Source organism: Methylobacterium sp. BTF04 (genome assembly GCF_010692745.1).
GTDB lineage: Bacteria > Pseudomonadota > Alphaproteobacteria > Rhizobiales > Beijerinckiaceae > Methylobacterium.
Map to the genome: position 1 here is coordinate 1 of NZ_JAAHTB010000010.1, position 56723 is coordinate 56723.

Genomic DNA, 56723 nt, shown 5'->3' on the forward strand with positions numbered 1-56723 from the left:
TTTACGCTACGCTCGCCACCCCAAATCCACCGCCCTCATGAATAAGACGGGCTAGGACATCACCGGGGTTGGAAGCGTGGACGAGGAGAGCCTTCGCTTGCTCCGACCAAACCTGGGGTCCGCTCTCTTCAGTGCGGTGTGCAAACGTGACGAAGGAAGCTGCGAGTAGATAACGCCTCTCGCGGTTCTGATTGCACCAGGCAATGAGCTTCTCGCACGAGATCACGTCCGCTGGGTTCGGCCGGTGATTATGCAGGTGATCGAACACATTGACACCCGCCTGGCACTCCCTTGCGTCTCCCTCGAAAAGGGCGTCTAAAACGGCCGTTGGCTGAACGGCTAACAGGGCTTTCAGCAGGTCGTCGTTGTCGAATGAGTGGGTCTCGTGGGCTGCGACCGCCCGCCTCAGCTGGCCCGTTATCTCCGTCGCGAGGGTCGCGGCTTCAGGCCCTGTTAGGCATGCTCGCACAACTCTTGCCAGATTGTGGTCGTCGCGCTGGTTACCCCTCCTAAACTGGAGGCGCTGCAACAGCTCTTGACCGGCCTCTAAGAGTTCGGTCTCATGCTGCCTCTGTTCCAAACGGTCCGAGTATACACGCATGCACAGGATCTCCAGCGCTACGTCGAACCCATCGGGCTGTTGGGAGATGAGTTGGAGCAGATCTCTCAGATCGCTGCCTGCCAGTTGATCCGTCGTTCGCCCAAGCGCCAGGTGTCGATACATCCCGACCGGCACCTGACCTGAGTTCAGAGCCCGCTTCAGTCGCTCGACGCTACGCGCATCAAGCTGCACCACCGAGTGCAGCACCGGAACGAACGCAATCAAGGTGGGCTGGTCCAGAGCAGCGTCGAGGAGATCTTGCGCGAGATTCCTGTCTTGCTCCCAGAGTTCGGCAAGGTAACCCCTAAGCACCTGAACGTTGCGCTGCTCCAGCGGGAGTTGCCCAAGGCTCTCCACGAGCCTTGACCAGGCGGCGCGCCTATCCTCAGACGCGCAGGCGAGCCCACGTCCGAATGCCCAGGCTCTATTCCCACCACGGAGAATGTCAGGCAGGAGATCTGCGAACACTGCTTCGTCGGCGGCGACAGCCACGCCAAGCTCGGTGGCGATCGCCTCAAGTCTCTCAAACTCGCTCGTGACGTCGTCTTCGAGTTCTATGTCCTCCAAGTCGATTCCGCCCGATGTACCGCCCAGGACCACCGCTCGCACCCGTTCCGATAGGTTGGACGGTCTAAGCTCGGCTTCTAAAGCGGAAAGGCGGAAAGAACTTTCTAGGCTCAGCTGGTCCCTGTCGAAACGCATGATCTGGCGGCACGCGACCCAACCCTCTCGCCAGAACCTGTCTGCCGCGAAGCAGCGAGACAGGCGCTCCAAGTTGTCGAGCATGTACGCCGAAGTCCACAGCCCGCGAAAGTTTCGCGCAAGCAGACTGCCCAACTCAGGCTTGAGTACATCCTCAATGAACGCAATACGTTCGATCAGCACCAGCGCGGCACTGTACCAACGACTTATGTCATCGTTGCTTCTGGGCTGGTAACCGTAGTCCCGCGACCGCCCCCCGAACTCGAAACGATGACCCGAGCTGAAATGCGTAGCCTCTAGAACCTCGTCGAGGGCCGCCAAGCCAAGCGAGCACTGCTTCGGCACGCCGGATATGAGCAGCCGTTCGATCACACCCAGCCGTTGTTCGATGGTAGCATGCGTCCCTGACAAATAGATTGTGAAGAGCGAAACGAACGCGTCTGAAGCGTCTTTGGCATCTTGCTCGTCCGAGCTCTGCGTAGCTGCCAGCGCCAGCAGGGAGGCGCTTCGTTCGAATAGGGACGGGTCATAGGCCAGGGAGCGCAGCAACGACCTATGCTGCCTAAAAACGATAGTGGCCACCTGGGCATCGCTGTCGCTAGCTCGTTCAAGAGCCGCGAGCGCGGCGGCGGGCAACACTGGCGCGACGTTCTCGAACATTGCTCGCCTAAGGTCATTGAGAGCCGTCGCGTCACCCAGCAAGCCACCAGGCGCAAGCCATCGGTCGACTATGGCGACGGCGCGGGGATGCTCGTGCAGGAACGCAAGCCGTCGTGAAAAGGACCGAGCAAGCCGGTCCGTTCCACCTGTCACGAGTTGCTGATTGATAAGGTCGTACGGCGTTTCCTCAAGGGCGCGGGCGGCAAGCCGGTTCGCGATGGCGTGCGGCAGCACTGCGCGCCACACACTGCGTTGCTGAACGAGGTCCCGCCGGAGCAGCTCACTAACGTGCCGGTAGAGTTCCCGAGGAGCTTGGTCTGCGAGTACGGCCAAGCGCGGCAGCTCTGCCTCATCGCCTGCCAGCGCCTCGCCTTGGAAGGAATAAACGAGCGAGAATGCTTGGGCCGCGAGGAGCAGAGCGTCGTTGGAATCGTGCCTCTGGCGGAATAGACGCTGGAAGAGCTCGTCGTCCGAAAGGCCGGCGATAGTCTCAGAGCGCTCGACCGTTCCGGCGAGGGCGATCGCGATCCGGGCGTTACCGCCAGACGCCTCGGCGATCGTGCGGGCATCGACCTCGGACATGTGCGAGAAGCGACGTCGGATCAGTTTTTCGATCAACTCGGGTGAAGACGTGTCGAGGCTGACGACCTTCGTCCCCTCCGGCTGGTCGTCGCGCACGTCATACTCGACCGTAAGAACGCTAACCGTGCTGATGGATGCTGCGCACAGGTCCGAGAGCCTGCGGTGGAGATCCGGTGGGCAGTTGTCGACTATTAAGATGGCGCGCGTGCGGTTAGCGATTAGGTCCGAGGCGAGGCCTGTCGGCTGTGGGTCGGGATCATCGGACAGATTTGTGTAGACGGCAAGCGACGGCGGCAATGGGCGCGAGGCGATGCGCGCGTCGAAGAGAGCCTGGACGAGACGAGTCTTGCCTACACCCGATAGTCCGACCAAGCGGGCTATCTTGCCAGGTTGGGCGAGCTCGTCGCGCAACTCGTCGATGGCGTCAGCGATGGGCTGTGCGGGCGCATCGTGCTGCCTACCAAGCTGGAGCCGCAGCTTATCGTCTAGCAGATACTCGGCCTCGACGCCCTCGGCCGCGCCGCCCCATGAACCGTATGGACGCCAGCCGACCAGCGCGCGACCCACCTTCTCCTTGACCCAGGTGATCAGACCTGGGTGCTGCCGCACCCATGTAGCTAGGCGCGTGCGGTCATAAAAGTCGATATGAAGCTGAGCGGCGGTAGCAACATCCGTCAGCGCTTCGTACAGCGCGTTCCGTCGGTTGCGCAGGGCAACGTCGGCCGTTGAGCCGTGTGAGCTAACGATGACGTAAGCGCCGGCCTCTTCAGCAAGCTCTTGGATGACGGGTCGGATCGCACCGTTCGGCCGCATCTCGCCCAGGATAGCCGCCCTCGCCATGTCTGGTGTCTTAATCTGGAACCCCGTCGAGAATCTTGGGATATAGCCATCTATGGGGGTACCTACTGGCAGCGCGACACGTACGTCGAGACCACCGTCTGCGGCGGTCTGATTGCCGCCCCATGTCACCGCGGCAGTCGATAGTCCCCGGCTTGCAAGCTCGGCCTCACATAGGCGGCCAACAAGCTCCCGCAGATCGACGTCGTTGAGCAATGCAATTTCGTCAGGGCTAACGTCGAACATTGCTCGTAGCGTACTCGTGTGGTGGTGGGCGCTCTGGTGATCTCATTGTACCAGATGCAATCTTTATTTTCGGCCTACAAGCGGAAGTTTTGAATTTCCGCTTTTGAGGGCTCAGCAGCGTAGGTCGAGCGAATATGGATTAGAGCGTGAGGTATCGTCCGAGCGCTGCAGACGCAGCGCCGAGACAATCAGCTTTGTGTGGCCCAACCGCTCAATTTTTCATCAGCTCATTCAACGATCGCAATTGGCGAAAATCAACTAGTCCGGAGGAGGGGTAAATACGCCCCCCCGACATGTGGGCTCTGCAACGCGCAGAAATCTCCACGGACGAAATATTCGAATAAAATTACTAAGATATTTTATTGGATTCAATTCTTTATAAACATCACTTCTGGAAAATTATTAATTTTAATTGCCGGGCTTGCGACCGTCTTATTCTATAACTGGAAATTAAAACAGCGGATGTTTAATTTTACCTCAAAGCGCGCAAATCTAGGCTAGAAGCTATAGTGTGTTAGGCGCCCGGAAGTGAATATGCTGATTTAAACCCGACTTGATCATACAGGTCTACAGACGCAATACCTGGAAGCGGGCGGTTTTTGGCATGAGATTTCCTGGGCGGATTCGGCGATCGGCCGGACGGCGATGGTCAGCCTTGACCCGACCTCGGCATTATCGACAACGAGTCCGCGCGGGTTGATGAAACCAATACATATGCGACGGAGCATGGCAGAATTTCCCACGGTTGAAGTGGCGATCGCTGCTTGACTGGGGACCGGAGTGCATACCGCGATGGAAGACCGCTTTGAAATTGCTGTCATTGGCCTTGGCGCCATGGGGAGTGCGGCCCTCTATCAACTGAGATTGCAGGGCGCGGGGGTGGTCGGCCTCGATCGCTTCTCTCCGCCGCATACCCTCGGGTCGAGCCACGGCGAAAGCCGCATTACCCGACAAGCTGTCGGCGAGGGTCGCGACTACGTTCCCTTCGTCCTGGCCTCGCACCGGATCTGGAGAACCCTGGAGGCGGAGACCGGGGAGACACTGCTGACCGCCTGCGGTGCCTTGGTGATGGGGCCGGGCAGCGGCGTCTCCTCCCATCACGGCAAGTCGGATTTCGTCGGGCGTTCAATCGACGCCGCGCAGGCCTTCTCAATCCCACACGAGGTCCTTGATGGGTGCGAGGTCGCACGCCGGTTCCCGCAATTCCTAAATCTCAGCGGCGACGAGAAGGCCTATTACGAGCCGGGTGGTGGCTACGTGCGCCCCGAGCGCTGCATCGCCGCCCAGCTGCATCGGGCCAGCGAACTCGGCGCCGTGATCCGCACCGGGACAACGGTGCTGTCGATCCTGCAGGAGCCGGGTGGAGTCTGCATCGAGACCGATCGCGGCGTCGTTCTGGCCGATAAGGTGGTGGTCTCGGCCGGGGCCTGGACCGCGCCCCTTCTCGGCGCGCCCTTCACGGACCTGCTCACAGTCAATCGACAGCTCCTGCACTGGTACGCCCTGGACGATGCCTCGGCTTACGGCCCCGACGCGCCAGTCTTCATCTGGATGCACGGTGCCGGTGACACGGACTACCTCTACGGCTTCCCGCCCCAGCCGGGCGAGGCCCAGGTCAAGGTCGCCACCGAGCAGTACGAGACCTCCACGCGGGCCGAGGCACTCGACCGCGACGTAAGCCCAAAGGAGTCCGCAGCGATGTACAGGCACCACGTAGCGGGCCGGCTCGCTGGCGCGACAACGCGGGTGACCCAGTCCGCCGCGTGCCTCTACACCATGACCCCTGACCGCGGCTTCATCATCGACCGCCACCCGCGAATGGACCGGGTCCTCGTCGTCTCGGCCTGCTCCGGACACGGCTTCAAGCACTCGGCCGGGATCGGCGAGGCTGTGGCAAACGAGATGGCGCAGGCCAGCGGACGCATCGATCTCGCTCCGTACTCAATCGAACGGTTCGGCTGATCCGCACAGCGATGGCCTGCCGATTGCTTGACCCATTTGGATTTTACAAGGCAATCTCTCAAAAGAGCGATCATCGGCCTCCCTGTTTCGCTTTTGGTCGATCCGGATTTGCCAAGCAAAGGTGTCGTTTTATGCGTAAGCCGACTATGACGTTTCTCGGCTCCGGCCTACTCGCGGCGGCCGCATTAATCACATCCTCCTTAGCGATAGCTGCGGACGGGATTGAAGGGATTAAGCAGCGCGGGACGCTCATCGTCGGCGTGAAGGCAGATTACCGCCCCTTCGGCTTCCGCGATCCGAGCGGAGCAATCATCGGGTTGGAGCCAGATCTCGCCGCCGACGTCGCTAAGCGCCTCGGGGTGAAGCTCGAGCTCGTACCGGTTGTCTCCTCCAACCGGATAGAGTTCTTGCAGCAAGGCAAAGTCGACCTCCTCATCGCAACGCTCTCGGACAAGCCGGAGCGCCGCCGCGTAGTGCAGGCGATCGACCCGCAATACTACTCCGACTTCGTCAACGTGATGCTCCCCAAGAAGGCGGGCATTACCGATTGGGCTCAGCTCAAGGGCAAGCCTCTCTGCGCTACCTCCGGCGCCTGGTACAATAAGGAAGTGGCACGCACTTACGGTGCCGAGATCGTTGCTTTCGACGGCTCCGAGAAGCCACTCTTCGCGCTTAAGCAGGGCAACTGCATCGGCTACGTCTACGACCAGAGTATGCTGCAAGGTAAGCTCCTCGACGCCGACTGGAAGGCGGACTACGCCCTGCCGCTGAAGGGTGTCCTCGATGCTCCCTGGATGATGGCGGTCGCGCTCGGTAACGGCTCGCTTCAGACGATGCTGGAAACCACGACTAAGGATTGGATGAAATCCGGCTTCATTGTCGAGGAGGAGAAAAAGTGGGGCATCGAGCCGACGGAGTACTCGAAGGCGATGCACGAAAAATACAAGAACGCGACCAACTGAGACGCGCCAGGTCAATCGACTGGCCGTCTTGAGGAACACGATGGACGCCGTACCGAACTGGTTCCGGACCCTCTACGAAACTACGGGTTTCAACTTCACGGTCTTCTACGACCCCTACGACTGGAACCGCTACGTCAACGGTCTGAAGATAACCCTGCTGCTCGCGGTGACGACGATCCTAGCTAGCCTCGTCATCGGCGCAGTGGGGGCACTCCTTCAGGGCGGCCAGTCGCGGCTCCTACGTAGCCTCGTCAACGGTTTTGTTGTCGTGTTCCGCAACACGCCGCCGCTGGTGCAGATCTTCTTTTTCTACTTTGGGCTCGGCACTCTACTGCCGGCCACCGAGACCGCCGACGGCTTGCGCGTGCCGATCCTCGATAATGTGCAGTGGGCCATCGTCTCGCTGTCGCTATTCGCCGGAGCTTTCAACGTCGAGATTTTTCGCTCTGGCATCGAGGCAGTGCCGCGGACCACCATCGAGGCGGCCGAGGCCCTCGGCTATACCCGTCTTAAGGCCTACGTCTACGTCGTGCTGCCGCTCGCGCTCCGCGTCTGTCTGCCGGCCCTCAACAACAATCTCATCAACCTTCTGAAGACCACCACCCTGGCTTATGCCATCGCGGTGCCCGAGACATTGTATGCGGTAAAACAGATATGGTCGGAATCGCAGAATGTGCTCGAGATGATGATCGTTCTGCTGGCGACCTATGCGGTTCTCGTCGGCGTCCTCGTCTGGATCATGCACCGCTGGGAGCGGGTCCTGCGGATCCCGGGCTACAGCCGATGAGGGAGCCACCGCCGACGTCGTGCGACCTGCCGGTCCTGCTGCCGTTCCGGGTCTCGCGCACACGGACCCGTTTCGCCCTTCACCCGGCGCAGGCTTGGCTACTTGGGGCATGGATCGCCGGCCTTATCCTTGTGGTGCCGGCCTTCGCGCAGGGCTCAGATGCCGTGCGGTCGCCGTTCCAAGTCGTCCTGCGCTGGGCGCCGCTTCTGCTGACGGGCTTTTCCTTTAACGTCGCAATCTCGCTCGTCGCGATGCTCCTCGGCACGGGGGCGGGCGTCGGGCTGGGTCTCGGTTTGCTCAGCGAAGTGCCAGTCCTGCGCCGCGTCGCCTGGGGCGTGACGCAGTTCTTTCGCAATGTCCCCTGGCTGGTGCTGCTGTTCTTCGTAATGTTCCTCGTGCCATTCCAGATCACGGTGTTTGGCCTGCGCGTGCCGCTACCTGACTGGGTCAAAGCGACGATTGGGTTCGCGCTGCCAGTGATGGCCAACGTTGCCGAGATCGTGCGCGGGGCCGTGAGCTCGGTGCCGGCCACCCAGTGGGAGGCGGCCGAATCCCTGGCCTTCACCCGGCGGCAGACGCTGTTCCGCATCATCCTGCCCCAGTGCCTCAAGCGAATGCTGCCGCCTTGGATGAATGTCTACGCCCTGATAGCCATGGCCACCGTGCAGGCCTCCATCGTCGGCGTCACAGAGATGCTGACGTTGACGGCGCAGGTCCATGCGGCGGAAGGAGGCCGACCGGAGCTGTTCGCCCCCCTCTACGGCTTCGCCCTGCTATGCTTCTTCCTCTACTGCTACCCGATCGACCGGCTGACTGCGCGCCTGGAGCGGCGCTTCGAGACGGCTTGAGGCTCGCGTTTCTGATGGTGTGTTTTTGATGGTGAGTTTCTCGTCCTCCGGCCCACCAATCGTGCAGCTCCTCGACGTGCGCAAGTCCTTCGGCGAGGCGGAGGTTCTCCAGGGGATCAGCTTCGATGTGCGCCGAGGCGAGGTCGTCTGCATCATTGGCCCGTCAGGCTCGGGCAAGTCTACGCTGATCCGCTGCATCAACGCTCTCGTTCCGGTCACTTCCGGTACTATCAGAGTCGACGGAATCGAGGTGGGCGACCCGAGGCTCGATAAGCTGGCCCTGCGGCGCAAGGTCGGCATGGTGTTCCAGCAGTACAATCTGTTCCCGCACAAGACAGCACTCCAGAACGTCATGATGGCGCCGATCCACGTGCTGGGTCAGGACAAACGCGAAGTCGAGGTCCGGGCGCGGGCGCTCCTTGCCAAGGTCCGGCTCGCCGGCAAGGAGGCGGCCTATCCCGGCGAAATGTCGGGCGGGCAGCAGCAGCGGGTCGCTATCGCCCGCTCGCTCGCGATGCGACCGGACGTGATGCTGTTCGACGAGGTCACGGCGGCCCTCGATCCAGAGACGGTCAAGGAAGTGCTCGTTACGATCCGGGAACTTGCCGAGGAGGGCATGACCTGCCTCCTCGTCACACACGAGATGAACTTCGCCCGCGAGGTCGCCGACCACGTCTACTTCACCGATCGCGGCGTTATCGTCGAGCACGGGCCGCCCAAGACCTTATTCTCGTCCGCCATCGATCCGCGCACACGGCAATTCCTATCTCAAGTTCTTTAGGAGCCCAGCAAAACGTCGTCAGACAGGCTGCGGGTATCGTCGCTTTGATCGTTGCGTAGCGCGAGAGGATTTTTCCCGCGGTTACAGTTGGGGTTACAGTCATGCGGCGGCATTCCGCTTCATGTAAGTTGACGCTTGATCGCGCAATTCCACATCGCGCACGTTCAACGCCTCAAGCTTGTGAGATTGCGATTTCATCGAATTGCGTAATGCGGTTTGCACTCGGATCGATTGCGGAGACACTCGGATTTGGCCTCTTCTAAGCGGCAGGTCGTTGGTTCGAGCCCAACCGGGGTCGCCAGCCTTTGTCAGCGCCTACGACTTTGGCCGCCGCCTCAAGACCCTGCATGGCCTCACGCCCTACGAGGCCATCTGCAAAGCATGGTTCGCAGAGCCAGGCCGCTTCACATCAAACCCGCTCCACCAAATACCGGGACCAAACATCTAATGCGGGATCTCGACGGGACTCGCGAAGAAGAACGCCAGGCCGAACAGGGCGTAGACCCCGAGCAGCAGAAGGCCCTCGAACCAGGTGGTCTCGCCGTCGCGGGCGATGGCGTTGACGATGAAGGCGGTACTGGCAATCGCGAACAGGTGTAGAGGGTTCGAGAACACCAGCGTCATCGGATGACCGAGCGCCCAGGAGATGATGACCAAAAGCGGCGCCAGCACCAACGCCACCTGGATGGCCGAGCCGATGCAGATGTTCAGCACGAGCCCCATGCGGTCCTCGTGCGCAAACCAGGCCGCCGCGAACAGGTCGCCGGCCGTGCCGACCAGGGCCAGCACGATGACGCCGAGGAACATCGGCGAGAGGTGGAGGGCGCCCGCGGCCTGGGTGATCGTCCCCGACAGCATCTCGGCCTCGAAGGCGATGGCGATTGTTGCGGCGACGAGAACCCCAATGGCGAAAGGAAAGCTCCAGTCGGCCTCGCCGCTACCCTTGTCGTTCGAGAATACGTCGCGGTGGGTGACGAGGGTGAAGACGAGGTTGGCGAGGTAGAGCAGCAGCAGCACGACGGAGACGCCAAGGCTGACCTCCTCGTCGGTGATGCCGAGCGACGCCGCCTGCCCGGACATCCGCCCGCTCAGGTCGAACACGGCCGGCAACAAGAGGGCGATGACGACGAGGATCAGCAGGGTCGACAGCAGGCCAGCGCGCTCGGCGCTGAACTTCTGACGCTCGCGCGTGATCCCACCCACGATGATGGCGAGGCCGAGCCCGAACAGGCTGGTCCCCATGATCGAACCGGCGATCTGTGCCTGCACAACGGCGGCCTCGCCCTGCATGAGCACGAACAGCGCCAGGACGAGCTCGGCGATGCTGCCGAAGCTGACGGTCAGAAGGCCGCCGATTGCCGGCCCAACCCGGTCCGCAAGCTGATCGGTCGCGCGCCGCACCCACTCCGCCAGAACGGCGATGGCGAGTGCGCTGGAGGCGAACACCAGGAGCGGCGAGGCGCCGACGAAATACTTCAGCGCAGCCGAGATCGGGATGAGGACGAGAAGGACGGTGAAGACCATATGAAAATCAGTCCCGATGGAGGGGGCCGCCCGAAGGTCGTGCCTTGTCCCAGCGACGGCAGGCGCTCACCGCTGTCGCGGGCTCTCAGCCTTCGCGCAATGTCCGACGCGCGACTATGCCAAGGGTCGAGCCCTGGACGATGATGGTGAAGAGCACCACCGCGTAAGTCGCCGCCAAGATCGCGGGCTTTGCGTCGCTCTCGGGAATGGAGAGGGCCAGCGCGACCGAGATACCGCCGCGCACGCCCGCCCAGGTCAGGAACGGCACGTTGCCGAGGCAGAGGTTGCCGCCCCAGCGGAACAGGAGGACCGGCGCCGAAACCGCGATGAGGCGAGCGACCAGCACGATGGGAACGGCGCAGGCAGCGAGCGTGAGGCCGGATACCGCGAATCGGAGGACGAGCACCTCCAGGCTGATGAGAAGGAACAAGACCGAGTTCAGCACCTCGTCGATCAGCGTCCACAGGGCCGAAACGTACTTCTGGGTGTTGTCGCTCATCGCGTAGCGCGGCGCCCGCTCGCCGACGAGCAAGCCGGCCGCGACCACGGCCAGCGGTCCGCTGGCCCCGAGCTTCTGGGCGAGTGCGTAGGTTCCGGCGACGAGCGCCAAGGTGATCAGCACCTCCACCGGAAAGTCGTCGATGGCCCGCATGGCGCGGTAGGCGACGTACCCGGTGACGATGCCGAGCACCAAGCCGCCGCCGGCCTCGTGGAGCAGGAGCGTCGTGATGCCGCCGACGCTCATCGCCTCACCACCCGATCCCGCCGCGAAGGCGACGAGAACGGTGAACAGCACGATGCCGATACCATCGTTGAACAAAGCCTCGCCCTGCATCTCGACTTCCAGGGCTTCGGGCACGTTTACGTTCTTCAGGGTCGCCAGGACCGCGACTGGGTCCGTCGGGCTGATGAGCGCGCCGAACACCAGCGCCCAGGAGAATGGCACCGGGCTGCCGAGGGCCTGCGCAGCGGCCCAGAAGGCACCGCCGACCAGCGCGGTCGAGATCAGAGTGCCGAGGAGCGCCAGGGTCGCCACTGATAAGGCTCGGTCGCGCAACAGCCGAAGGTCGAGGCTCATGGCGCCGGCGAACAACAGGAAAGCGAGCATGCCGTTCATCACCACGGCGGTGAAGTCGACTTGGTCGAGCACCCGGGTGAGGTCCTCGTAGAGATGCTGCTTCGGGAAGGCGAGGTCTACGAGGACCAGCGCGAACGACGCCAGCAGCCCCATCACCAGCAGGCCGATGGTATGCGGCATCCGTAGGAAGCGGCGGTTCAGCCAGCCGAACAGCGCAGATAACGTCAGCAGCAGAGCGGCGAGATCGAAGATCGAGATAACTTTAGCCTCTGGATTAAGCGAGGCTCGGCCTTGAGGGCTCGCGGAACGAACTAGCCCTGAACGCCGGACGGGACACCACCGACGGATCCCTCAGAGGCGACTGGGCCTCGACCGGGGAGCGATGAGCCAGTGATCGGCGCCATGCCGTCGGTACCCAGGACCGTCGCGGCGGTCAGCCCCATCGATCTCGCCTCGCTTGGCGGGGCATCGACCAAATGGGCGGCGCCGAACAGCAGGACTGTGCACACGGCGATCGCCGCCAGGAACGTCGTCAGAAGCCTCATGACCATCCCAATGAATGGTCAAGCTCGAAGGTTCCCGCTTGAAGGTTCCCGGCGCGGTGCGTTGCGGAGGGACGGGCACCCGGGATGGAGCGGGCCCCGTCCCGGCGCTGGGAGTTACTTCGGCATCAGGACGCTGTCGATGACGTGCACGACGCCATTCGACTGGAACACGTCGCGCTGCTCGACGACAGCGCCGCCGCCCTTCTGGTCGATGAGCGCGAGGCGATCGCCGTCCATCTTCACGGTGAGCACTTCACCCTCGACCGTCGTCAGGTTGGCGTCGGCTCCGCTCATCTTCGCCTTGGCCATCAGCGCCTTCGCATCGAGCTTGCCCGCGACGACGTGATAGGTGAGCACCGCCGTCAACGTCTTCTTCATGTCGGGCTTCAACAGCGTGTCCACCGTACCGGCAGGGAGCTTGGCGAAGGCGGCGTTGGTCGGCGCGAACACGGTGAACGGGCCGGGGCCGCTCAGGGCGTCGACGAGGCCGGCGGCCTTCACGGCGGCGACCAGGGTCGTGAGATTGCTCGCCTTGGACGCGTTCTCGCCGATGGTCTTGCTGGCCATCATCGGGGCGCCTCCGACCATGAGTGACGTCTCGGCGAAGGCCGGTACCGCGAAGGCCAAGCCGGAGGCGAAGAGGGCGGCGGTCAGCGTCGTACGCATCATCGAATTCATGTTGAGGCTATCAAGGCTCGATCATCGAGGCTCGTGGCCGACTTACGGGACGAGGTCGGAAGGGGTCTCAAATAACTAGTCACAACAAATTTATCGTAGCCCGATCAAAAACTCGGGATCGATTTTCGTTCATGTCAAATCGAGCAGTCGCCTGCTCCGGTTTTATCAGCTCACCCGAACGATATTGCCTGCCAATCAGCCGCCATTCTCAAAAACAACTTACCAAAAATTCATGTTAGGCCCACCGATTTATCTGAACGTTTCCTGAACGGGGACGTTGTGGCCTGGAACGGTGCAGCCATGGGATGGCATGAGCCTGGCCCCCTTAGAGGGGGAGCCCTCTCACCTTCGCAGCCTTAATCAGGAGACCGCCTTGTCCTATCGCACGATCACCGCCGCTCTCGCACTCGCCTGCCTCACGGTTCCGGCCTTGGCCGAGACGATGCCCGCATCCTCCGATATGGGGATGAAAATGGCGGAAACCGCTACGGTGAAGCTGAAGTACGTGACAGTAAAGCCGGCCGACGTGATGTCGTCCAAGCTCATCGGAACCACAGTCTACAACAACAAGAAGGAGACGGTCGGCGAGGTCGAGGATCTCGTGATCGAGAATGGCAAGACCCTTACCGGCGTCGTTGTTAGCGTCGGTGGTTTCCTCGGTATGGGTGAGAGCTACGTCGTGCTCGACCCGTCGACCCTTGCGATTCACGACACGAACGGCAAGTGGGCGGTCTATGCCGACACCGACAAGGACACCCTCAAGAACGCGCCGAAGTTCACCTATTCGAAGAAGAAGAACTGATCCCCATACCGGGAGGAGAGACCACCATGAGGCATACCATTCTCGCCTCCGCGCTCCTGGCCGGTCTCGGTCTCGGCGCCTCGACGTTACCGTCCGCAGCCTTTCCGGTGACTGCCTCCGGTGTCGTTCCGTCAGTGAACGCCGACCTCCTACAGGTGCGTATGCACCGCCGCCACCGGATGCGGCAGGGCTCGGCTAGCCGCGGCAATGCCAGCATGCCTTCGCGCGGTGCGCGCGGGCAGCAATATGGCGGGACGACCGGCGGTCCGCGCCGCTGACGTCACCAAACTCGATCCTCGTCCGATCGGCACCAATGAAAAAACGATGAAGCGCCGCCGGATGGCAAGCCTGCCTCCGGCGGCGCTTTCATGTGGCCCGTTCGGGCAGGAAGTGAACGAAGACGTAGCGCGCAGTCGAGGGCCGGACGCTTCGGGATGATCCGGCGGAGAGTGCAGAGGGAGTCGGTGGCGACGTTGACGACGGCGAGCATGAGCGCAGCCGAAGGCCCAACGAGCGGGACTGCCGCAGTCACTCCGTAGCCTTCGCCGCCGGACCGGCGTCGGGACGCTCATCGCGGCGCCGGCCGGCAAGTTGGATGCGAGGCAGGCCGACGATGTCGTTGGTCGCCGAGGCAATGCCAATGCCGGCCTCGTCGAACGCCGCGAGAATGTCCCGACTCATGGCGTCCTTGGCACCGCGGATTTGGTGCGTGCCGAGGATGAAGCGGACGCTCAACTCCAGCCAGTTGTCGGTGATGCGGTAGTACACCCGAGGCACGAGATCGATGGGCTCGACCCCGAAGCGCTCCTGCAGGCTCGTCTTGGCGACCGCCGGAATGGCGTCGGCGTCGATGGCATGTGCCTTGGCAGCTTGCAGCAGGATCGCCTCGGCCCGCACCCGGTCGTCGGTGTAGGTGATCGGGATGACCATCTCCTCCCAGATGAACGGGAAGTCGCGGGTGTAATTGTAGACGGGGTCCGAGAAGATCTTCGCATTGCTGACTGTCACGATGCGACCAGTGAACTGGCGGCTTTGTACCCACATCGCGGGGGATGCGCCCTGGACGGACGGCGGCTGGCCCATCTCCATGATCGTGGTCTGGATGAAGCCGAGGCGCATCACGTCGCCGCGTACGCCGCCCATGGAGATACGGTCGCCGACCGTGAAGGTCGCGCCCCTCAGGATGACGAAATAGCCGGCCAGCGAGGTGACGACCTGCTGCAGGGCGAAGGCGAGGCCGGCGGAGACGAGGCCGAAGGCGGTGGCGAGCCGGGTCGGATCGTTGAACCAGATCGAGAGCAGGCCGAGGACCAGCAACACTGCCGTGAGCAAGCTGATGCCCTGTCTCGTCCAGAACTTGGTCTGGACGCTGGATTGGTCGGTTCGGCTCAGGATCACGCCAGCCAACCCGCGCAGACCGATCCCACCGCCCACGACAACGGCGATGAACACCAGGGAGAGCAGGAGCTTCTGCCCGTTCTCGGCATTCACGCCGACCCAATCGATTCCAACCAGTTGCACGGTGTCGCCGGCCGTGTCTCATGCGGATTGTCGGCGATGCGCGAGCGGACTCGTCCCGGTCGCCCGACGGAAGGCCCGCGAAAAGTTGGATTGGGACGAAAAGCAACAAGCAAGGGCGATTTCTGCAACGCCGAGGTGCCTAAGTGCCAGGAGGGTCTTCGCCCGTTCAAGTCTCATGCCTGCGAGGTACCGATGCGGCGGCGCCCCCATGCGTCGTGCGAACATGCGGACGAAATGGAACGGACTCAGGCAAGCCACTGCGGCCAGGTCATCTAAGCTGATGTCGTCCTCGACATGCTGGGCCATGTATTCCAGCACGCGGCGCAACCGTCGTTCGTCGAGCTGGTGCTGCCGCCCCTGGCCCGAAGAGCCGGATCCCGCAGCATAGCGCTCGGCGATCCGTGCCGTCAGCCGAAGGGCCAGGCTTTGGACCAGAACCTGCGCGGTCGAGGTCGGCTCCCGCATCTCTGCCAGAAGTGCCCAGCCGACCTGCCGGATTTGATCGTCTCGGAGACCAGCGAGATAGCGCACGGAGCCCTGTGCGACCGGCGGTCCGCCATTCTCGATCCCATGGCGCGTGAAGCAGTCCGCTGGCAGATAGAGGTGGAGGATGTCGTGCCACTGAGAGATCCGGATATCCTCCTCCTGCACTCCGCTTGGGCAGAGCCAGGCGATCCCGGGCTCGACCCGGGTGCGCTGCCAGACGCCGTGGCCGCGCCGTGTCACGACGCAGTCGGCGTGGCACGCCACGGCGATGCAAATCTCAAGGGCTTTGGGTTCAAAGGGTGGTAACTCGGCCGCCTCGTGCCGGCGCAGGTCCGCCACCAGACCAGTCCAGGCCAGTCGCCGGGACGTGGTGATGACGTTCAGCCCACCGTATTTGCGGGGACCGTCAGCTTCCAGATCCATGGGGCGGCCTCCCGGGAGCGGCGCAGGGCGACCCTATCACGGGAACGGGATAGCTTCGCCGCGAAAACAGCAATCCGGGAACGGACGGCCAATGGCTTGCGTGAGATTCTAGGCTCGTCTTCATTTCCGGCGAGGAGCCTGCAATGCCCGCACCCCAGGGTTGGATGGCCGTGGCCATCCTGACGAGCATGCAGGCCGCCGGCACCCTCCTGGGAGGATCAGCCGTGGCCGAGACGGACGGACCGGATCTTCCAGCGCAACTGGTCCGGGATTTCCACGGTGCGTTCGGAGATCACCACGCACGCGCCGTCCACGCCAAAGGTGTTATTCTCGAAGGCTGGTTCGAGCCCAGCCACGAAGCCCAGACCGTGTCGAAGGCCGAGGTGTTCACCGGCAAACGGCACGTCACTGTCCGTTTTTCCGATTTCACCGGACTTCCCGATATTCCGGACACAAGCGGCGATGCCAATCCGCGCGGTCTGGCCATCAAGTTCGATCTGCCCGGCGAGGCGACCTACGATATTGTTGCCCACAGCTTCAACGGCTTCCCGGTGGCCACGGCCGCCGAGTTCAGCACGCTCTTGCAGGCGCTTCCGTTGAGTGGCCCTGATGCCGCCAAGCCGACAGCGCTGGAGAGGTTCTTCGCCGACCATCCGCGGGCGCAGGCCTTCTTCACCACCCAGAAGCCGCCGCCGGAGAGCTTCGCCACCACGGCCTATTTCGGCGTGAATGCCTTTACCTTCACAGACGCGGCCGGGCGGACCCTGACTGTCCGCTACCGCTTCGTGCCGGCTGCCGGGGAGCGCTACCTCGATCCGGATGCGCTCAAGACCCGTTCGGCCAGCTACCTGGGCGACGAGATCGGCCCGCGGGTGGCGGCACATCCCGTCGCCTTCACATGGCAAGCGCAGATCTCGGAGACTGCAGACAAGGCGGACGATCCCTCGACGGCGTGGCCGGAGACCCGGCGGCTCATCACGCTGGGCGTCATCACCATCGACAGGGCGGTCGGAAACACGCCCGAGCGCGACCGAGCGCTTCTCTTCATGCCGGGCAATGTGCCGCCTGGGATCGGCATAGCCGACCCGATGCTTGCGGTCCGCAACGCCGCCTATCCGGTGTCCTTCGGTGAACGGCAATAGGTGGGCGATCACGGCCGCAGCGATCGTTGCGGTCGGGATCGCAGCACGTGGCGGGCTCGCGTCGCCCGCACCGGCCGAAACTCTACGGCCCCTGGTCCAGGAGGCACTCCCAGACGTTCCGGGCTACGGCCTCACGGCGGTTGAGGTCAGCTTCCCACCCGGCGCGAAGGCAGTGCCGCACCGCCATGGCAAGGCCTTCCTGTACGTGCACGTATTGGCCGGTTCCGTGCGCAGCCAGATCGAAGGCGAACCGGTACGCGCATTCAGGACCGGCGAGAGCTGGACCGAGAAGCCCGGCGATCATCACGTCATTACCGAGAATGCCAGCGCCACGGAGGCCGCAAGGCTGCTCGTCGTCTTCATTGCCCCCAAGGGAGACGCCCTGAAGACCGATGACCGGCCCCACGAGCCCTGAATGGATCGGAGCTTCCCATGAGTCAGCGCCTTGATTACCAGTCCAGGTCGCCGGCCGGTATGAAGGCACTTGGCGAGGTCTACGCCTATGTTGCCGGGTGTGGGCTTGAGAAGCCTCTGATGGACCTTGTCTATCTGCGCGCGTCGCAGATCAACGGCTGCACCTATTGCATCGACACGCATGCCAAAGACCTGCTCGGGGCGGGCACTCCCGCTCGGAAGCTGCTGCTGCTGTCGTCCTGGCGAGAAGCAAGCCCATGGTTCACGCCTCGGGAGCAGGCCGCTCTGTCTTGGACCGAGGCCGTCACCGAAGTCGCGACGAGCCATGTCCCCGACGCCGCGTTCCAGGCCGCGAGGACGCAGTTCGACGAAAAAGAAATGGCCGATCTAACAATTGGCATTGGTCTGATCAATACTTACAACCGTATCGCGATCAGCTTCCGGCGCAGCCCCACCGCTCCTCTAAAAGCATAGACTGCCCGGACTAAATCTACGGCAACTGCCACCAAGCCGAACGTTTATGGTCTCGGCTCAAGAAGTGGCTCTCCATCACAACGCGATACAAAAAACAGCTCGCCGCCTCACGGGCGTCAGTTGTCTCACAGCCGCGTACGATTGAATGGGACTCACTTTGTTTGATCCCAGGGTCGCCAGTGCTCATCGGATCTTGCGAGGGAAAATCCGATCGCGGCGGCGCCGGTGAGGCCGGTCGCGCGATTGCAGGCCCGTTGCTCGGCGACGGCGGTGCTGCACTGCGGGAACGCGTGGGCGCTCCGGCGGTTCGGCTTCTGAGAGAGTGGAGCCGACCCCCATGAAAATCGTCAACGTCGCCGACCTCATCGTCGAGACCCTCAGCCAGGCGGGGGTTCAGCGCATCTACGGCCTCGTGGGAGACAGCCTCAACGCGCTCACCGAATCCCTGCGGGTCCGCGAGACCATCGACTGGGTGCATGTCCGCCACGAGGAGGTCGCCGCCTTCGCCGCGGGTGCCGAGAGCCAGATCACCGGAGAACTCGCCGTCTGCGCCGGCTCCTGCGGCCCGGGCAACCTCCACCTCATCAACGGCCTGTTCGATTGCCATCGCTCGCGGACCCCGGTCCTGGCGATCGCCGCGCATATCCCGTCCGCCGAGATCGGCTCGGGGTATTTCCAGGAGACGCATCCGCAGGACCTGTTTCGCGAATGCAGCCATTATTGCGAGATGGTCTCCGATCCGGCGCAGCTTCCCCAGGTGCTGGAGAGCGCCATGCGGGCGGCCATCGGCCTGCGCGGCGTCGCCGTGGTGGTGATCCCCGGCGACGTGGCCCTGATGGATGCGCCGAGCCGGGGCATCGCGCCCAATTCCGGCCTGATCCCGCAGAAGCCGATGGTGCGGCCGGCCACCCGCGAACTCGACGCATTGGCCGACCTCCTCAACGGATCGGGCAAGGTGACGCTGTTCTGCGGCCGGGGCTGCGCCGGAGCCCACACCGAACTTCTGCAGCTCGCCGAGGCCCTGAAGAGCCCCATCGTCCACGCCCTCGGTGGCAAGGAATTCGTCGAGTACGACAACCCCTACGATGTCGGCATGACCGGGTTGATCGGCTTCTCGTCGGGCTACGCCGCGATGATGGGCTGCGACACCCTGCTGATGCTCGGCACCGACTTTCCGTACCGCCAGTTCTTCCCCACCGATGCCAGGATCGCCCAGGTCGACATCCGCCCCGAACAGCTCGGGCGGCGGTGCAAGCTCGACCTCGGCCTCGTCGGCGACGTGAAGGACACCATCGCGGCGCTGATGCCGAAGCTCACGGTCAAGCACGACCGCAAGCATCTCGACGCCGCGCTGAAGCACTATGCCAAGGCGCGCGAGGAGCTGGACGACCTCGCCACCGGCGCTCCGAAGAAGAGCTGGTTCGGCTTGAAATCCGAAAAACCCCCGATCCACCCGCAATACCTCACCCGGATCCTGAGCGAGGCGGCCACCGAGGATGCGATCTTCACCGCCGATGTCGGCACCCCGACGATCTGGGCGGCGCGCTACCTCAAGATGAACGGCAAGCGCCGCCTGCTCGGCTCCTGGGTCCATGGCTCGATGGCCAATGCCATGGCGCAAGGCATCGGCGCACAGGCGTCACAGCCGAACCGGCAGGTGGTGTCGCTGTCGGGCGATGGCGGGTTCACCATGCTGATGGGCGACCTGCTGACCCTGCGCCAGGAGAAGCTGCCCCTGAAGGTGGTGGTCTTCAACAACGGCACACTCGGCTTCGTCGAGATGGAGATGAAGGCCGCCGGCTACCTCGAGACCGGGGTCGCCCTCGACAACCCGGACTTCGCCGCCATGGCGCGGGCGGCCGGCCTCTTCGCCATTCGCGTCGAGGACCCGGCCGAGCTGGAGGCGGCCGTCGCAGAGGTCCTGGCCCATGACGGGCCGGCGCTCCTCGACGTGGTGGTGGCCCGCCAGGAATTGTCGATGCCACCCAAAATTGACGGCCAGCAGGTCAAGGGTTTTAGTCTTTACGTCCTGCGCGCCGTCATGAGCGGGCGGGGAGATTCGGTGCTCGATCTCGCCAAGACGAACCTGCTTCGCTAAAGCGGACTCGAGTTTCGAACGTTTCCAAGCAGCCGGCCTCTGCCGATGGCGGCTGCGACGACAAAAGAAAAACGCCATGCGCATCGGGCTGTTCGTGCCGTGCTACGTCGACGCCTTCGAGCCGGAGGTGGGGATCGCCACGCTGGAATTGCTGGAGCGCTTCGGCCTCGACGTCCACTACCCGTACGACCAGACCTGCTGCGGCCAGCCGATGACCAATACCGGCTGCCATGCCGAGGCCGCGGCCACAGAGGCCCTGTTCGTCAAGAACTTCGCCCCGTTCGACTATATCGTCGCCCCGTCCGGCTCATGCGTGCATCAGGTGCGCGAACACCTCACCGCGATCCCGCAGACGGACGAGGTGAAGGCGGTGCGCGCCAAGACCTACGAACTCGTGGAATTCCTGCACGACGTGCTCCAGGTCGCGGAGTTTCCCTGGGCCGAGTTCCCGCACAAGGTCGGCTATCACAACAATTGCAACGCCCTGCGCGGCATCCATCACGGCCGGCCGTCCGAGCTGAACGCGCCGTATTATTCGAAGCCCCTCGACCTCCTCGCCAAGGTCAAGGGCATCGAGATCGTGACCGCGTCCCGCCCCGACGAGTGCTGCGGCTTCGGCGGCACCTTCTCGGTGTTCGAGCCGGCGGTGTCGGCCAAGATGGGCTACGACAAGGTCGCCGACCACAGCCAGGCCGGCGCCGAATACGTGGTCTCGGCCGATTCCTCCTGCATGATGCACCAGAAGGGCTGCGCCGCGCGGATCGGCGTGCCGCTCAAGTTCATCCACATCGCCCGCATCCTCAATGGAGCGACCGCATGACGAACGCGGATCAGTCGGGGCTGCGCGAGCCCGCCGCCGAGAGCGATCGCGGCCAGGACGGCCGCCCCCTCCAGCACGCCGAGGCCGCCACCCAGCCGGTGGCGGTGAAGGCCCCCCGCGAGGCCCAGCCGCGCGGCGCCAAGATTCGCGGCGACCGGCCCATCGATCAGGCCGAGGCCGCCGAGCGCTTCCTCGCGGCGCCCCTGCACCAGAAGGCGCATGACGCCCGTCTGTGGGATCTGCGGAGCAAACGCGACACCGCCGCCTTCGGCATCCCCGAATGGGAGGAGCTGCGGGAGCTGGCCTCGCAGATCAAGACGCACACGCTGGCGAACCTCGATCGCTACCTTTTGGAATTCGAGGCCAACGCCAAGGCCAACGGCGTCCATGTCCATTGGGCGGCGGACGGGGCAGACCACAACCGCATCGTCCACGGCATCCTCAAGGATCACGGCGCCAAGACGCTGATCAAGTCGAAGTCGATGCTCACCGAGGAATGCGGCTTCCGGCATTACATGGCCGGCACCGGCATCGAGGTGATCGAGACCGATCTCGGCGAGCGAATCCAGCAGCTCGACAACGAGGAGCCGAGCCACGTGGTGGTGCCGGCGGTGCACAAGACCCGCCTCGACGTGGCGGAAGTCTTCGCCAAGACCATGGGCACCGACCCCGAGAACGACGACGTGCATTACCTGGCCGAGAGCCAGCGCATGCACACCCGGCCCCTGATCCTGAATGCGGATGCGGGGATGACCGGCTGCAACTTCGCCATCGCGGAGACCGGCACCGTCGTCACCTGCACCAACGAGGGCAATGCCGACCTGTCGGGCAATGTCCCCAAGCTCCAGATCCACTCCATCGGCATCGAGAAACTGATCCCGAAGATCGAGCATCTCGGCGTCTTCATCCGCCTGCTGTCGCGCTCGGCACTGGGCTCGCCGATCACCCAGTACACCTCGCATTTCCGCGCCCCGCGCGACGGCACCGAAATGCACATGGTGCTGGTGGATAACGGCCGCTCCGAACGCCTCGGGATGGAGGAGTTCTGGACCTCGCTCAAATGCATCCGCTGCGGCGCCTGCATGAATACCTGCCCGGTCTACCGGCGCTCGGGCGGGCTTTCCTACGGGGCGACCTATTCGGGCCCGATCGGGCTGATCATCGATCCGACCTTCAACAAGCGGAAGTATTCCACCCTGCCGTTCTCCTCGACCATGAACGGCTCCTGCACCAACGTCTGCCCGGTGAAGATCAACATCCACGAGCAGATCTTCGCGTGGCGCAAGGTCCTGGCCGAGGAACACCAGATCCCCTTGCTCAAGCAGGGCATGATGAAGGCGGCCGGGCAGGTGCTGAGCCGGCCGGCGACCTATCGCGCCGCCATCGGGGCCGCCGATTCCGCCCTGAAGGTGCTGCCGCGCTTTGCCGTCTACAATCCGCTCAACACCTGGGGCAAAGGCCGCGAGATGCCCGACAGCCCGCGCCAGACCTTCCACAGCTGGTACAAACAAAACCGCATGAAGAAGGACGGCGCCCGATGAGCGCCCGCGAGGACACCCTCGCCCGCATCGCCCAGAACCGTCCGAAGGGGGACCACGCCCTGCCCGTCGTGCCGAATTTCGCGCCACTGGTCGGCGACGATCTGGAGGCCGAATTCGGCGAGCGCCTGAAGCGCATGGGCGGGCGGATCGCGGTCCCGGTGCCGGGCGAGGACCCCTTCGCCGCCGTGCGCGAGCGCCTCGACGGCGCCGCCGTGATCGCCTCGGCGGTGCCCGAGATTTCCGGCAACCGCGATCTCGCCCAGGTCGCGCGGCCGCAGGACCTCGCCGATGTCGACGTCGCCATCGTCCGGGCGGTGTTCGGTGTCGCCGAGACCGGCTCCGTGCTGTTCACTCAACGGGAGTTGCAGGTGAATGCGGTGGCGTATCTCGCGCAGCACTTGGTGGTGCTGCTCGACCCCGCCGACATCCTGGTGAACATCCAGGCGGCCTATCGCCGGGCGGATTTCGCCCAGGCCGCCTATGCGGTGCTGCATACCGGCCCGTCGGCCACCGCCGATATCGAGGGCGTGCTGATCCATGGCGCGCAAGGCGTGCGCTCGCTGACGGTGATCCTCTGCCCGCGCGGAACGACCGAAAACGCGACGGCGTGAATTCCGCGGGAACCCGGGATCGGGCGCGCTCTTTGCTAGGCAAACCGCGACCCGACGCTCAGGAGATCCGATGCGCTACACCCTCGGCTGCAGCCTGTCCTACAACATCCTTTCGGACACGACCTTCATCTTCAACCTCGAAGTGGCGCGGCTGAAGAGCGTCGAGATTCTCAGCGAGACCTTGACGCTCAATCCCAACCTCAACCGCGACGTCTACGTCACGCCCGATCTCCAAAACCGTTATCTCGGCGTCAACGTGCCGATGGGGCAGTTCTCGCTGGAGTACAACGCCGAGGTCGAACTCACCGTCCACCGGGCCGATCCGGCGACCATCAACGAGACCCCGATCTCGCGGTTGCCCCTCGACATCCTGCCGTTCCTGCTGCCGAGCCGCTTCGTCTCGTCCGACCGGCTGACGCCCTTCGCCCAGGCCGAGTTCGGGGCGATGCCCAAGGGGCACCAGCGCGTCAACGCGATCTGCAACTGGATTCACGCCCATCTCACCTACCAGCCCGGCACCAGCGACGGCGAGACGACGGCGGACGAGAGCCTGCTGAAGCGCGCCGGCGTCTGCCGCGACTTCGCGCATATCGGCACCGCCTTCTGCCGCGCCCTCGGCATCCCCGCCCGCTTCGTCTCCTGCTACGCCCACGGCCTGGTGCCGAGCGACTTCCACGCGGTGTTCGAGGCCTATCTCGATGGGCGCTGGTGGCTGTTCGACGCCACGCGGCAGGCCGATCTCGACGGCCTGGTGCGCATCGGCGTCGGCCGGGATGCCGCCGAGATCGCGTTCTCGACGCCCTACGGCAACATGCAGCCGATCAACCAGCAGATCCGCATCGTCCGCTCGGACGGGCTCGGCAGCCCGCCCCAGCGCACCATCGACGCGATCTCGACGGAATTGCCGGCGCCGCATGCGGGCGCCGCGTGACGGGAGCCTGCGATCACAGGATCGGGTGACTGGTCTCGGCCGGTTGCCTGAACCGCCGTTTCCGCGGCAAGCTGCAGGCCCGATGCGGGGTTTCTCTTCTGTCGGGGGAGGGGAGTTTCGCACAACGCGCTCGATCGTGAGGAAGGCGAACGCGCCATGGCCTATCGCCACGTGGTCGGCCCCAGAACCCACGTCTTCGCCGACCTGCCGACCCTGATGGCCAAGGCGACGCCGGTCCGCTCCGGCGACCGGCTCGCCGGCATCGCGGCGGACTCGGCGGAGGAGGGGATGGCGGCGCGCTGGTGCCTCGCCGACGTGCCGCTGCGCGACATCCTGGCGAGACCCCTGATCCCGTACGAGGACGACGACGTCACGCGGCTCATCCTCGACACGCACGATGCGGCGGCCTTCGCCGCAGTCGCGCACCTCACGGTGGGGGATTTTCGCGAGTTCCTGCTCATGGCGTCGCCCGAGACGCTGACGCGGCTGGCGCCCGGCATCACGCCGGAGATCGCAGCCGCCGTCTCCAAGATCATGCGCAACCAGGACCTGATCCTGGTCGCCCGCAAGTGCCGGGTGGTGACCCGGTTCCGCAACACCATCGGCCTGCCGGGGCGCCTCGCCGTGCGGCTGCAGCCGAACCACCCGACGGACGACGCCGCCGGTATCACCGCCTCGATCATCGACGGCCTGTCCTATGGCTGCGGCGATGCGGTGATCGGGCTCAACCCCGCCTCGGACTCGGTCTCGACGCTGAGCGGCCTGCTCCACCTCTTCGACGACCTGATCCAGCGTCTCGCCATCCCGACGCAAGGGTGCATCCTCACCCACGTCACCACCACGATCGAGGCGATGAACCGGGGCCTGCCGGTGGACCTCGTGTTCCAGTCGATCGCCGGGACGCAGGGCGCCAATGCGAGCTTCGGCGTCACCCTGCCGATCCTGAAGGAGGCGCACGAAGCCGCCCTCGCGCTCAAGCGCGGGACGTTGGGCGACAACGTGATGTATTTCGAGACCGGGCAGGGCTCGGCGCTCTCGGCCGGCCAGCATCACGGCATCGACCAGCAGACCCTGGAAGCGCGGGCCTATGCGGTGGCGCGGCCGTTCCGTCCGCTCCTCGTCAACACGGTGGTGGGCTTCATCGGCCCGGAATACCTCTACGACGGCAAGGAGATCATCCGCGCCGGCCTGGAGGACCATTTCTGCGGCAAGCTGATGGGCGTGCCCCTCGGCTGCGACGTCTGCTACACCAACCATGCCGAGGCCGATCAGAACGACATGGATACCCTGCTGACCCTGCTGGGCGCGGCCGGCTGCAACTTCATCATGGGCGTTCCCGGCGCCGACGACGTGATGCTGAACTACCAATCCACCTCGTTCCACGACTCGCTCTACCTGCGCGAGGTACTCGGCCTGAAGCGCGCCCCGGAATTCGAGGCGTGGCTGGAGACGATCGGCCTCACCGATGCGGACGGCACGCTGCTGCCGCAGGGGCCGAGCGCCCGCCTCATCGCCGCCGCGCCGGGGCTCGCCGCATGAGCGGCCGGGATGGCTCCGGTGAAGACCCCTGGGCCAGCCTCGCCCGCCTCACCCCCGCCCGGATCGGCCTCGGCCGGGTCGGGTCCGGGCTGCCCACACGGGAGGTTCTGCGCTTCGGCCTCGCCCATGCCCAGGCCCGGGATGCGGTCCATACGCCGCTGGATGCCGAGGCCGTCGCCGCCGGCATCGCCGAACTCGGATTCGCGACCCTGGCGGTCGCTTCGGCGGCGCCGGACCGGGCCACCTATCTGCGCCGGCCCGATCTCGGCCGCGCCTTGAGCGAGGACGATCGCGCACGCCTCGCGGCCGCTTCAGGGGAGCCGGTGGACCTCGCCATCGTCGTCGCCGACGGCCTCTCGGCCCGGGCGGTCCATGAGGGCGCGGCGGGCTTACTCGCGGCGTTCCAACCGCATATCGCCCACGCATCGTGGCGTCTCGCCCCGGTGGTGGTGGCGACCCAGGCCCGCGTGGCCCTCGGCGACGGGATCGGTGCCGCCTTGAAGGCCCGGGCGGTGCTGATGGTCATCGGCGAGCGGCCGGGCCTGTCCTCCCCGGACAGCCTCGGCCTCTACCTCACCCTGAACCCGCGGGTCGGCCGCTCGGATGCCGAGCGCAACTGCATCTCGAACGTCCGGCCCGCCGGGCTCTCGCACGATCTCGCCGCCTACAAGCTCGACTGGCTGCTGCACCAGGCCTTCGCCCGCGGTATCACCGGGGTGAACCTCAAGGACGGCAGTGGCCCCGCGCTCGCCACCGCCCCGGCCTCGGCCGCGCTCGCCGAAACCCCTTCCCAAAAACCCTGATACTCAAATCGAAATCGCCGCCCTATCGTCTCTCCGGACCACGAGGTCCGTGCGCGAAAAGGGCATCCGATGGGGGGACGATCTCGCGGCGAACAGAGATTCGGTCGCGCCTGAAGACTCGGCGAGGCCGGGCAGAAGCGTGGCTGTGGCGGTGTCGCAACACCGCGAAACCATCCAGACTTTGCCTTGGGAGGCGCCTTCATCCGCCGCGATCCCGCCATAAACCGGGGCCACCTCAGCAACCGCGGTAAACGATAGTCCCCCCAACGATTTACCGCCTGGTTTCGAGCAGTTCCGGGAACGGGTTCGATGGCTCCGCACAGGGCCGCCGACGCGCTTTTCCCGAGGACCGCAGAGGCCCGCAATGGCGTAGCAGACCCAGGGGGGCGAGAGACACGCATGGACGCGCGCATCATCGACAAGTCGAAGCTCCCGAGCCGTCACGTGACGGAGGGACCGGAGCGCGCACCGCACCGCTCGTACCTCTATGCCATGGGCCTCACCAAGGAACAGATTCACCAGCCGCTCGTCGGCGTGGCCTCGTGCTGGAACGAGGCGGCGCCGTGCAACATCTCGCTAATGCGCCAGGCGCAGGCGGTGAAGAAGGGCGTCTCGGCCGCCCACGGCACGCCGCGCGAGTTCTGCACCATCACGGTCACCGACGGCATCGCCATGGGCCATGCCGGCATGCGCGCCTCGCTGCCGTCGCGCGAGGTCATCGCCGATTCCGTCGAGCTGACCATGCGCGGCCATGGCTACGACGCCCTCGTGGGCCTCGCCGGCTGCGACAAGTCCCTGCCCGGCATGATGATGGCGATGGTGCGCCTCAACGTGCCGTCGATCTTCATCTATGGCGGCTCGATCCTGCCGGGCTCGTTCCGCGGCCGGCCGGTCACCGTGCAGGACCTGTTCGAGGCCGTGGGCAAGGTCGCAGTCGGCGACATGAGCCTTGACGACCTCGACGAGCTGGAGCAGGTCGCCTGCCCCTCGGCCGGTGCCTGCGGCGCGCAGTTCACCGCCAACACCATGGCCACCGTCTCGGAGGCCATGGGCCTGGCGCTGCCGTATTCGGCCGGCGCCCCGGCCCCCTACGAGATCCGCGATAGATTCTGCATGACGGCAGGCGAGAAGGTGATGGAGCTCATCGCCAAGAACATCCGCCCGCGCGACATCGTCACCCGCAAGAGCCTGGAGAACGCGGCGGCCGCCGTCGCGGCGTCGGGCGGCTCCACCAATGCGGCCCTGCATCTGCCGGCGATCGCCCATGAATGCGGCATCAAGTTCGACCTGTTCGACGTCGCCGAGATCTTCAAGCGCACCCCCTACATCGCCGACCTGAAGCCGGGTGGGCGCTATGTCGCCAAGGACATGTTCGAGGTCGGCGGCATCCCGCTCCTGATGAAGACCCTGCTCGATCACGGCTTCATGCACGGCGACTGCATGACGGTCACCGGCCGCACCATGGCCGAGAACATGGAGCGGGTGCACTGGAACCCCGATCAGGATGTGGTGCGGGCCGCCAACACGCCGCTCACGCCCACCGGAGGCGTCGTCGGCCTGCGCGGAAACCTCGCCCCCGAGGGCGCCATCGTGAAGGTGGCCGGCATGTCCCTGGACAAGCAGGTCTTCACCGGCCCGGCCCGGGTGTTCGACGGCGAGGAGGCCTGCTTCGAGGCCGTCCAGAAGCGCACCTACAAGGAGGGCGAGGTTCTCGTCATCCGCTACGAGGGCCCGAAGGGCGGCCCCGGCATGCGCGAGATGCTCTCGACCACCGCCGCGCTCTACGGTCAGGGCATGGGCGACAAGGTCGCGCTGATCACCGACGGGCGCTTCTCCGGCGCCACCCGCGGCTTCTGCGTCGGCCATGTCGGTCCCGAGGCAGCCATCGGCGGACCGATCGGCTTGGTCCAGGACGGCGACGTCATCACCCTCGATGCGATCAACGGCACCCTCGACGTGGCGGTGACGGACGCGGAATTCGCCAAGCGCCGGGCCGCCTGGGCGCCGCGGACCAATTCCGCCACCTCCGGCTACCTGTGGAAGTACATGCAGACCGTCGGTCCGGCGGTGAACGGTGCCGTGACCCATCCGGGCGGTGCCGAGGAGACGCACATCTATGCGGACATCTAGGACAGCCCTCGGCCGCTTCGTGCGGCCGGTCCGGGCCGATCCGGATCGGCCCGCGCGCGGACGGTTGCGGCTCGCCATGGCGGCCGGGCTCCTGCTCCTCTGCGGCATCCCCGTGGAGGCGCTGGACGCCACCGCTCGGACGCCGGTGCCTGCCGCCGGCTACCGCTCGGCCCGCGAGGCCCTGCGCACCGGCGTGCGCGACTACAATGCCGGTGACAAGGAAGGGGCCGCCCGCGCCCTCGAATACGCGGCCGGACAGGGCCATGCGCTGGCCCTGTGGAAGCTCGGCCGCATGTATGCCGAGGGCGACGGCGTGCCCCACGACGACCTCAAGGCGTTCGAGTTCTTCTCGCGCATCGCCGACGACACCACCGATGACGGGCCGGACGCCCAGAATTCGAGCGTGCTGGCCAGCGCCTTCACGGCGCTCGGCACCTACTTCCTCGACGGGATCAAGGGCACCTACGTGCGCCCGAACCCGGAGCGGGCCTACGACATGTTCAACTACGCGGCGTCGTATTTCGGCGATCCGAACGCGCAGTACAACCTCGCCCGGCTCTACCTCGACGGCACCGGCGTCGATGCCGACCCGCGCCAGGCCGCGCGCTGGTTCAACCTCGCCGCCGAGAAGGGGCATGCGCCGGCCCAGGCCCTGCTCGGCGAGTTGCTGATCAACGGCCAGGGCATCCCGGTCCAGAGGTCACGCGGCCTGATGTGGCTCTCCCTCGCCCGCGACGCCGCGCAAGGCCGCAAGGACGATTGGATCGTGGCCCTCTACGACAAGGCGTGGAGTGCGGCCAACGAGAACGACCGCACCGACGCACAAGCGCAGGTCGCCCAGACCCAGGCCCAGGTGACGGGCTCCGCGCGACGCCGGCGTTGAAGAACGGCATAGATCGCTCTTCAACGCCCGCTCCCGCAGTTTACGGGCTGGTGCGCGCCGCGATGGCGGTGGCGAAGGACGGGCGCGCGAGGATCGCGGCCACGTATTTCGCCAGCTTCGGCCAGCGGGCGGCATCCACCGCCTCATCCGCGAGATGCAGGTTGTGGAAGCCGGTGGCGACCGAGATGTCGGCGATGCTGAAGCTGTCGCCGACGAGGTAGGGGCCGTCGATCTGGCTCTCCAGGTAATCGTAGATCTTGGGCAGGCCCTCGTTGAGCGCCTTGGCGATCGCCGCATCGTCGCCGGGCTGGCCGAGCAGCTTGGGCTTCACCACCCGGTTGGCGAACGGCGCGATGATGACCGGAAACATCTCCGTGTCGCCGTACTTGTCGAACCAGATCGCGCGGGCGCGGGCCTTCGGCTCGGCCGGGATCAGGGCCGGATTCGGAAACTTCGCCTCGATGTAGAACAGGATCGCGGTGGAATCGGCGAGCAGGAAGCCGTCGTCGTCCATCGCCGGGATCTTGCCGAGCGGGCTCGCGGCCTGGAAGGCCGCATCGGGATCGTGGAAGAACAGCGGGATGTGCTCGGCGCTCTGGCCCTTCTCGGCGAGGGCGACGAGAACCTTGCGGACGTAGGGCGAGTAGCCGGTACCGTAGAGTTTCACGAAGGGTAAGCTCCTTTTTGGCGTGGGTCGTCCATGGCCAACCCATTCGCGCGCGCTTAGTTCGCCGATGGGCATATCCGACGGTCAGATGAGCTCCACCGTCACCGGCACGTGGTCGGAGGGTTTTTCCAGGCCACGGAGGTGTTTCTGCACCGACGCCGAGACCAGCCAGTCGGCGGCTTGCGGCGACAGCAGGACATGGTCGATGCGGATTCCCTGGTTCCGCGGCCAGCATCCCGCCTGATAATCCCAGAACGTGTAGAGGCCGGGCTTCGGGTCGCAGGTGCGCAGGGCCTCGGTGAACCCCTCGGCCAGCAGGGCGCGGAACGCCGCGCGGGTCTGCGGCAGGAACAGCGCGTCGCTCACCCAGGCGGCCGGGTCGGCGGCATCCTCGGGCTCGGGAATCACGTTGTAGTCGCCGGCGAGCACCACGGCCTCCTCGCGCTCCAGCAGGGTGCGGGCATGGCGCCTCAGCCGCTCCAGGAAGCCGAGTTTGTAGGGATATTTCGGGCTGTCCACCGGATTGCCGTTGGGCAGGTAGATCGAGGCCACCCGCACCGGTTTGACGTCGTCGCCCGAGACCAGGGCCTCGATGTAGCGCGCCTGCTCGTCGGTCTCGTCCCCCGGCAATCCGCGGCGGACCTCGCTCAGGGTCAGGGGCGCCCGCACCAGCAAGGCGACGCCGTTATAGGCCTTCTGGCCGAGGGTCTCGACCGCGTAGCCCGCCGCCTCGATCTCGGCACGCGGAAAGCCCTCGTCCTGGCACTTCAGCTCCTGCAGGCAGACCACGTCGGGCTTGGCTTCGTCGAGAAACGCCACGAGGTGGCCGACGCGCTGCTTGATCGAATTGACGTTCCAGGTGGCGATCCGCATGGGGCTTGGGTCCTGACGCTTCTGCGGCCCCGTCATCGTGCCTTCGCGGGGGGCTGGCAAGCCAGCGCAGCTTTGGGCAAGCCAGCGGAGCTTTGAAGAAGCCTGCGCAGCTTTGCAGAAGCCTGCGCGGTCTGGCCGGAAAGGAAGTCGATGTCGGAGACATGGTTCGCGCCGATCCGTGCCTATTGCGAGCGGGGCGATGCGGGGTTCTGGGCGGAGCCGCTCAATGCGCTCTCCAATGGCGCCTTCCTCGTGGCCGCCGTCGCCGCCGGATGGCAGGCGCTTCGGAGCCCGAGGCGGGACGCCGCCGCGCTGGCCCTCGCGATCCTCGTCGGGATCGTCGGGCTCGGCTCCTTCCTGTTCCACACCCTCGCGGTGCGCTGGTCGCTGCTCGCGGACGTGATCCCCATCGCGGTGTTCATCCACGCCTACTTCTTCCTGGCGTTGCGGCGCTATTTCGGGCTCGGCACCGTGGCCGCCACCGGGATCACCCTGGCCTTCGCCGCCTTGAATATCGGCCTGGAACCCGCCCTCGACGCGGCGACGGGACGGTCGCTCGCCGCGCTGACGAACGGCTCCATCGGCTATGTCCCGGCGCTCCTGGCACTGGCGGGATTCGGCGCGGGCCTGCTCCTGCCGCAGGGGTGCGCCCTCGGTCCCGCGCGCCGGCAGGCCGGCCGCGCGCTTCTCGGGATCGCGGCGGTTTTCGCGGTCTCGCTGGCGGCCCGCACCGGCGATGCGCGGCTGTGCGCGGGTTGGCCGTTGGGCACGCATTTCGTCTGGCACATCCTCAATGCCGGGGTGCTCTATGGACTCGTGACGGTCGCCCTGCGGTATCGCGCGCGGACAGCCTGAAGCGCGGCGGTTCCGCCCCTTCGGTTTTCTTGCACGCCCTCGGAATTCGTTGCAGAAGAGCCCGCCGCTCCGACGGGAGCGATGGCCTCGCGCCCGGTGCGCCCTTCGTCTCTGCGAGGGCCCGGGCCGCACGTGAAGATGACGGATCGAGCCATGAAACAGAGCCTTCGCCTCGGCGTCGCTGGCCTCGGCACCGTGGGTGCCGCCGTCGTCCGGATGGTCGCCCGCCGGGCCGATGCCCTGTCCGCCACCAGCGGCGCCGCGATTCACATCGTCGCGGTCTCCTCCCGCGACAAGACCCGCGACCGCGGCATCGATCTCTCCGGGGTCACCTGGTTCGACGATCCGGTGGCGCTCGCCCGCTCGGGCGAGGTCGATTGCGTCGTCGAGCTGATCGGCGGCTCGGATGGTCCGGCCAAGGCCACCGTCGAGGCGGCCATCGCGGCGGGCAAGCATGTGGTCACGGCCAACAAGGCGCTGCTCGCCAAGCACGGCGCGGCCCTGGCCAAGGCTGCCGAGGACAAGGGCGTGATCCTCGCCTACGAGGCGTCGGTGGCGGGCGGAATCCCGGTGATCAAGGCCCTGCGCGAAGGGCTCACAGGCAACGCGGTTTCGCGCGTCTACGGCATCATGAACGGCACCTGCAATTACATCCTGACCCGGATGGAGCGCGAAGGACTGACCTTCGAGGCCTGTCTCGCGGATGCGCAGGCGCTCGGCTACGCCGAGGCCGACCCGACCTTCGACGTCGAGGGCTACGACACCGCCCACAAGCTCGCGATCCTCACCAGCCTGGCCTTCGGCGTCGAGATCGATGCGGACGGCGTCTCGGTGGAAGGCATCTCGGCGATCCAGCCCCTCGATCTGAAAATGGCCGAGGAGCTCGGCTACCGCATCAAGCTGCTCGGCGTCGCACAGGTCGCCGAGGGCGGGATCGAGCAGCGCGTCCACCCGACCATGGTGCCGAAATCCTCGGCCATCGCCCAGGTCATGGGCGTGACCAACGCCGTCACCATCGATGCCGATGCGGTGGGCGAACTCACCCTGATCGGCCCCGGCGCCGGCGGCGAGGCCACCGCCTCGGCGGTGGTCGCGGATATCTGCGATGTGGCGGCCGGAACCCGGCGCCCGACCTTCGGCCGGCCGAGCGGGGATCTGACGCCGTCGCAGCGCATCGCCATGCAGCGGCACGAGGGCGGCTATTACATCCGCCTCACCGTGCACGATCGGCCCGGCGTCGCGGCCGGCGTCGCCACCCGCATGGCCGAGCGCGACATCTCCATCGAGAGCATCCTCCAGCGCCGCTCGGAGAGCGCCGCCTCGAAGGACCCGCATGGCCGCTCGGGCCAGCCGGTGCCGTTGGTGCTGATCACCTACGCGGCCACCGAGGGCAACATCCGGGCGGCGCTCGATGCCATCGCGGGCGACGGATTGCTCGCCGAAGCGCCGCAGCTGATCCGGATCGAGCGGGAATAGGACGCGCAAGCCGCCTGGAACGGTCTGGTTCTGCACGGTCCTGCACACTTTTCCGCATAAAGCGGTCCCGGCGCGGCGCCTCTCGCTGGCTTTTGATGAACTTTAGTACATAGAGATCAGCCAAAGGCAGAGAAGGCGTACGGGACCGATGACGGGTGGGAACAGATCGGAAGGCGTGCCGGTGGCCCGCACCCTGAGCCTCGAACTCGCCCGCGTGACGGAGCGTGCCGCCATCGCCGCCGCCCGCCTGCGCGGACAGGGCAAGGAGAAGGAGGCCGACCAGGCCGCCGTCGACGCCATGCGCGCCGAACTTAATCTCCTGCCCATCGACGGCACCGTGGTGATCGGAGAGGGCGAGCGCGACGAGGCGCCGATGCTGTTCATCGGCGAACGGCTCGGAACCGGTCACGGTCCTCGGGTCGACATCGCCGTCGATCCGCTTGAGGGCACGACCCTCTGCGCCAAGGACATGCCGGGCGCCATCGCGGTGATGGCACTCGCCGAGTACGGCTCGCTGCTGGCCGCCCCCGATGTCTACATGCAGAAGATCGCCATCGGCCCGGGCTACCCGGAAGGGCTCGTCGACCTCGATGCGAGCCCGGCCGACAACATCGCCGCCCTCGCGCGCCACAAGGGCGTCGACCCGGCCCAGATCACCGCGATCATCCTCGATCGCCCGCGCCACATGGCCCTCGTCGCGGCCGTGCGCGAGACCGGGGCGGGCATCCGCCTGATCTCCGACGGCGACATCGCCGCCATCATCCACACCACGAGCCCGGACACCACCGGGGCCGACATCTACCTCGGCATCGGCGCCGCCCCCGAAGGCGTGATCGCCGCCGGCGTGCTGCGCTGCATCGGCGGCCACATGCAGGGCCGGCTGATCCTCGACAGCCACGACAAGCGCGAGCGCGCCGCCCGCATGGGCATCAGCGATCCGAACCGGAAATACGAGCTGCACGACATGGCCCGCGGCGATGTCATCGTGGCGGCCACCGGCGTCACCGACGGGGCGCTGCTCAAGGGCGTGCGGTTCAAGCCGGGCTTCATCGAGACCGAGACGGTGGTCTACCGCTCGGCCACCGGCACCGTGCGCCGCATCCACGGCGAGCATCGCCGGATGCAGCGGTTCGAGGGCTGAGGACCGGCCGCCCGGTGTCGGACCTCCGCATCCGTCCCGTCGCCCGCAACGAACGGGCGCCGTGGGACATCCTGTGGTCGGGCTACCTGGATTTCTACTCGGCGGTGATCGGTCCGGAAATCCGCGACATCACCTGGGCGCGCCTGCACGATCCGCTGGTTCCGCTTCATGCCCTGGTGGCGGAGGAGGGCGGACGCCTCGTCGGCCTCGCGCACTACACCTTCCACGCTTCGGCCTGGACGCTCGGACCCTATTGCTACCTGCAGGATCTTTTCACGGCCCCCGAAGCCCGCGGCCGCGGCATCGGGCGCGCGCTGGTGGAGGCGGTGGCGAGCGAGGCCCGCCGCGCGGGCGCGGACCGGGTCTATTGGCTGACGAAGGAGGACAACGCCGCCGCCCGCGCGCTCTACGACACGCTGGCGGATCGGCCCGGCTTCATCCAGTACCGCCGGATCTTCTGACCGGTTCGGCGGCTCAGTTGAACAGCGAGCCGACGCCGCCCTGCACCCGCCCAAGGCCCTGCTTGGCCACGGCGTTGCCCGGCTCGATCTGGGCGGCGCGCTGGTAGCTCTCGACCGCTTCCTTCTTGCGGTTCGACTTCTCGTAGGCCAGCCCGCGATAGGCCCAGGACGTGGCGTCCTTGTTGTTGACGTTGAGCGCCGCGTTGTAGTCCTCGATCGCCTTGTCGTACTGGTTGGTGGCGATCAGGCTCTGGCCGCGCGCCGCATAGGGCGCCGCCACGAAGGGATTGCGATCGATGGCCGCGTCGAAATCGCCGATGGCCTGGGTGTTCTGGCCCTGCTTCTGACGGACGAGGCCGCGGGCATGGTAGGCTTCGGCCGATTCCGGAGCGATGCGGATCGCCTGGTTCAGGTCGGAGGTGGCTCCGTCGAGGTCGCCCTGCGCGCGCAGCACGTTGGCGCGGCCGATATAGGCCGGGCCATAATTCCGATCGGCGGCGATCGCCTTCGAGAAATCCTGGAGCGCGGCGTCGTTGCGGCCGACCTGACGGTTGGCGAGCGCCCGGTTGTTGTAGGCCGAGGCCGAGTTCGGATCGATCTGCACCGCCTTGGTGAAGTCGCCGATGGCGTCGTTGAACTGGCCCGAGCGGGCATAGGCCGCGCCGCGGGTGTTGTAGGCCGCGGCATCGTTGGGATTGCGCTGGATCACTTCGCTGAGCGAGGCGATGTTGACGTTGGTCGCCCCCGTCGCGTCGGATTCGAGCACGGCGAACTGACGATTTGCCGTTCCGCCGCCGCCATAGGTCTCGCAACCCCCGAGCGCGGCGGCCACGAGCGCCGTGGCTCCGATCAGCCCCGCCTTCGAGGCCCGCAGCTTCACAACCGTCATGGATCCGCTCTCCCCCGGACCGCGCCGCATGTGCGCCCCCGCCATCGACATCCGCATCTCTCGCGGCCTAAAACCCCGAACATCGTGGGGCCTCGGGTGCCGGCACATTCCCGCGCAGCGGTGAATGCGCGCTTAAGAACGGGCGACGATCCCGCTCAAGCGTCCCGATGTGGCGAAGGTATGGCTGGCCCGGCGATCCCGCCGCGATGGCCCGCCGGACGGCACAAAGGCCCGTTCGGTGTGACGCGCAGGACGCGGTTTTGGGCTTACCCGGCCGGAGATCGACGCGGGACGCCACGCGCGCGGCATGCGATCGTTTCGACCAGTTTCGTCCCGATCCCTACCTCATCCTGAGGCGCCGCAGCGCAGCGGAGGCCTCGAAGGAGGGCTCCAGGAATCGCAGGGTGCACTGGAGGCCTCCTTCGAGGCCGCTGCGCGGCGCCTCAGGATGAGGCCGTGGGTGGGATGACTCAGTGCGAATCCAGCGAAAATCGACTCAGGCGACGGGCAGCAGGCGCGTGACGTGGCCCATCTTGCGGCCGGGGCGGGCCTCGCCCTTGCCGTAGAGATGGAGGTACGCCCCCGCCTGGGCCAGGATCGCAGCCCAGTCTCCGGACTCGTCGCCGATGAGGTTGTGCATCTCCACCGCCATCCCACCGACGCGGGCCGGGTCGCCGAGCGGCCAGCCGCAGACGGCGCGGACATGCTGGGCGAATTGCGAGGTCGTCGCCCCCTCGATGGTCCAATGGCCCGAATTGTGGACCCGCGGCGCGATCTCGTTGACGACGACGCGGGCGGGGCCATCGGCCTGTTCCACCAGGAACATCTCCACGGCGAGCACACCGACATAATCCAGCGCCTCGGCGATGCGGCGGGCGATGCCGATGGCGGCGGCCTCGGTCTGCGCCGCGATCCCGGGCGCCGGGACACGGGTCACCGCAAGGATATGGTCGCGATGCTCGTTGGCGCAGGGATCGTAGGCCGCGAACGCGCCATCGGCGCCGCGGGCGGCCACCACCGAGACCTCGTGCGCGAACGGCACGAACCCCTCGAGAATGCAGGGCGCACCCGCGAACTCAGCCAGGATCGCAGCGGGATCGAGGGGGCCATCGGCGCGGATCATGCGCTGGCCCTTGCCGTCATAGCCGAAGCGGCGGGTCTTCAGCACCGCGGGGCGGCCGATCGCGGCGAGCGCTTCGGTCAGATCGGCGACACTGTCGACGGCACGGAACGGCGCCGTCTCGATCCCGAGACCGTTGATGAAGGTCTTCTCGGTGAGCCGGTCCTGGGTGGTCGCCAAAGCGGCGGCGTTGGGATGGAGCGGCGCCTTGGCGGCGAGGGCCTCGGCGGCGGCCGCGGGAATGTTCTCGAACTCGTAGGTGACCACGTCGACGCTCGCCGCGAACCGCGCCAGCGCCGCGACGTCGTCATAGGCCGCCACGGTGCGCTGCGCCGACACGTCGAAGGCGGTGCTGTCGTCGTCGGGCGCGAAGATGTGGACCTTGAGGCCGTAATTGGCCGCCGCCAGCGCGATCATGCGGCCGAGCTGGCCGCCTCCGACGATGCCGAGGGTCGCGCCGGGCCGGATGTCTTTGGAGGATGTCAAGGAAGGTCGCTTTGCGGGTGTTCGGCGACGCTCGCGGTCTGCGCGGCGCGCCAGGATTCGAGACGGGCGGCCAGGGCCGCATCGGTGAGGGCGAGGACGGCGGCGGCGAGCAGGGCCGCATTGATGGCGCCGGCCTTGCCGATGGCGAGGGTCCCGACCGGGATGCCGGCCGGCATCTGGACGATGGAGAGCAGGCTGTCCTGCCCCGACAGCGCCTTCGATTCCACCGGAACGCCGAAGACCGGCAGCGGCGTCATCGCCGCGGTCATGCCGGGAAGGTGCGCCGCGCCGCCGGCCCCGGCGATCACCACTCGGAATCCCTCGGCCTTGGCGCCCTTGGCGAACGCCACCAGCCGATCGGGAGTGCGATGGGCCGAAACGATTCGGTCCACATGGGGCACGCCGAGCGCATCGAGGGTCTCGGCGGCATGGCGCATGGTCGCCCAGTCGGACTGGCTTCCCATGATGATCGCGACCGGGGGGGCTCCCGTCATCGTCGTCACATCCCTTCGCGGTCATCGAACAACAGGGGACGGGCCCCACGCATCCCGGTCCCGCCGCATACAAAAGCGCCGGCGCTCTCGCAAGGCACGCCAGTCATCGGCGTTCAGGCGATGATGTCGGGCGTGATCTGGTCCTCGATATACGAGATCTGGTCGCGCAGGACGAGCTTGCGCTTCTTCAGGCGCTGGATCTGCAGCTGGTCGCCGGCCACGCTCAATTCGAGCGCGTCGATGGCGCCGTCGAGATCGCGGTGTTCCTGCCTGAGCCGCGCCAACTCCTCGGCGGAATGCGCCGAGGCATCGTTATCGTACTGGACCGCCATCGCACCTGAAGCCCCGGGACGCCTTGCGGAAGACCATGCGGCACCCGCCGCCCGACGACAAGAACCCGGAGCGCGATCCTGCACAAACATCCGTCAAGCATGACCGTCGAATGGTTTCGACAGCCGACTGAACATGTGCCAGTCTAGCCCCGTCGAAACGAGACAGGAGACACGACTCATGTCACTGCAGACGCATTTGACCCAGCTCGCCCGCAAGCACGAAGCCCTCGAGCGGGAAATCCACGACGCGAAGCTCCGACCTTCGGCGAACGATCTGCGCATCGCAGAGCTCAAGAGACGAAAGCTCCACCTCAAGGACGAGATGAACCGCCTCCGAAAAGATTCGGACTCGCTTCACTGAGCCACCGCTCGTCCGATCCCCCATAGGTGACTTTTGCGTTCGCCGCCGCCGCTGGTCTCCAGCGCGGCGGTTTTTGTTTTTGCGGGGCTCTTTGTTTTGCGGCGAGGTTTTGCAGCGAGACGGCCTCGCGCACCGGCGCGGTTCGGCTACGATGTGGCGAAGCCGGCGTGAACGACCGGCCGCCAGGGCCGAGGACCCCACCATGCCAGCCGACCCGACTTCGCGCAGCCGCTCTGCGCAGGCCCATGCCGCCTCGCTCGGCGACCCCGAGGCGTTCTGGCTCGAGGCCGCCAACGCCATCGCGTGGGAGACGGCGCCGGTGCGCGCCTTCGATCCGCAGGCCGGGACCTACGGACGCTGGTTTCCGGACGCGACGCTCAACGCCTGCCACAATGCGGTGGACCGCCACGTGGCGGACGGGCGCGGCGAGCAGGCCGCGATCCACTACGATTCCCCCGTCACCGGCACGAAACGCACGATCACCTACCGCCAGCTGCGCGACGCGGTGGCGACGCTCGCCGCCGTCCTGGCCGATCTCGGCGTCGGGCGCGGCGACCGGGTGGTGATCTACATGCCGATGGTGCCCGAGGCGGTGTTCGGGATGCTCGCCTGCGCGCGGCTCGGCGCCGTGCATTCGGTGGTGTTCGGCGGGTTCGCCGCCAATGAACTCGCGATCCGCATCACGGATGCCGCCCCGAAGGTGGTGCTCGCCGCCTCCTGCGGCATCGAGCCGAGCCGGATCGTCGCCTACAAGCCGCTCCTCGACGCCGCCATCGCGGCTTCCACCCACAAACCGGAGGCCTGCCTGATCCTTCAGCGCCCGGAATCCGAGGCCATTCTGGTGGAGGGGCGCGACCGGGACTGGGCGCAGGCGGTGGCCGAGGCGGAGGCCGCGGGCCGGACAGCCGCCTGCGTCCCGGTGGCCGCCACCGATCCGCTCTACATTCTCTACACCTCCGGCACGACCGGAAAGCCCAAGGGCGTGGTGCGCGATACCGGCGGCTATTGCGTCGCGCTGGCCTGGTCGATGCCCAACCTCTACGACGTCGCCCCCGGCGAGACCTATTTCTGCGCCTCCGACATCGGCTGGGTGGTGGGCCATTCCTACATCGTCTACGCGCCGCTCCTGCATGGCTGCACCACGGTGTTGTACGAGGGCAAGCCGGTGGGCACGCCCGATGCCGGCGCCCTGTGGCGGGTGGTGTCCGAATACGGCGCGGTCTGCCTGTTCACCGCTCCCACCGCCCTCCGGGCCATCAAGAAGGACGACCCGCGCGCGGCGCTGGTGAAGGATTACGACCTGTCGCGCTTCCGCAGCCTGTTCCTGGCCGGCGAGCGGGCCGACCCGGACTCGGTGGCCTGGGCCGAGCGGGCGCTGGAGCGGCCGGTCATCGACCATTGGTGGCAGACCGAGACCGGCTGGGCGATCGCCGGCAACCCCCTCGGCCTCGGGCTGCTTCCGGTGAAGCACGGCAGCGCCTGCATCCCGATGCCGGGCTACGACCTCGCGGTGCTGGACGAGGCCGGCAAGCCGGTTCCGCCCGAGACCATGGGCACCATCGCGCTGAGGCTTCCCCTGCCGCCCGGCTGTCTGCCGACCCTGTGGGGCTCGGACGACCGCTTCCGGACGAGCTACCTCACCACCTATCCGGGCTGGTACGACACCTCGGATGCCGGCGTGGTCGATGCGGATGGCTACGTCACCGTGCTCGGGCGCACCGACGACATCATCAACGTCGCCGGCCACCGTCTCTCCACCGGCGGAATGGAGGCGGTGCTGGCGAGCCATCAGGACGTCGCCGAATGCGCCGTCATCGGCATCCGCGACGCGCTGAAGGGCGAGCAGCCCTGCGGCTTCGTCGTTCTCAAATCCGGGGTGGAGCGCGAGACCGACACTATCGAGCGCGAGCTGGTCGCCCTGGTGCGCGAGCGGATCGGCCCGGTGGCCGCCTTCCGGCTCGCGCTCACGGTGCAGCGGCTGCCCAAGACCCGCTCGGGCAAGATCCTGCGCGGCACGATGAAGCGCATCGCCGACGGCGAGCCCTGGACCACGCCGCCGACCATCGACGACGCGGCCGTCCTCGACGAGATCGGCGCGAGCCTGAAGGGCAGGGGGATCGGCGCCTGACGGGTTGCGCCGGATAGGGCGGATGCCCCATCCAACGGCCTGTCCACACCCGGCCTTCAAGATGCCGTGAAGCCGGTGTGAACTCACGCTCGTGTCGTAGTGCGAACCAGCCGCGCCGGCTGCCACCGGGGTCTGACGTGTCCGCTGCCACTTCCTTCCATGCCGCCTGCCGCCGCTACGGCTGGGTCGTCGGACTGCCAGGCCTGGCGCTCATCCTCGGCCTGTCGGTGCCGCTGGTGACCCGGACCATCGAGGCGCGCCTCGATGCGGCTGCCGGCGCCATCGCCCGCGCCACCACCGAGCCGGGTGCCGAGCCCTGGCTGCGCCCGGAGGCGCGGGGACGCGATCTCGCGATCCTGGGCGAGGCGCCCGATCCGGGCCTGCGGGCGGCGGCCTACGAGCGTCTGGCCGCAATGCCGGGTCTGCGCCGCCTCGACGGTCCGGTGGGCCTCGTCGAGGACGCGAGACCCTTCGTGTGGACGGCGACGCGGACGACGCCGGATCGCATCGACCTCACCGGCAACCGCCCGGCCTCCCTCGGCCCCGGGGCCTTCGCCGAGCGGCTCGGCCCCGCCTTGCCGCCGGAGACCCAATTGCGCGACCGCGCCAAGGCGGCGCACGGCGCGCCGCCGGATTTCGCGGATGCGGCGGCCTATGCGGTCTCCACCCTCAAAAACCTGCAGCCGGGCGCGCACGTGACCCTGGAAGACACTCGACTGTCGCTCTCGGGCGAGGCCGTCTCGGTGGCGGACGAGGCGAGCCTGCGCGCGGCGCTCGCCGCGCCGCCCGCAGGCTACACCCTGGGCACCGTCGAGATTCTGCCCGCCCTGGTGAAGGATTTCCGCTTCGGCATCGCCCGCGCCGCCGGCGGCGCCTTGAAACTCTCGGGGTTCGTCGTTTCGCAGAAGGCGCAGGCCGAGCTTCGCCAGCAGGCGACGGACGCGGCCGAGGGTGCCGGGATCACCGACGAGACCCAGACCGCGCGCGGCCTCGCCGCCGGCATCGATCCGCCGAGCCTGGCGCGGTTCGCCCTCCAGCTCGCAGGCCTGCTGCAGGACGGCACAGTCAGCTTCGCCGACGGCGCGATCGCCGTCTCTGGCATCGCCCTCGACGGGCAGGCGCTCGGCGAGGTCGCCGGGCTGATGCGGGACGGCCGTCCCGCCGGCATCGCGGCGGGTCCGGTGACCCTGGAGACCCGGCCGCTCTCCCCCTACCGCGTCAGCATCCGGCGCGAGGCCGACGCCGTCACAATCGGCGGGCACCTTCCGGATCAGGCGACGCGCGAGCGCCTGCTCGCCGCCCTGCGCCCGCGCTTCTTTCGCGAGCGGATCGTCGACAAGAGCCGGATGGCGGATGGCGCGCCGGCCGGACTCGCCCCCGCTTTGGAGACCGCCATCGCCCCGCTCTCGCTCCTGGCGCGGGGTGAGATCAAGGTGGCCGACCGCGACCTGACCCTGACCGGCGACAGCCTCTATGCCGAGAGCGCGCAGCGGATCGAGGGCGACCTGCCACGGGCGTTGCCGGCGGGCTGGCAGGGGGACGTGGCGGTGGCCGCGCCGAGCGCTGCCCGGCCGCTCGATCCGGAAATCTGCAAGGCGCAATTCGCCGAGCGCGTCCAAGCGACGCCCCTGCATTTCAGCCCCGGCAGCGGCACCCTGAAGGCCGCGTTCTATCCGCTCCTCGATGGCCTCGCCGCGTTGGCAAAAACCTGCCCCGCCCTGCGGATCGAGGTCACCGGCCACGGCGATCCGGCCGGGTCGGCGCCGGTGGCCAAGCCCACCCTCGACACCGCTGTGGACAGCACCGCCTCGCTCGATGCCGCCAAGGCGAGCCCGGCGCCCGCAAAGGAGGTCAAGGCACCCGACGTCAAAGCCTCCGCTGCCAAGCCCACACCGGCCAAATCCACCGAAACCAAACCCGCCGAGACCAAGCCGGCGCCCGCCAAGAAGGCCGCCAAGGCCGAGCCGAAGCCGGCGCCCGTCGTACCGGCGGAACCCGAGCCCGATCTTCCGCGCCAGCGGGCATTGGTCATCGTCGAATACCTGCTCCAGGCCGGCATCGGCGCCGATCGCATCGCAGCGGCCCCGCCGGGAAGCCTGCGTCCCGCGGCCGGAGGCGTGGGCTTCGCGCTACGTTGAAGGCGCAAGCCGACCGCTCCGGGCCTCGCCGGCGGCGGGCATCGCGTCGGATCGAAATCCGTCGCTGCACCGGCTGTACTCCGGGCGACAAATCAGGCGGCGACACTCATGCTCAGCGTGTAGCGCTTGCGACTTTCCTGTTCTAGCATCGGCGCCGCGCTCTGCAGGGAAACGCCACCATGCATCTCGTCCAGATCATTTATGCCTCCCGCCCTTTCGGGTTCGACCAAGAAACACTGAACGGTATCCTGTCGCAGTCTCGACGGTGCAATCTACGCGACGACATAACCGGGGCGCTGATCTGCCGATCCGATCTGTACTTGCAGTTATTGGAAGGTCCCGAAGATGCAATCACGGCGACTTACGCGCGCATCATCCGCGACGATCGGCATCTCGAGGTGAACCGACTGTCCTACGAGACCGTGACCGAGCGTCTGTTTCCCGGCTGGGCCATGCGCGATGATCCGGCGCGGTCCTGGATGTGGACGCAGGCCGAAGTCGCCAAGGGCGCGATTGCCGAGGCGACGCCGCAGGAGGTTCTCGCCATCTTCAAGCGCATCGCGGCGGAGCCCGTCTGACCAATCGGACGCGCGTTAGACCCGCACGGATATCCGCGTTGAGCTCTCTCTCCTGAAAAGAGGGGGGCCCATCGCGCTTGAACCGGCCGACGCAACGACGGCACGCCCCCGCAAAAGCCGCAAAGCCGGTTCCCTCTTCACCAGCACGGCGCGCGCGACGACGCGTCGAGCCGATACCCTCGGAGACCCCGCGTGATCCTGCTGTTGACCCTGTTCTGGCCGGCTCTGGCCGCCGGCTTCCTGCTCGGGGCGGTCTTCGGCTGGCTGTCCGGCCTGCCGCGGACCCCGGCGTCCCGACTCGGGGCCGGCGGCCTCGGTCTGGCGGCTTTGGTCGCGAGCGGCCTGGCCTTCGCCGGGATCGTACCGGGGCGGCCCGGCCTCTGGATCGAGGCCGGGGCTTTGGTGCTCGGCGCCTATCTCGTCGGCGCGCTCGCCGGCGCGACGATCCAGGCCGCGCGGATCCGCCGACCGGCGATCGGATGAGCCGTCAGCGCGCGCCGCGCTGAAGGTCTCCATTGATGAGGAGCGCACTCTTGCCGTCGAGGCGGTTGCGGTAGACCTGCAGGTTCTCCATCACCCGCTGGACGTAGTTGCGCGTCTCGGTGAACGGGATCCGCTCGACCCAGTCGATGGGATCGACGCCGGGCTTGCGCGGGTCGCCGTAGGCGTCGATCCACTTCTTCACGTTGCCGCCACCCGCATTGTACGACGCGAAGGCGAGGATGTAGGAGCCGCGCCAATCGTCCATCAGCTCGCCGAGATGGGCCTGGCCGAGGCGCGCATTGTAGGCCGGGTCGCTGGTGAGCCGCTCCTGGTCGTAGGCGGCGCTGACCCGGCGCGCCGTACGCTGGGCGGTGGCCGGCATCATCTGCATCAGGCCGCGCGCGCCGACGCTCGATTGGGCGAGCGGATCGAACTGGCTCTCCTGGCGGGCGATGGCGAAGACCATCGCCTTCTCCACCAGTGGCACCGCCGCGGAGGCTTCGTAGGCCGGGATGCCGATGGTCGGGTAGGCATGGGCGTCGAGCGGCAGGCCGCGCTGCACCGCGATCTTGCCGATGGCGACCAGCGCACGCGCATTGCGCACATCCATGGCGATGCCAGCGAGGGCGTCGATCTCGGCCGGGTCGGTGAGCCGGGTCGCCGCGTCGATGTAAAGCGGCAGCGCCAGCTCCTTGAGGGAGGCCGCCTCAAGCATGCGCAGGGCGCGGACATAGAGCCGGTCGTCGAAGGCGGCATGCGCCGCCGGATCGAGCTCGGTGAGGGTGCGCAGGGACAGGCTGGAGCGTCCGAGCTTGGCGCGGGCGAGCTGGCCGTAATAGGCGATCGGCTGGAGCGAGGCGCGCTCGTAGAAGGTCTTGGCCTCCTCGGCCTGCCCCGACGCCTCGGCGGCGCGGCCCTGCCAATAAGCGACGCGGGCCAGCGAGATCGGCGTCTCGGCGATGGCGGCGGCCAGCGCGAAATGGCGCGCCGCGACCCCCGGATCGGCCAGGAACCGCAGGGCGATCCAACCGGCGTGGAATTCGGCCTCGATCCGCTTTTCCACCGTGCGGGCGCTGTGGCTCGCCGCCACCGCGTAGGCCGCCCTGGGATCACCCGCATCGACGAGCTTGCGCGCTACGATCCGGCGCTCGACCCACCATTCGTCCCCGTCGACCAGCACGTCGGGATTGCTCGGCGCGGAGGCGAGCAGGGCCGCCGCCTCGACGAACTTGTCGTGCCGGCGCAGGTATTGCGCCCGCGACAGGATGTAGGACGGATCGCTGCGCAGGGAGGGCGGCACCGCATTGAGCGCGGCGGGCGCCGACGCGCTCTTGTCCTCCACGGCGCGCCGCGCCCGCACCAGGGTGGCATAGCCGCCGCCGGCGTACCCGGCGGCGCGGCCGGCGGTCTCGTAATCCTCCTTGAGGAGGGCGCGCTCCATGCGGAAGCGGTGATCGACCCGGCCGAGAACGCTCGGGAAGGCGTCCATCACCTTGGTCTCGAGGTTGCGGCCGAAGGTCTCCGAGCGCCACAGGTCGCGCACCAGCGCGCTCGAATCGGCATCGAGTCCGTCGGCCCGGAAGGCGAGGGCCAGGGCGAACTTACCCGGTGCGCTCGCGGGCTTGGCGGCGGCGAAATAGGCGCGCACGGTCGCCGGGCTCTTGCGCTCGGTGAGCAGCGCCTCCTCGGCCCGGCGGCGCAGGAGCGGCCCCGCCGGCCAGTCGGGATTGGCGCGGGTGAAGGCGGTGGTGCGCTCGAAGCCGATGCCGGCCCCGGCACGAATCGCCACCCATTCGAGCAGCGCCCGCGCGGCGGCATCCTTGAAGCCGTCGCGCAGGCGGTCCCCATCGGAGACCTTGCCCTTGCGATAGGCGTCGATGGCCTGCCGCAAGGCGGGCAGGTCGATATCGGGGGCGATCCGCGCGGCGCGGACCGGATCGGGCACCTCGGGCAGCGGCGCCGCCGGGGACAGAGCCGCATCGGGCAGCGGAAATGCGATCGCCGCCTCGGGATCGGCGGAGGCGTAGGCCTTCACGGTCGCCGGAAGAGCCTGACTTGAAGCCGGTAGCGCCTGACTCGCAACGGGCAGCGCCTGGCTCGGTGCGGCCTCCGTCGTCTTGACCTCGGTCTTCAACGCGTCGGCGGCGACCGGGTCGTCGATCCGGGCATCGGGAAGCGCGCTCGACGGAGCGTTGGCATCGCTGGACGGCGTCGGCGCAACCGTGTCCGACCCCGCCCCCGCTGCGACGCAGGAGGTTCCGAGGATCGTCCCGGCCAGGGCCAGGGCCAGGACCGCACGATGCGAACGCGTCGAGAACACCATGGTTCTTCCAGTCCAATCGAGAGCGGACATCCTTTTAGGTCAACCTGCTTCAAGCTCACCCGAAGGGCATTAAGAAGGCATTAACCGCATGCACACAGCGTTTGCGCCGGTGCGGTCGAGCGCCTATGTCTGCCCGTCCGCGCCAAGCGGTGCCGCTGCCGGACCACCGGCGCATGAGACAATCGACGGCTGGGAACGCCAGGATGACCGATACAACCGCCCGGCGCCTGAAGGGCGCGATGACCGCCCTGGTGACCCCGTTCCGGGACGGCGCCTTCGACGAGGCGGCCTTCCGCGCTTTCGTGAACTGGCAGATCGCGCAGGGCATCCACGGCCTCGTGCCCACCGGTACCACCGGCGAGAGCCCGACCCTGAGCCATGACGAGCACGACCGCGTGGTCGAGATCTGCATCGCGGAAGCAGCCGGCCGCGTGCCGGTGATCGCCGGCGCCGGCTCGAACTCCACCGCCGAGGCGGTGGCGCGGGCCCGGCACGCCGAAAAGGCCGGCGCAGACGCCGTCCTGGTGGTCACGCCCTACTACAACAAGCCGACGCAGGCCGGGCTCTATGCCCATTTCAAGGCCGTGAACGATGCCATCGGCATTCCGATCATCCTGTACAACATTCCCGGGCGTTCCATCGTCGATCTCAATGTCGAGACGATGGCGCGCCTGTACGAACTCAAGAACATCGCCGGCGTGAAGGACGCCACGGCCAAGCTCGACCGGGTCAGCCTTCAGCGCCAAGCCATGGGCGAAGACTTCATCCAGCTTTCGGGCGAAGATGCGACCGCGCTCGGCTTCAATGCCCAGGGCGGCTGCGGCTGCATCTCGGTGGTGTCGAACGTGGCCCCGCGCCTGTGCGCGACGCTGCAGGAGGCGACGCTGGCCGGGGACTACGCCAAGGCGCTGCAGGTCCAGGACATGCTGATGCCGCTGCACACCAGCATGTTCATCGAGCCGAATCCGGCACCGGTGAAGTACGCTCTGTCCCGGCTCGGCCTGATGAGCGACGAGGTGCGGCTGCCGATGCTCACGGTGAGCGACGCCACCAAGGCCACCGTTGACGCGGCCCTGCGCCATGCCGGCCTGATCGAAGGCTGATCCCGGCTGGCGGATCGACCCGCGACGAACCATATCCCTCGGCCCGACCGCGTCCTGCGGCCGGCGTGAATCGACGAAGTGATGGCCCCCAAACCCGATACCGATCGCCGCGTCGTCGCCGATAACCGCGCCGCCCGCTACCATTACGAGATCACGGACACGTTCGAGGCCGGGCTGGCGCTCACCGGCACCGAGGTCAAATCCCTGCGCAAGGGAAAGGCGACCATCGGCGAGGCCTATGCCGGGCCGTCGGGCGGCGACCTGATGCTGTTCAACGCCTACATCCCGGAATACGTCGAGGCGAACCGCTTCAACCACGAGACCAAGCGGCCGCGCCGCCTGCTGCTGCATCGCAAGCAGATCAACAAGCTCATCGGCGCGACCCAGCGCGACGGCTTCACCGTGGTGCCGCTGAAGATCTACTTCAACGAGCGCGGACGGGCGAAGATCGAGCTCGGGCTCGGCCGCGGCAAGAAGCTTCACGACAAGCGCGAGACCTCCAAGCAGCGCGACTGGGAGCGCGACCGCGCCCGGATCATGCGCGACCGGGGATAGGCTTTTCGGGATCGGGCTGGCAGATTCAGCGGTCGCCGGCCCGAACCGCCAGCCAGAGGGGCGCCCCATGACGAACCCGGATTTCTCGTCCCTGCCCGCCGATCTGCCGGCACCACAGGATGACGGCGCCGCCCGCCATCTCGACGGCATGGTGCTGCCGGACGTGTCGCTGGAAGCCACCGACGGAACCCGCGTCTCGCTGAGCCGTCTCCGGGGCCGTACCGTCGTCTATGCCTATCCCCGCACCGGCGAGCCCGGTCAGCCCACTCTGGTGCCGGATTGGGATGCGATTCCAGGTGCGCGCGGCTGCACTCCGCAGGCCTGCGATTTTCGCGATCACCATGCCGCCCTGCAGGCGCGCGGGGTCGCCCAGGTCCATGGGCTCTCGACGCAGACCAGCGCCTATCAGCGCGAGGTCGCCGCGCGGCTCCACCTGCCGTTTACGTTGATCGCGGATCCGCACCGGGCTTTTACACAGGCCGCGCGGCTTCCGACCTTCACGGCCGGCGGCCACACCTTGCTCAAGCGGCTCACCCTGATCATCGACGACGGACGGGTGAGACAGGTGTTCTATCCGGTCTTCCCACCCGATCGCGGCGCCGAGCAGGTCATCGCCTGGCTCGACGCCAACGCCTGAGCCGACCTGCGGCTCACGCCTCGGGGGCGTCTTCGCCCTGGCGGATGCCGTAGCGGCTCTCGAGGGCGGGGCTCGGACGGACCGAACGCTCCGGCGTCTCGCCGCGAAAGCGCGTGCCGGTATCGCCCTGGCTGCGCGTGTCCGAAGCCGGGCGCGGGGCGCGCTCGCCCGGATCGCGGCCGACCCGATTGATCAGGTGGGCGAGATCGATGAACTCGTCCGCCTGGCGGCGCAGATCGTCGGCGATCATCGCCGGCTGGGTCTGGATCGTGGACACGACGGTGACGCGTACGCCCTTGCGCTGCATCGCCTCGACGAGGGAGCGGAAATCGCCGTCACCGGAGAACAGCACCATGTGGTCGATGCGGGGCGCGAGTTCGAGGGCATCGATGGCGAGCTCGATGTCCATGTTGCCCTTGATCTTGCGACGTCCGGCGGAGTCGGTGAACTCCTTGGCGGGCTTGGTGACCACGCGGTAGCCGTTATAGTCGAGCCAATCGATCAACGGGCGGATCGAAGAATACTCCTGATCTTCCACCATGGCCGTATAGTAGAACGCCCGTATCAAGGTGTCACGGGTCTGGAATTCCTTGAGCAACCGGCGATAATCGATATCGAAACCGAGCGCCTTGGTTGCGGCATAAAGATTCGCGCCATCGATAAAGAGGGCGCTGCGCGGCTGTGCGCTCATTGTCTGATCCATTTCCGCTAAAAAAGCCGTTGAAACAAAAATTTCAACGTAATTAGCAATATTCGCAGCGACAAAACGCGATGCGATCGACCCCGTGAAAAACTTGCCGAATTAGGCCCGGAAGCCCTTAACAAATTCCTGAAATTCTTCGCCTGCAAAGCATATAGGCTATTTTGACCGCAGATCAAATAGAACGCGGCGACAAACCGGGTAGAAATCCGGTCGTAAAAGCAACAACCGCAGGTTTTATTGGGCTATCCCGGTGGCGAAAACCGGATCGCGGAAGACGATCCGACCGCGCGTGGCCCGGCGTCAGGCCTGCGGAACGACGCGGCTGCCCGGCTTCACCGCCGGCAGGGCCGCGAGTTCCGGCGGCAGGGCATCGGCCGGATAGGCGGGAATATCGAGGGTGACGAGGGTGACGAGCGGTAGGCCGATCTCGCCCCGCCCACCGGAGCGATCGATCAGGCAGGCGGCGCCGATCACCTCACCGGGCTCGGTGCTCAGGGAGGCGAGGCATTCGCGGGCCGAAAGCCCGGTGGTGACGATGTCCTCGACGATCACGGCGCGCTTGCCCGCCGGAATGCTGAAGCCACGACGCAGGGTGAACGGCCCGCCGGGGTCGCGCTCGACGAAGATCGCACGGGCGCCGAGATGGCGCGCCGTCTCGTAGCCCGGCACGATGCCGCCGATGGCCGGGGACACCACGATGTCCACCGCTCCGAAGCGCACCGTGATGGCCGCAGCCAGGGCCCGGCACAGCCGCTCGGTCCGCACCGGATCAGAGAAGATCGCCATCTTCTGCAGGAACACGCCCGAATGCAGGCCCGAACTGAGGATGAAGTGCCCTTCGAGGAGCGCTTCCGCCTCGCGGAATTCGGCGAGCACGGCGTCTGGCGTCATGGCGTTTCGGCTCCGGCGGAGGGGGTTCGCAAGCGCCCGTGTGTGACAGCCGGGATGGTGCGGCGCAAGCCGGGGACATCGCAGGTCGGGTACGACCGCGTATCGTCCGGGACGACGCGTTGCGCGCGTCCGAACGACTGCTCTGTCGACAAGATCGCACGGCGTCCTCCGAGATGCGCCTCCGTCAGGGTCTCCCCCTGACTCTCTCGGACGCGCCCCCATCATCCCCGCTCACAGCGCGGGCGCCGGTTGCGCGATCTCCGTCACCGCCTGTGCGAGGGCGGCGGCCAGACGTCCGCCGCAGCGATCCCGTCGTTCGAGAAGCACGACCCGCCGGGTCAAGGGCGGGTCACCGAACCGGACGCGGGTCAGGGTGAGGTTCGCGCAGGCTTTGTCCGAGATCGGAATGACGGCGACGCCCAGCCCCATCGCGACCATCCGCAGGATGACCTCCTGGCTATCGAGCACCATCTCCTCGCGGATATCCAGGTGCTGACGGCGGAGTTCCCGCTCGATCACCCGCCCGGCCCAGGCCTGGCTGTCGAAGCGAATGAACGGCAGATCGCGCAGCAGCGCGCGCGTCTCCCGGCCCTCGTGTCCGGGCGGGGCGATGAGCCAGAAGCCGTCCGAATAGAGCGGCGTCCAGACGAGGCCCGCGGGATGGGGTTGGACCGGTTCGGTGGTCACGGCGGCATCCAGCGTTCCGTCGACCACCTGTCGGGCAAGATCCGCCGACATTCCGGCCGAGACATGGACGCGAACGCGGGGATGGGCCTGGTGGAGAGCGGCCAGGGCCTCCGGCAGAACGCCCGACAGAGCGGTCTGGATCGCCCCGAGCCGGAGACGGCCAGCCAGCGAGTGTTCATCGCCGAGAGCCGGAGCGATCCGATCGTAGAGCGCCAGAACCTCGGCCGATTGCTCCAGCACGATCCGCCCCGCCTCGGTGAGCCGTGGCAATCGACGGGACCGGTCGAAGAGTTCGGCACCGAACTCCTCTTCCAAAGCCTTCACTTGCAGGCTCACCGCCGATTGCGTCAGCCCGACCGCCTCGCCGGCACGGGCGAACGAGCCATGCCGGGCAATGGCGTGCAACGTTCGAAGGGCGCGCAGCGACATGCAGTCTCACGGCTCAATGTATGAGTTAAACTCGTCGGACGCATGACAATTAACAATTTTTGCTTGAGAGACCAGCCTGCTACCTGTCGTTCGATGACGACAGCCCCACGAACCCCGCCGAGCGCCATCGCCGGATCGCCGATCCTCGCCGTGGCCCACCGCGCCGCAGCGCTCCGTGCCGCCGGCCGGGACATCATCGACCTGACCCTCGGGGAGCCCGATTTCGCGCCGCCGACCCATGCCGTCGACGCGGCCGTCGCGGTGGCCCGTCGGCCTCTCGGCGATACGCCGTCCAACGGGAGGCCCGCCTTACGCGAGGCCGCGCGGCGCGCCGTGGCGCGCAACGCGATCTACCGCGAGCGCAGGGATGCGGGGGTCGCCATTCTCGCGGGCAGTCCCGCGCTGACGGTGCCGGTCCCGGCCGGCGCCTTCTCCCTGTTTCCGCGCCTGACCGGCCCGGCCGACGATGGTGCCACCGCCGACAGGCTGCTGGAGGCCGGTGTCGTCACCGTCCCCGGCCGCGCGTTCGGGGCGCCGGGCCATCTGCGGCTGTCCTTCGCCACCGACCTGTCCACCCTCCAAGAGGGTTGCCGTCGCATCGTCGCCGCCCTGGAGACGCGCTCATGACCGGCGCGGTGGTGCTGGCCCTGCTGCCGGTCGTCATCCTGATCGCGCTCGGGATGGTGCTCAGGCACCGCGGCTTCCTGGCCGAGAGCTTCTGGCCGCAGGCCGAAAGACTCGGCTACTTCGTCCTGCTGCCCTGTCTGTTCTTCCATGGCCTCGCGACCGCGCATCTGGACTCGCTGCCGGTCGGCGCCCTCGCCTTGACGTTGATCGCCGCAACGGTCGCCGTCGCGGCACTCGCCATTGGCCTTCGGCCGCTCATGAACATCGACGGGCCGGCCTTCACCTCGGTGTTCCAGGGCAGTGTGCGTTTCAACAACTATGTCGGCGTGACCTTGGCCGCCGGGCTCTTCGGCGCGAAGGGCGTCGCCTTGGCGGCGGTCTGCAACGCCGCGATCGTGCCGACCGTCAACATCCTGTGCGTGATGGTGTTCGCCCGCTACGGCTCGGGGACGTTGAGCGGTCGCGGTATCCTCAAGCAACTGGCGACCAACCCGCTGGTGGTCGCCTCCTTCGGTGGCATCGCCTTCCAGATGCTCGGCCTCGATCTTGCACCGGGGCTCAAGCCGGCCATGCAGGCCTTGGGCGCGGCTTCGCTGCCGTTGGGCCTTCTCTGTATCGGCGCGGCGCTGGAGTTCCGTTCCGCCCGGCAGTGGATCGGACCCGTCGCCGCGTCGTCGGCCATGAAGTTTCTGGCGATGCCGATCGCGACGGTGGCGTTCGCCCTGTCGACGGGTCTGAGCGGACCGGCCCTGACGGTGGCGCTGCTGTTTCAGGTCCTGCCCACCGCCTCGTCGGCCTACATCATGGCGCGGCAACTCGGGGGTGATGCGCCCCTGATGGCCGGCATCACCGCGCTGCAGACCGTGCTGGCCCTCGCCGCCATTCCCCTGGTGCTGGTCGGGCTCAGCCTGGTGGTGCCGCTCTGACCTCTGATCCAATGTCCGGATGGCGGAACCCGGCCCCGCCTATCCGTTGACCCGGTCGACCTTGCTCACCGTGCGCTTGCCGCGCAGCTCCGCCACGATGGCGTTGAGGTGCTTGAGGTCCCACACCGAGAGGTCGATGACCACGGCGGTGAAATCCTGGGTCTTGCGCTTCATCGAGACGTTGTCGATGTTGCCGTCGTGGTCGGCGATGACCTGGGCGATCTGGGCGAGCACGCCGGGCTCGTTGATCGATTGCAGGGCGAGCCGTGCGGGAAAGCGTTCGCTGACGCCGCCCTCCACGTCCCAGCGCACGTCGAGCCAGCGGGCGGGCTCGTTGTCGAAGGCGGCCAGGGCCGCCGACTGGATCGGGTAGATCGTCACCCCGACCCCCGGCGTGAGGATGCCGACGATGCGGTCGCCCGGCACCGCGCCGCCATTGGGCGCGAAGCTCACCGGCAGGTCGTTGTCGAGCCCGCGGATCGGGATCGCATCGGCGCGCCCCATATCGGCCGCACCCTCGGGAAAGGTCAGACGCATGGTCTGGTCCTTCGACAGGCTGAGCCGGCCGGCGCCGCCATCCAGAGGCTGCTGCAGCGGGGTCGGTGCGGTGCGCCGCTCGTCCTTGTGGTCGGGATAAACCGCCCGCACCACATCGCCGGAGAACATCTCGCCCCTTCCCACCGCGGCGAACACATCCTCGGTGGAGAGCCGCGCCAGCCGGGGCAGGGCGCCGCGCAGCTTGTCGTCGGAAAAGCTCTTGGCAGCGCGCTCGAATGCCCGGTCGAGGATCTGGCGGCCGAGCCCGGCATATTGCCGCCGCACCGCGACGCGGGTCGCCCGGCGGATCGCCGAGCGCGCCTTGCCGGTGACCACGAGGGATTCCCAGGCCGCCGGGGGCGAGGCTCCGTCGGAGCGCGCGATCTCGACCTCGTCGCCGTTGACGAGTTCGTGCAGCAAAGGCGCCATGCGGCCGTTGATCTTCACCCCCACCGCCGAGTTGCCGACATCGGTATGGACCGCATAGGCGAAGTCGATGGGCGTCGCGCCGCGCGGCAGGGCGATGAGGCGGCCCTTGGGCGTGAAGCAGAACACCTGGTCCTGGAACAGTTCGAGCTTGGTGTGCTCCAAAAACTCTTCCGGGCTGTCGCCCTCGGCCAGGAGTTCGATGGTTCGGCGCAGCCATTGATAGGCGCCGCTCTCGGTGGCGAGGCGCGGATGGACGCCGCCGATCTCGTCCTTGCCGCCGGTCTCCTTGTAATGCGCGTGCGCGGCGATGCCGTATTCGGCGATCTCGTCCATGGCGGCGGTGCGGATCTGCAGCTCGACGCGCTGGCTCTTGGGGCCGATCACCGTGGTGTGGATTGAGCGGTAATCGTTCTGCTTCGGGGTCGAGATGTAGTCCTTGTAGCGCCCTGGAACCATCGGCCAGCTGGTATGGACGACGCCGAGCGCGCCGTAGCAATCGGCCAGGGATTCCACCACCACGCGAAAGCCGAAGATGTCCGACAATTGCTCGAAGGCGACGGATTTGCGCTCCATCTTCGCCGAGATCGAGTAGGGCCGCTTCTGGCGCCCGGTGACCACGGCATTGATGCCCTGCGCCGCGAGCTTGGCGGTGAGATCGTGCTCGATGCTCTCCACCAGCCGCTCGGATTTCGCCGAGAGGTCGGTGAGGCGCTGGGCGATGGTGGCGTAGATGTCGGGCTTGAGGTTGCGCAGCGCGAGGTCTTCGAGCTCCTCGCGCAGCTCCTGCATGCCCATGCGGCCGGCGAGCGGCGCGTAGATGTCGAGGGTCTCCTCGGCGATCCGCACGCGCTTGTCCTCGCGCATGTGGTGGAGGGTGCGCATGTTGTGCAGGCGGTCGGCGAGCTTGACCAGGAGCACGCGCACGTCGGCCGCCACCGCCAGCAGCAGCTTGCGGAAATTCTCGCCCTGCGCCGCCCGCTTCGAGACGAGGTCGAGGCGCTTCAGCTTGGTCAGGCCATCCACCAGCGCGCCGATCTCGGGGCTGAAGATCGCGCGGATCTCGTCGAGGGTGGCGGCGGTGTCCTCCACCGTGTCGTGCAGCACGGCCGCCACGATGGTGGCGTCGTCGAGCCGAAGGTCGGTGAGGATCGCGGCCACCTCCAGCGGGTGGGCGAAGAACGGATCGCCCGAGGCCCGCTTCTGGTTGCCGTGGGCGCGCATCGCGTAGACGTAGGCGCGATTGAGCAGGTTCTCGTCCGCAGCGGGGTTGTAGCGCTTGACCCTCTCGACAAGCTCGTATTGGCGCATCATCCGCCGAGAGACCCTTTCCAATCGACCGCGCCCGTTCGAACCTGTCCGGCGCGTACCCAGCGATTAGTCCCGCATCGTCACCGCACAAGCCAGCCCCAAGGCGACGCAGGAGACACTTTTCGGCACGCCACAGGCAATAAAAAACCCGGCACGCAGGCCGGGTTCTCGTCACGTCATTGGAAAAGGTGGGCCGAACTACTCGGCCTCCTCCTCGGTCTCGGTGGGCGGTGCGAGGTTCTCGAGACCGCGCAGCAGGTCTTCCTCGCTCATGCGGTCGAACTGCACGGCGCCGTCGTCGCTGGAGGATTGCGGCGCCACGGCGGCGGCGGCCGGCGAGCTCGACAGCAGCGGCACGGTCTCGGCCTCCGGCTCGTCGACCTCGACGTATTTCTGCATCGAGTGGATCAGCTGTTCCTTGAGGTCGTCCGCGGTGATCGTCGCGTCGCCGATCTCGCGCAGGGCGCAGACCGGGTTCTTGTCGCGGTCGCGATCGATCGTCAGCGGCGCGCCGGCGGCGAGCAGGCGGGCGCGATGGCTCGCCAGCAGCACGAGCTCGAAGCGGTTCTCGACCTTGTCGATGCAGTCTTCAACGGTGACGCGAGCCATGAGGGACGGCTCCTTCCTCGGACAGGGTAAAGGGGATTGAGGCCGCGTCTTACACGCCTTGACGCCCAGCAACAAGGCGTGACGCATCGCCGGCCACGGGCGCGTCCCCAGGGCCGGGGGGCGACGCCACGTTCGGGATGCATCGCCTAATCCTCGGATCTCCTCCCGCCAATCGCCTCGGCGACAGGGGAGCGGCGGGTGCGTATCGGTCGTGCGCACGAGGTCTCGCACGAGGCCGGAACGAGGGACGATGCCCATGACCACTCTTCTCAGCCGACGCAGCCTGCTCGGATGCGGCTGCCTCCTCGGCGCCGGCTGCTTTGCGGCCACCGCCCTGCCCACCGTCGCCCTGGCCGCCAGCCCGTCCACCAAGAAGACCGAGTTGACCGCCGATCAGGCGCTCGAGCGGCTCAAGGAAGGCAACCGCCTGTACCAGACCGACAGCCCGGTGCGGTCGGTGCAGGGCCGCGAGCGCCGCATCGAGATCGCCCTCGGCCAGACGCCGTTCGTGGTGCTGGTGAGCTGCTCCGATTCGCGCGTCTCGCCCGAGATCCTGTTCGGGCGCGGCCTCGGCGAGCTGTTCATCGTGCGCAATGCCGGCAATTGCGTCGACACGGCGGCTCTCGGCTCCATCGAGTACGGCGTCTCGCAGCTCGGCGTGCCGCTGGTGCTGGTGATGGGCCACAGCCGCTGCGGCGCGGTGGAGGCGGCCATCGACGTGGTCAAGAACAACACCGTCTATCCCGGCTCCATCGGCCGGATGATCGAGCCGATCGTCCCCGCCGTGCTGTCCCAGCGCGACAAGCCCGGCGATTTCGTCGAGAATTGCGTGCGCGCCAACGTCAACCGGGTGGTGGAGCGCCTGCGCGCCGCCTCCGAGCCGTCCCTGCTCGATCCGCTCAAGGCCGGCAAGCTGCGCATCATCGGCGCCGCCTACAGCCTCGACACCGGCACGGTGGACTTCTTCAACGAGGGCTGACCACACCGCCGCCGGGTGCAGTGCCATGTTGACACATCGGGCGGGCGGTGCGACTGCGCCGCCCTCTCGAGCACTGAGGAAGTCACC

At 66.9% G+C, this 56723-nt stretch carries 52 protein-coding genes and 1 pseudogene; 35 read left to right on the top strand and 18 right to left on the bottom strand.

The window, feature by feature from the left end:
* Position 1 precedes the first annotated feature (1 nt).
* Positions 2-3628, bottom strand: coding sequence for a hypothetical protein (locus G3T14_RS08145; protein ID WP_163641789.1), 3627 nt, complete (start codon positions 3626-3628; stop codon positions 2-4).
* Between the two features lie 792 nt (positions 3629-4420).
* Here G3T14_RS08145 and solA point away from each other — a divergent pair.
* From solA to G3T14_RS08175, 6 genes and pseudogenes are all read left to right on the top strand, one after another.
* The gene (solA, locus tag G3T14_RS08150) at positions 4421-5590 is read left to right on the top strand and encodes an N-methyl-L-tryptophan oxidase (protein ID WP_163641790.1); all 1170 of its coding nucleotides are present in this window, start codon (positions 4421-4423) and stop codon (positions 5588-5590) included.
* Between the two features lie 131 nt (positions 5591-5721).
* Entirely contained in the window at positions 5722-6552 is an 831-nt protein-coding gene (locus G3T14_RS08155; protein WP_204262718.1) for a transporter substrate-binding domain-containing protein, read from the top strand.
* 40 nt (positions 6553-6592) lie between these two features.
* A complete protein-coding gene (locus tag G3T14_RS08160) occupies positions 6593-7339 on the top strand; it encodes an amino acid ABC transporter permease (protein ID WP_163641791.1) in 747 nt (248 codons plus the stop codon).
* A complete protein-coding gene (locus tag G3T14_RS08165; RefSeq protein ID WP_163641792.1) occupies positions 7336-8187 on the top strand; it encodes an amino acid ABC transporter permease in 852 nt (283 codons plus the stop codon). Before G3T14_RS08160 ends, G3T14_RS08165 begins: the two co-directional genes overlap by 4 nt.
* Before the next feature lie 28 nt (positions 8188-8215).
* On the top strand, positions 8216-8968 hold the full coding sequence (locus G3T14_RS08170; protein ID WP_163641793.1) for an amino acid ABC transporter ATP-binding protein: 753 nt from the start codon (positions 8216-8218) through the stop codon (positions 8966-8968).
* A gap of 304 nt (positions 8969-9272) precedes the next feature.
* Positions 9273-9416, top strand: a pseudogene (locus G3T14_RS08175) (IS481 family transposase); the annotation flags it as partial.
* Here G3T14_RS08175 and cax read toward each other — a convergent pair.
* From cax to G3T14_RS08190, 3 genes are all read right to left on the bottom strand, one after another.
* Positions 9413-10492 carry a calcium/proton exchanger gene (gene cax / locus G3T14_RS08180; protein WP_163641794.1) on the bottom strand — a complete coding sequence of 360 codons (1080 nt, stop codon included), beginning with the start codon at positions 10490-10492 and terminating at the stop codon, positions 9413-9415. The pseudogene G3T14_RS08175 and the gene cax sit on opposite strands and share 4 nt — an antisense overlap.
* An 85-nt stretch (positions 10493-10577) precedes the next feature.
* Positions 10578-11828: a sodium:proton antiporter gene (locus G3T14_RS08185; RefSeq protein ID WP_348645240.1), complete on the bottom strand. Its 1251-nt coding sequence runs from the start codon at positions 11826-11828 to the stop codon at positions 10578-10580.
* 401 nt (positions 11829-12229) lie between these two features.
* Positions 12230-12784 (bottom strand): fasciclin domain-containing protein, encoded by a 555-nt coding sequence (locus G3T14_RS08190; protein ID WP_204262731.1) that lies wholly within the window; start codon positions 12782-12784, stop codon positions 12230-12232.
* Positions 12785-13166: 382 nt separating this feature from the next.
* Between G3T14_RS08190 and G3T14_RS08195 the strand changes: the two genes are divergently transcribed.
* Entirely contained in the window at positions 13167-13595 is a 429-nt protein-coding gene (locus tag G3T14_RS08195) for a PRC-barrel domain-containing protein (RefSeq protein ID WP_246733072.1), read from the top strand.
* Positions 13596-13621: 26 nt separating this feature from the next.
* Entirely contained in the window at positions 13622-13873 is a 252-nt protein-coding gene (locus tag G3T14_RS08200) for a hypothetical protein (protein ID WP_163641796.1), read from the top strand.
* Between the two features lie 250 nt (positions 13874-14123).
* Here the strand turns inward: G3T14_RS08200 and G3T14_RS08205 are convergent, their stop codons facing one another.
* Positions 14124-15116 carry a mechanosensitive ion channel domain-containing protein gene (locus tag G3T14_RS08205; RefSeq protein WP_163641797.1) on the bottom strand — a complete coding sequence of 331 codons (993 nt, stop codon included), beginning with the start codon at positions 15114-15116 and terminating at the stop codon, positions 14124-14126.
* Between the two features lie 18 nt (positions 15117-15134).
* Entirely contained in the window at positions 15135-16025 is an 891-nt protein-coding gene (locus tag G3T14_RS08210; protein WP_163641798.1) for an AraC family transcriptional regulator, read from the bottom strand.
* A gap of 143 nt (positions 16026-16168) precedes the next feature.
* Between G3T14_RS08210 and G3T14_RS08215 the strand changes: the two genes are divergently transcribed.
* From G3T14_RS08215 to G3T14_RS08270, 12 genes are all read left to right on the top strand, one after another.
* Positions 16169-17167 (top strand): catalase family peroxidase, encoded by a 999-nt coding sequence (locus G3T14_RS08215; RefSeq protein ID WP_246733073.1) that lies wholly within the window; start codon positions 16169-16171, stop codon positions 17165-17167.
* On the top strand, positions 17154-17582 hold the full coding sequence (locus tag G3T14_RS08220; protein WP_163641799.1) for a cupin domain-containing protein: 429 nt from the start codon (positions 17154-17156) through the stop codon (positions 17580-17582). The genes G3T14_RS08215 and G3T14_RS08220 overlap by 14 nt, the downstream gene beginning before the upstream one ends.
* 17 nt (positions 17583-17599) lie before the next feature.
* Positions 17600-18055 carry a carboxymuconolactone decarboxylase family protein gene (locus tag G3T14_RS08225; protein ID WP_163641800.1) on the top strand — a complete coding sequence of 152 codons (456 nt, stop codon included), beginning with the start codon at positions 17600-17602 and terminating at the stop codon, positions 18053-18055.
* Positions 18056-18392: 337 nt separating this feature from the next.
* A complete protein-coding gene (poxB, locus tag G3T14_RS08230) occupies positions 18393-20153 on the top strand; it encodes a ubiquinone-dependent pyruvate dehydrogenase (RefSeq protein ID WP_163641801.1) in 1761 nt (586 codons plus the stop codon).
* A 76-nt stretch (positions 20154-20229) separates the two neighbouring features.
* Positions 20230-20973 (top strand): (Fe-S)-binding protein, encoded by a 744-nt coding sequence (locus tag G3T14_RS08235; protein ID WP_163641802.1) that lies wholly within the window; start codon positions 20230-20232, stop codon positions 20971-20973.
* The gene (locus G3T14_RS08240) at positions 20970-22514 is read left to right on the top strand and encodes a lactate utilization protein B (protein ID WP_163641803.1); all 1545 of its coding nucleotides are present in this window, start codon (positions 20970-20972) and stop codon (positions 22512-22514) included. The genes G3T14_RS08235 and G3T14_RS08240 overlap by 4 nt, the downstream gene beginning before the upstream one ends.
* On the top strand, positions 22511-23125 hold the full coding sequence (locus tag G3T14_RS08245; RefSeq protein ID WP_163641804.1) for an LUD domain-containing protein: 615 nt from the start codon (positions 22511-22513) through the stop codon (positions 23123-23125). The genes G3T14_RS08240 and G3T14_RS08245 overlap by 4 nt, the downstream gene beginning before the upstream one ends.
* Before the next feature lie 70 nt (positions 23126-23195).
* Complete coding sequence (locus G3T14_RS08250) at positions 23196-24056, top strand: transglutaminase family protein (protein WP_163641805.1); 861 nt, start codon at positions 23196-23198, stop codon at positions 24054-24056.
* A 156-nt stretch (positions 24057-24212) separates the two neighbouring features.
* On the top strand, positions 24213-25595 hold the full coding sequence (locus G3T14_RS08255) for an ethanolamine ammonia-lyase subunit EutB (protein WP_163641806.1): 1383 nt from the start codon (positions 24213-24215) through the stop codon (positions 25593-25595).
* Positions 25592-26398 (top strand): ethanolamine ammonia-lyase subunit EutC, encoded by an 807-nt coding sequence (eutC, locus tag G3T14_RS08260; RefSeq protein ID WP_163641807.1) that lies wholly within the window; start codon positions 25592-25594, stop codon positions 26396-26398. Before G3T14_RS08255 ends, eutC begins: the two co-directional genes overlap by 4 nt.
* A 399-nt stretch (positions 26399-26797) precedes the next feature.
* Positions 26798-28528: a dihydroxy-acid dehydratase gene (gene ilvD, locus G3T14_RS08265; protein WP_163641808.1), complete on the top strand. Its 1731-nt coding sequence runs from the start codon at positions 26798-26800 to the stop codon at positions 28526-28528.
* Positions 28515-29411, top strand: a complete 897-nt coding sequence (locus G3T14_RS08270) for a tetratricopeptide repeat protein (protein ID WP_163641809.1) — start codon at positions 28515-28517, stop codon at positions 29409-29411. Before ilvD ends, G3T14_RS08270 begins: the two co-directional genes overlap by 14 nt.
* Positions 29412-29451: 40 nt before the next feature.
* Here the strand turns inward: G3T14_RS08270 and G3T14_RS08275 are convergent, their stop codons facing one another.
* Positions 29452-30078: a glutathione S-transferase family protein gene (locus tag G3T14_RS08275; protein ID WP_163641810.1), complete on the bottom strand. Its 627-nt coding sequence runs from the start codon at positions 30076-30078 to the stop codon at positions 29452-29454.
* 84 nt (positions 30079-30162) lie between these two features.
* Positions 30163-30951 (bottom strand): exodeoxyribonuclease III, encoded by a 789-nt coding sequence (xth, locus tag G3T14_RS08280; protein ID WP_163641811.1) that lies wholly within the window; start codon positions 30949-30951, stop codon positions 30163-30165.
* A 150-nt stretch (positions 30952-31101) separates the two neighbouring features.
* On the opposite strand from xth, the gene G3T14_RS08285 reads away from it, so the two are divergent.
* The 4 genes from G3T14_RS08285 (at position 31102) to G3T14_RS08300 (ending at position 34884) form a co-directional block, all read left to right on the top strand.
* Positions 31102-31806, top strand: a complete 705-nt coding sequence (locus G3T14_RS08285) for a ceramidase domain-containing protein (protein WP_163641812.1) — start codon at positions 31102-31104, stop codon at positions 31804-31806.
* Between the two features lie 153 nt (positions 31807-31959).
* Complete coding sequence (locus G3T14_RS08290) at positions 31960-33282, top strand: homoserine dehydrogenase (protein WP_163641813.1); 1323 nt, start codon at positions 31960-31962, stop codon at positions 33280-33282.
* Between the two features lie 148 nt (positions 33283-33430).
* Complete coding sequence (gene glpX, locus G3T14_RS08295; RefSeq protein WP_163641814.1) at positions 33431-34423, top strand: class II fructose-bisphosphatase; 993 nt, start codon at positions 33431-33433, stop codon at positions 34421-34423.
* A gap of 14 nt (positions 34424-34437) precedes the next feature.
* Entirely contained in the window at positions 34438-34884 is a 447-nt protein-coding gene (locus G3T14_RS08300; RefSeq protein WP_163641815.1) for a GNAT family N-acetyltransferase, read from the top strand.
* A gap of 13 nt (positions 34885-34897) precedes the next feature.
* Here the strand turns inward: G3T14_RS08300 and G3T14_RS08305 are convergent, their stop codons facing one another.
* From G3T14_RS08305 to G3T14_RS08320, 4 genes are all read right to left on the bottom strand, one after another.
* Positions 34898-35773 (bottom strand): tetratricopeptide repeat protein, encoded by an 876-nt coding sequence (locus G3T14_RS08305; protein WP_163641816.1) that lies wholly within the window; start codon positions 35771-35773, stop codon positions 34898-34900.
* A gap of 496 nt (positions 35774-36269) precedes the next feature.
* Positions 36270-37379 carry a 5-(carboxyamino)imidazole ribonucleotide synthase gene (locus G3T14_RS08310; RefSeq protein ID WP_163641817.1) on the bottom strand — a complete coding sequence of 370 codons (1110 nt, stop codon included), beginning with the start codon at positions 37377-37379 and terminating at the stop codon, positions 36270-36272.
* A complete protein-coding gene (purE, locus tag G3T14_RS08315) occupies positions 37376-37873 on the bottom strand; it encodes a 5-(carboxyamino)imidazole ribonucleotide mutase (RefSeq protein WP_163641818.1) in 498 nt (165 codons plus the stop codon). Before purE ends, G3T14_RS08310 begins: the two co-directional genes overlap by 4 nt.
* Before the next feature lie 113 nt (positions 37874-37986).
* Positions 37987-38205, bottom strand: coding sequence for a DUF465 domain-containing protein (locus G3T14_RS08320; RefSeq protein ID WP_163641819.1), 219 nt, complete (start codon positions 38203-38205; stop codon positions 37987-37989).
* A 178-nt stretch (positions 38206-38383) separates the two neighbouring features.
* Here G3T14_RS08320 and G3T14_RS08325 point away from each other — a divergent pair, with 178 nt between their 5' ends.
* The 5 genes from G3T14_RS08325 to G3T14_RS08345 all read left to right on the top strand — a co-directional run bounded on the left by G3T14_RS08325 (position 38384) and on the right by G3T14_RS08345 (position 43893).
* The gene (locus G3T14_RS08325; RefSeq protein WP_163641820.1) at positions 38384-38566 is read left to right on the top strand and encodes a DUF465 domain-containing protein; all 183 of its coding nucleotides are present in this window, start codon (positions 38384-38386) and stop codon (positions 38564-38566) included.
* 202 nt (positions 38567-38768) lie between these two features.
* The gene (locus tag G3T14_RS08330) at positions 38769-40694 is read left to right on the top strand and encodes a propionyl-CoA synthetase (protein ID WP_163641821.1); all 1926 of its coding nucleotides are present in this window, start codon (positions 38769-38771) and stop codon (positions 40692-40694) included.
* Positions 40695-40831: 137 nt separating this feature from the next.
* Positions 40832-42832 carry a hypothetical protein gene (locus G3T14_RS08335; protein WP_163641822.1) on the top strand — a complete coding sequence of 667 codons (2001 nt, stop codon included), beginning with the start codon at positions 40832-40834 and terminating at the stop codon, positions 42830-42832.
* Positions 42833-43011: 179 nt separating this feature from the next.
* Positions 43012-43410: a BLUF domain-containing protein gene (locus G3T14_RS08340; RefSeq protein ID WP_163641823.1), complete on the top strand. Its 399-nt coding sequence runs from the start codon at positions 43012-43014 to the stop codon at positions 43408-43410.
* A 192-nt stretch (positions 43411-43602) separates the two neighbouring features.
* Positions 43603-43893, top strand: coding sequence for a hypothetical protein (locus tag G3T14_RS08345; RefSeq protein ID WP_348645234.1), 291 nt, complete (start codon positions 43603-43605; stop codon positions 43891-43893).
* Between the two features lie 4 nt (positions 43894-43897).
* Here the strand turns inward: G3T14_RS08345 and G3T14_RS08350 are convergent, their stop codons facing one another.
* Positions 43898-46216: a transglycosylase SLT domain-containing protein gene (locus G3T14_RS08350; protein ID WP_163641824.1), complete on the bottom strand. Its 2319-nt coding sequence runs from the start codon at positions 46214-46216 to the stop codon at positions 43898-43900.
* A gap of 203 nt (positions 46217-46419) precedes the next feature.
* Here G3T14_RS08350 and dapA point away from each other — a divergent pair, with 203 nt between their 5' ends.
* From dapA to G3T14_RS08365, 3 genes are all read left to right on the top strand, one after another.
* Positions 46420-47319 (top strand): 4-hydroxy-tetrahydrodipicolinate synthase, encoded by a 900-nt coding sequence (gene dapA / locus G3T14_RS08355; RefSeq protein WP_163641825.1) that lies wholly within the window; start codon positions 46420-46422, stop codon positions 47317-47319.
* Between the two features lie 81 nt (positions 47320-47400).
* Complete coding sequence (gene smpB, locus G3T14_RS08360; RefSeq protein WP_163641826.1) at positions 47401-47874, top strand: SsrA-binding protein SmpB; 474 nt, start codon at positions 47401-47403, stop codon at positions 47872-47874.
* Between the two features lie 67 nt (positions 47875-47941).
* Positions 47942-48511, top strand: a complete 570-nt coding sequence (locus G3T14_RS08365) for a peroxiredoxin (RefSeq protein ID WP_163641827.1) — start codon at positions 47942-47944, stop codon at positions 48509-48511.
* Between the two features lie 13 nt (positions 48512-48524).
* Here the strand turns inward: G3T14_RS08365 and G3T14_RS08370 are convergent, their stop codons facing one another.
* The 3 genes from G3T14_RS08370 to G3T14_RS08380 all read right to left on the bottom strand — a co-directional run bounded on the left by G3T14_RS08370 (position 48525) and on the right by G3T14_RS08380 (position 51221).
* Positions 48525-49202, bottom strand: coding sequence for an NYN domain-containing protein (locus G3T14_RS08370; RefSeq protein ID WP_163641828.1), 678 nt, complete (start codon positions 49200-49202; stop codon positions 48525-48527).
* Between the two features lie 312 nt (positions 49203-49514).
* Positions 49515-50105, bottom strand: a complete 591-nt coding sequence (pyrE, locus tag G3T14_RS08375) for an orotate phosphoribosyltransferase (RefSeq protein ID WP_163641829.1) — start codon at positions 50103-50105, stop codon at positions 49515-49517.
* 231 nt (positions 50106-50336) lie between these two features.
* A complete protein-coding gene (locus G3T14_RS08380; protein WP_163641830.1) occupies positions 50337-51221 on the bottom strand; it encodes a LysR family transcriptional regulator in 885 nt (294 codons plus the stop codon).
* A gap of 93 nt (positions 51222-51314) precedes the next feature.
* Here G3T14_RS08380 and G3T14_RS08385 point away from each other — a divergent pair, with 93 nt between their 5' ends.
* Both G3T14_RS08385 and G3T14_RS08390 read left to right on the top strand, forming a co-directional pair.
* Positions 51315-51848 carry an aminotransferase class I/II-fold pyridoxal phosphate-dependent enzyme gene (locus tag G3T14_RS08385; protein ID WP_163641831.1) on the top strand — a complete coding sequence of 178 codons (534 nt, stop codon included), beginning with the start codon at positions 51315-51317 and terminating at the stop codon, positions 51846-51848.
* Positions 51845-52774, top strand: coding sequence for an AEC family transporter (locus G3T14_RS08390; RefSeq protein ID WP_163641832.1), 930 nt, complete (start codon positions 51845-51847; stop codon positions 52772-52774). Before G3T14_RS08385 ends, G3T14_RS08390 begins: the two co-directional genes overlap by 4 nt.
* 39 nt (positions 52775-52813) lie before the next feature.
* Here G3T14_RS08390 and G3T14_RS08395 read toward each other — a convergent pair whose 3' ends face one another.
* Positions 52814-55051 carry a bifunctional (p)ppGpp synthetase/guanosine-3',5'-bis(diphosphate) 3'-pyrophosphohydrolase gene (locus G3T14_RS08395; RefSeq protein ID WP_163641833.1) on the bottom strand — a complete coding sequence of 746 codons (2238 nt, stop codon included), beginning with the start codon at positions 55049-55051 and terminating at the stop codon, positions 52814-52816.
* 195 nt (positions 55052-55246) lie between these two features.
* Complete coding sequence (gene rpoZ, locus G3T14_RS08400) at positions 55247-55657, bottom strand: DNA-directed RNA polymerase subunit omega (protein WP_163641834.1); 411 nt, start codon at positions 55655-55657, stop codon at positions 55247-55249.
* A 256-nt stretch (positions 55658-55913) separates the two neighbouring features.
* Between rpoZ and G3T14_RS08405 the strand changes: the two genes are divergently transcribed.
* Positions 55914-56636, top strand: coding sequence for a carbonic anhydrase (locus tag G3T14_RS08405; protein ID WP_163641835.1), 723 nt, complete (start codon positions 55914-55916; stop codon positions 56634-56636).
* The last annotated feature ends 87 nt before the right edge of the window (positions 56637-56723 follow it).

Bases quoted from the DNA above. Each gene is read 5' to 3' on its own strand.
- G3T14_RS08225 (WP_163641800.1), top strand. From the start codon at position 17,600: ATGAGTCAGCGCCTTGATTACCAGTCCAGGTCGCCGGCCGGTATGAAG.
- G3T14_RS08385 (WP_163641831.1), top strand. From the start codon at position 51,315: ATGACGACAGCCCCACGAACCCCGCCGAGCGCCATCGCCGGATCGCCG.
- purE (WP_163641818.1), bottom strand. From the start codon at position 37,873: ATGACGGGAGCCCCCCCGGTCGCGATCATCATGGGAAGCCAGTCCGAC.
- G3T14_RS08350 (WP_163641824.1), bottom strand. From the start codon at position 46,216: ATGGTGTTCTCGACGCGTTCGCATCGTGCGGTCCTGGCCCTGGCCCTG.
- G3T14_RS08145 (WP_163641789.1), bottom strand. From the start codon at position 3,628: ATGTTCGACGTTAGCCCTGACGAAATTGCATTGCTCAACGACGTCGAT.
- G3T14_RS08330 (WP_163641821.1), top strand. From the start codon at position 38,769: ATGCCAGCCGACCCGACTTCGCGCAGCCGCTCTGCGCAGGCCCATGCC.
- xth (WP_163641811.1), bottom strand. From the start codon at position 30,951: ATGCGGATCGCCACCTGGAACGTCAATTCGATCAAGCAGCGCGTCGGC.
- G3T14_RS08320 (WP_163641819.1), bottom strand. From the start codon at position 38,205: ATGGCGGTCCAGTACGATAACGATGCCTCGGCGCATTCCGCCGAGGAG.
- G3T14_RS08200 (WP_163641796.1), top strand. From the start codon at position 13,622: ATGAGGCATACCATTCTCGCCTCCGCGCTCCTGGCCGGTCTCGGTCTC.
- G3T14_RS08160 (WP_163641791.1), top strand. From the start codon at position 6,593: ATGGACGCCGTACCGAACTGGTTCCGGACCCTCTACGAAACTACGGGT.
- G3T14_RS08250 (WP_163641805.1), top strand. From the start codon at position 23,196: ATGCGCTACACCCTCGGCTGCAGCCTGTCCTACAACATCCTTTCGGAC.
- glpX (WP_163641814.1), top strand. From the start codon at position 33,431: ATGACGGGTGGGAACAGATCGGAAGGCGTGCCGGTGGCCCGCACCCTG.
- G3T14_RS08270 (WP_163641809.1), top strand. From the start codon at position 28,515: ATGCGGACATCTAGGACAGCCCTCGGCCGCTTCGTGCGGCCGGTCCGG.
- solA (WP_163641790.1), top strand. From the start codon at position 4,421: ATGGAAGACCGCTTTGAAATTGCTGTCATTGGCCTTGGCGCCATGGGG.
- G3T14_RS08305 (WP_163641816.1), bottom strand. From the start codon at position 35,773: ATGACGGTTGTGAAGCTGCGGGCCTCGAAGGCGGGGCTGATCGGAGCC.
- G3T14_RS08285 (WP_163641812.1), top strand. From the start codon at position 31,102: ATGTCGGAGACATGGTTCGCGCCGATCCGTGCCTATTGCGAGCGGGGC.
- G3T14_RS08370 (WP_163641828.1), bottom strand. From the start codon at position 49,202: ATGAGCGCACAGCCGCGCAGCGCCCTCTTTATCGATGGCGCGAATCTT.
- smpB (WP_163641826.1), top strand. From the start codon at position 47,401: ATGGCCCCCAAACCCGATACCGATCGCCGCGTCGTCGCCGATAACCGC.
- G3T14_RS08365 (WP_163641827.1), top strand. From the start codon at position 47,942: ATGACGAACCCGGATTTCTCGTCCCTGCCCGCCGATCTGCCGGCACCA.
- ilvD (WP_163641808.1), top strand. From the start codon at position 26,798: ATGGACGCGCGCATCATCGACAAGTCGAAGCTCCCGAGCCGTCACGTG.
- G3T14_RS08255 (WP_163641806.1), top strand. From the start codon at position 24,213: ATGGCCTATCGCCACGTGGTCGGCCCCAGAACCCACGTCTTCGCCGAC.
- poxB (WP_163641801.1), top strand. From the start codon at position 18,393: ATGAAAATCGTCAACGTCGCCGACCTCATCGTCGAGACCCTCAGCCAG.
- G3T14_RS08190 (WP_204262731.1), bottom strand. From the start codon at position 12,784: ATGATGCGTACGACGCTGACCGCCGCCCTCTTCGCCTCCGGCTTGGCC.
- cax (WP_163641794.1), bottom strand. From the start codon at position 10,492: ATGGTCTTCACCGTCCTTCTCGTCCTCATCCCGATCTCGGCTGCGCTG.
- G3T14_RS08170 (WP_163641793.1), top strand. From the start codon at position 8,216: ATGGTGAGTTTCTCGTCCTCCGGCCCACCAATCGTGCAGCTCCTCGAC.
- eutC (WP_163641807.1), top strand. From the start codon at position 25,592: ATGAGCGGCCGGGATGGCTCCGGTGAAGACCCCTGGGCCAGCCTCGCC.
- G3T14_RS08340 (WP_163641823.1), top strand. From the start codon at position 43,012: ATGCATCTCGTCCAGATCATTTATGCCTCCCGCCCTTTCGGGTTCGAC.
- G3T14_RS08235 (WP_163641802.1), top strand. From the start codon at position 20,230: ATGCGCATCGGGCTGTTCGTGCCGTGCTACGTCGACGCCTTCGAGCCG.
- G3T14_RS08405 (WP_163641835.1), top strand. From the start codon at position 55,914: ATGACCACTCTTCTCAGCCGACGCAGCCTGCTCGGATGCGGCTGCCTC.
- G3T14_RS08390 (WP_163641832.1), top strand. From the start codon at position 51,845: ATGACCGGCGCGGTGGTGCTGGCCCTGCTGCCGGTCGTCATCCTGATC.
- dapA (WP_163641825.1), top strand. From the start codon at position 46,420: ATGACCGATACAACCGCCCGGCGCCTGAAGGGCGCGATGACCGCCCTG.
- G3T14_RS08215 (WP_246733073.1), top strand. From the start codon at position 16,169: ATGCCCGCACCCCAGGGTTGGATGGCCGTGGCCATCCTGACGAGCATG.
- pyrE (WP_163641829.1), bottom strand. From the start codon at position 50,105: ATGACGCCAGACGCCGTGCTCGCCGAATTCCGCGAGGCGGAAGCGCTC.
- G3T14_RS08395 (WP_163641833.1), bottom strand. From the start codon at position 55,051: ATGATGCGCCAATACGAGCTTGTCGAGAGGGTCAAGCGCTACAACCCC.
- G3T14_RS08245 (WP_163641804.1), top strand. From the start codon at position 22,511: ATGAGCGCCCGCGAGGACACCCTCGCCCGCATCGCCCAGAACCGTCCG.
- G3T14_RS08210 (WP_163641798.1), bottom strand. From the start codon at position 16,025: ATGGATCTGGAAGCTGACGGTCCCCGCAAATACGGTGGGCTGAACGTC.
- G3T14_RS08380 (WP_163641830.1), bottom strand. From the start codon at position 51,221: ATGTCGCTGCGCGCCCTTCGAACGTTGCACGCCATTGCCCGGCATGGC.
- G3T14_RS08165 (WP_163641792.1), top strand. From the start codon at position 7,336: ATGAGGGAGCCACCGCCGACGTCGTGCGACCTGCCGGTCCTGCTGCCG.
- G3T14_RS08290 (WP_163641813.1), top strand. From the start codon at position 31,960: ATGAAACAGAGCCTTCGCCTCGGCGTCGCTGGCCTCGGCACCGTGGGT.
- G3T14_RS08325 (WP_163641820.1), top strand. From the start codon at position 38,384: ATGTCACTGCAGACGCATTTGACCCAGCTCGCCCGCAAGCACGAAGCC.
- G3T14_RS08240 (WP_163641803.1), top strand. From the start codon at position 20,970: ATGACGAACGCGGATCAGTCGGGGCTGCGCGAGCCCGCCGCCGAGAGC.
- G3T14_RS08155 (WP_204262718.1), top strand. From the start codon at position 5,722: ATGCGTAAGCCGACTATGACGTTTCTCGGCTCCGGCCTACTCGCGGCG.
- rpoZ (WP_163641834.1), bottom strand. From the start codon at position 55,657: ATGGCTCGCGTCACCGTTGAAGACTGCATCGACAAGGTCGAGAACCGC.